The following is a 55,798-nucleotide window of genomic DNA, read 5'->3' as shown; positions in this document are numbered from 1 at the left end:
CGTGATGTGACGCCGCGCTATCTGTCGCGCCTGACAAAAGAAGAGCAGGCGTCCGAACAGAAATGGCGTACCGTGGGGACCATCCGTCGCTATATCCTGCTGCTTCTTACGCTGGCGCAGACGGTCGTCGCGACCTGGTACATGAAAACCATCCTGCCTTATCAGGGCTGGGCGTTCATCAACCCGACGGACATGATGGGCCAGGATCTCTGGGTCTCCTTCATGCAGCTGCTGCCGTATATTCTGCAGAGCGGCATCCTTCTGCTGTTCGCGGTTCTCTTCTGCTGGGTCTCGGCCGGTTTCTGGACCGCGCTGATGGGCTTCCTGCAGCTGCTGATGGGGCGTGACAAATACAGCATTTCGGCGTCAACGGTCGGGGATGAACCCCTCAATCCCGAGCACCGTACCGCGCTGATTATGCCTATCTGTAACGAAGACGTTGACCGCGTATTTGCGGGCCTGCGTGCGACATGGGAGTCCGTAAAGGCGACCGGCAACGCGGAGCATTTTGACGTTTACATCCTGAGCGACAGCTACAACCCGGATATCTGCGTTGCAGAACAAAAAGCGTGGATGGAGCTGATTGCAGAAGTGCAGGGCGAAGGGCAGATCTTCTACCGCCGTCGCCGCCGTCGTGTGAAGCGTAAAAGCGGTAACATCGATGACTTCTGCCGTCGCTGGGGTAATCAGTACAGCTATATGGTCGTGCTGGATGCGGACTCCGTCATGAGCGGTGACTGCCTGAGCGGTCTGGTGCGTCTGATGGAAGCCAACCCTAACGCGGGTATCATTCAGTCCTCGCCGAAAGCGTCCGGCATGGACACCCTTTACGCGCGCTGCCAGCAGTTCGCCACCCGTGTCTACGGACCGCTGTTTACCGCGGGTCTGCACTTCTGGCAGCTGGGTGAGTCGCACTACTGGGGTCACAACGCCATTATCCGCGTGAAGCCGTTCATTGAGCACTGTGCGCTGGCGCCGCTGCCGGGCGAGGGTTCGTTTGCCGGTTCTATTCTGTCGCATGACTTCGTGGAAGCGGCGCTAATGCGTCGTGCTGGCTGGGGCGTCTGGATTGCCTACGACCTGCCGGGATCGTACGAAGAGCTGCCGCCAAACCTGCTGGACGAGCTCAAGCGTGACCGCCGCTGGTGTCACGGTAACCTGATGAACTTTCGTCTGTTCCTTGTTAAAGGGATGCACCCGGTTCACCGTGCGGTGTTCCTGACGGGCGTGATGTCTTATCTCTCCGCACCGCTGTGGTTTATGTTCCTTGCGCTCTCCACTGCGCTGCAGGTGGTCCATGCCCTGACGGAGCCGCAATACTTCCTGCAACCGCGGCAGCTGTTCCCGGTGTGGCCGCAGTGGCGTCCGGAGCTGGCGATTGCGCTGTTTGCCTCCACCATGGTGCTACTGTTCCTGCCTAAGCTGCTCAGTATCATCCTGATCTGGTGCAAAGGCTCGAAAGAGTACGGCGGTTTCTTCCGCGTGACCCTTTCACTGCTGCTGGAAGTGCTGTTCTCCGTGCTGCTGGCACCGGTGCGTATGCTGTTCCACACCGTATTTGTGGTCAGTGCGTTCCTGGGCTGGGAAGTGGTCTGGAACTCACCGCAGCGTGATGACGACTCCACGCCGTGGAGCGAAGCCTTTATGCGCCACGGTTCTCAGCTGCTGCTGGGTCTGGTGTGGGCTGCCGGGATGGCCTGGCTGGATCTGCGCTTCCTGTTCTGGCTGGCGCCGATTGTCTTCTCGCTGATCCTGTCGCCGTTTGTCTCCGTGATCTCCAGCCGTTCAACGGTGGGGCTGCGGACCAAACGCTGGAAACTGTTCCTGATCCCGGAAGAGTATTCCCCGCCGCAGGTTCTGGTGGATACCGATCGTTATCTCGAGCAGAACCGCAATCGCACGCTGGATGATGGCTTTATGCACGCCGTGTTTAACCCGTCATTCAACGCTCTGGCAACGGCGATGGCCACTGCGCGCCACCGTGCTAGCCAGGTGCTGGAGATTGCCCGCGATCGTCACGTTGAGCAGGCGCTTAACGAGACCCCGGAAAAACTCAACCGCGACCGTCGACTGGTGCTGTTGAGCGACCCAGTGACAATGGCGCGTCTTCACTACCGCGTGTGGTCCGCTCCGGAGAAATACTCTTCGTGGGTAAACTACTATAAGGAACTGAAACTTAACCCGCTGGCGTTGAAGGCGAAGTAAGTTTTTAAGTAGGGCGGATAAGCGAAGCGCCATCCGCCAAATAAAATACCGGCTTAATTGCCGGTATTTTTTTAGAGGTTACTCATGAAAATAATCATCGTCGTCATGATGGCATGCCTGCTCAGCGGCTGCGGCAGTATCATCAGTCGCACCATTCCAGGGCAAGGCCACGGTAATCAGTATTACCCGGGGGTAAAATGGGATCTCCGTGACTCCGCATGGCGTTACCTGACCGTGCTCGATCTGCCGTTCTCGCTGATTTTCGACACGCTGTTGCTGCCGATTGATGCCAGCCATGGCCCTTACGAATAGCGTAAATTAACGCTCGTCCCACTCATCGGCTGCGGTTTGACCTTCTTCCGTATCCAGCGGTGGCTCGAGCTGAAACTCGCCCTCATCCCACTCGTGTAGGGTGTTCTCTTCCAGCCATTCCTGCCGAAGTTCGATTTCGTCATAGTCGCCATCGAAGACGGCCTGCGCACCTTCACCGCTCAATATCGGCAAACATTCCCCTTCTTCACCTTCATCGGCAAAGAATTCGGCCTGCCACATAATATCCCCATCCTGCAGAACGTATTTTTGGATATTAAGCTGTTGCACGTCAGCATCTTCTTCTTCAACGCCGGGGTTGTCGGCGAGGAACTCTTCACGAGCGGCATCAATAGCTTCTTCCAGCGTGGCATACATGGTCATTGGTGTCTCCCTGTTTTCCAGAAGGTTTCAGGGAAAGAATAGCTGAATATATGATTCTGCAAGTATGAATGTGAAAATAAGACGTCACACATTCAATGCCGCCCACTTAAGCGGTGCGGCACGAGAGTTCACCGCGTAACGGATTTTTGACATCTTAACTGCCCTCGGCCTTAATGGCTGGAGGCGTTTTGTTATGAACACCGCTTCCAGATCTCCACACATGTGCTCTAATTGTTTCTGGATTGACGGTATTCACCAGTACTGACATCTCCGATTGCGGCAGGCGGCGACATGGGCGGACCGTCGCTGAAAACGAGCAGGTCGTTGAGAAATGGCATAAGAAAACGGCTCCCTGTAGTGGAAGCCGTTATAGTGCCGCGGTAAAGAATCGGTCAACCGCTCCTTAACTGAACGGCATTGCCCATTAAGCGGGGCTTTTTCTTGATTCAATATCAACGCTTCTTTTTTGGTTTGAATAAACGATCACTGACAATAAATGCAACTATCAGGAATATAACAGTAGATATTAATGCATAATCTTCCCAAAAGGTGACGGCGAGCATACCAAAAATAATAGTTAAACCAATAGGTATATAAACTTGCATAACAAGCCTAACTAATTCCTGCCACCACACGCTAAACATTTTTTTCATCGTACTATCCTAAGAATATCAGAAACAATATCGTTATCGCTTTTTTGGTATTGGTTGTGTACGTCAACACGATCAATTATTGGTTCAACCAGGAAGTATAACATTTCCAGATCACGATTATAGAGATCTCTATAGTACCGACTATGTTTATGTAAAAGACGTTCCGCAGCCTGTGAAGCTACCTGTGCATACCCATATATTCCCGCCGCAGCTACACCACGCGTTGACCATTTGGTGAGTGCCGAGGAGATCGATACTTGCATTGAAAGACTTGAAGCCGCTAACGTAGCGATAGTGTACGCAATGGTAAACTTGGTAAGGGTGGCAGTTGTAAACCCAGCTCCTGCTTTAGACAAGATTAACGTAATGTTCCTGATGCGCTGGTCTGAGAGATTTTCAAACATATAGTTGATATAGATTTCAAGCATCTCTCTTATAGTGCCATGATGTTTTACGAGTACTACAAGAGCCTTCAAGAACCTCTTATCTTCTTGCTTCAAACGTGTACATACGTCCTGGTAGTTGTCGAGGAAGCACGAGCTATACCACGAAAGCCTTTCCACCCCAGAGTATATTAAATGAGCCTGTTGTACGGCTTGCTGTTGAACACCAGCAAGGCTTTTATCCAGCAGGTTAGCCATGTAGCGATCAGCATCAAGTTTGTTCAGTATAAGCGAGTTGTAGCTCATGAATCCTTCCCATGTTTCTCCCTATCCATATTCCACATAACAGTAATAAACCTCCGAATAATAAACAAGATGTATCTACCGATGGAGGCAGGTCACGCCAGTACTCGAAAACCCGCAAGGCGTTATTACTCACTTTGCTCGACAGATGATAGTACTGAATCAAAGTGATTGGGGTCGGTACTACGTACCTAAAGTCTTTGCGAGTAATTACGCGTCGCCTTGCTCCTTGTCAGGGTTGCGGGCTGTTGAATCCCTTCGCGTACTTACCTACCTTATAGTGGTGATGTTCGATTACTCGACACATGATAGAATCGCCCTATGCAAACAGCAGGGAAAACAAAATGCAAATAATGAGGATGACATACGACGACATTGATAAAAATGGCTATGCCAAATTACACGTCTATGGAATAGGAACTTTCTCTGCATTCAGTGGGCAAAACCCATATACCAATGATCCCAACTGTGCGTACTTACCAAACAGTGCAATACCTACTGGACGGTACTGGATAGTTGATAGGCCAACTGGCTCTACATTGAATAAGATCCGGGCATGGGGCGTTGATACAATCACAGGTAATGACCACTCCGAATGGTTTGCACTCTTCAGTGCTCAAACCATGACAGATAGCATAATGATTAACGGTGTATCGCGTGGTAGTTTCCGGTTACATCCACTCAGGCCGGATGGTTCTGGTTTCTCTGAGGGGTGTATTACTTTCGTCAATCGACCCGATTTCTATACTGTACGTAGTCAGTTGCTCCGTACTAAAAAGGTTAAAGTACCAGGATCAAGGACTGGATTGATGGCATATGGTTATGTTGATGTGCAAGGGGGGAGCGACTATGCGAAGTGCAGGATTCGTTAAGAATGCGGCCATATACAGTATCTGTATTGTCTTTGCATGGTGGCTATCAAGTTTCGGTAAGCCTCTCAATGGACTAACGCAATGGGTCATGGATACCGCCTATAGTACTTTCAGTTCCGGCCTGAGTGGTTCATATGAAGCTGATGCAGATCCGGTAAAGTTCATCGCCTTAATCCTGATGGTACTTATCTACGCTACCATACTGTTCTTGCTTACACGTTTGGTACTAAGAAAGTTTCAGGTCAATCGCTAATACCTCATTTTATTAAGTACCCTCACTGTATATGGTGAGGGTATTTTTTTGTACTTAATTACTGACTATAACAATAAATACATCAACAATAGATGAGGTGAGTTTATAGAAAAATATATTATTAACGATTTTGTTTATGAAGTTATTGGCAATGTGATAACCGTCCTGACCTGCCCCCCGTATTAGATACAACCATCAGTTAGTAATGTCGGTTTGTTTACTTTCACATTTTCCATTCCGCCACCGTGCTGCAAACTCTGATGGCGTCTGATAATTCAGTGCTGAATGTGAACGACATTCGTTATAATCCTGCCGCCAGTCATTAATGACTGTCCTTGCGTGAACGATATCACTGAACCTGTGCTCATTCAGACATTCATCGCGAAATCGCCCGTTAAAGCTCTCAATAAATCCGTTCTGCGTTGGCTTGCCCGGCTGGATTAAGCACAGTTCAATACCATGCTCAAAAGCCCATTGATCCATTGCACGGCAGGTGAACTCCGGCCCCTGGTCAGTTCTTATCGTCGCCGGATAGCCTCGAAACAGTGCAATGCTGTCCAGAATACGCGTGACCTGAACGCCTGAAATCCCGAATGCGATGGTAATGTCAGGCACTCCTTCGTGAAGTCGTCCACACAGGTCAGGCACTTGATCCTGCGACCGGTCGCTTCACACATCAATACCACGGCTTCCCGCTTCTGGTCTGTCGCCAGTACTTTCGCCCCAGGGCCACTGAAGAGCCTCCTTATCCAGCATGGCTTCGGCAAGCAGCTTCTTACGCCAGGTATAATAGGTGGCGTCGGAAATGGCGTACTTGCGGCAGAGCTCACGGGGAGAAACCCCTGCTTCAGCTTCGCGGAGGATACTGATGATCTGTTCGTCGGAAAAACGCTTCTTCATGGGGATGTCCTCATGTGGCTTATGAAGACATTACTAACATCGCGGTGTCTTAATCAACGGGGAGCAGGTCAGCGTACATGGTCATTGGTGTCTCCCTGTTTTCCAGAAGGTTTCAGGGAAAGAATAGCTGAATATAAGATTCTGCAAGTATGAATGCGAAAATAAGCTTCAGGCGTTCGTCTTATTCCGTCACGGGCCGTAACGCGCGGGATAAACTGAACCACGAATAAATGGCATTGAACAACACGACGCCCGCCGTCACGATAAAGACGGCGCGAAAACCGAAGCTGGCGGAGATCCCGGCCCCGAGCAGCGGTCCGGTGACGTTACCAATATCCCGGAATGACTGGTTATAGCTGAAAATACGCCCGGCAATCTGGTTCGTGGAGTTGTAGACCAGCAGGGTCTGTACGGCGGGCAGCAACGCGCCGTCGGCGGCACCCAGCAAAAAGCGCAGGACGCCCAGCTGCCATGGCGTTTGCACCATCGACATCGGGATAAGCAGCAGGACGGAAATCACCAGCGCGAAGATCAGGATTTTTTCCGGACCCACCCGGTCCCCCAGTTTTCCCAGCCTCGGGGCGCTCAGCAGCGCCGCCACGCCGGGTACGGAGGCGATCAGCCCGCTGATGAACGCAATATTGCTGACGTTACCCGCCAGGTCGCGAACGTACAGCGTCAGAATAGGGGCAATCGACCCGGTAGCCACCTGAATAATCATTGTCGTCACGAACAGGCTGAGTACCAGTCTGGGATTTTTAAGCGAGGTCAGCACCTCCCTCGCGTGAAGCATCTCTTTTTTGGCGACAGGCGTGAAGTTTTCCCGAATACAGAGCAGGGTGACGATAAAGCACAGGAACAGCACGCTGGCGGTGATAAAGAAAACCGGCCGCAGGCCATAGCTATCGGCCAGGAGTCCGCCGGCCAGTGGCCCCAGCAGGGCGCCGCTCACGCCGCCGGTTGAGAGCGTGCCCAGCGCCCAGCCGCTCTTATGGCGGGGAATTTGTGTGGCAATCAGGGCATTGGCATTGGGAATAAAGCCCCCCAGCAGGCCCAGCAGCGCGCGGAGGATCAGGAACTGCCAGACGTTTTGCGCCACGCCCATCAGCACCATGATAATGGCCATCCCCAGCGCCGAACGCAGCAGCATGATTTTACGTCCCTTGCGATCGGCAAGGCCGCCCCAGAAGGGCGAGGCTATCGCGGAAAACAGGAACGTGATGCTGAATACCAGGCCGGACCACATATTGAGCGCGCTGTGGCCCGTTACGCCCAGCTGTTCGACGTAGAGCGGCAGGAAGGGCATGACCAGGCTAAACGCCGCGCCGGTAAGAAAACAGCCAAGCCACGCAACCGTGAGGTTACGCTTCCAGTTTATGGGGGCATCTGAGGGTGACATAACAATCCGCATAATGAGGTGCTGAGCACCTGAAGCATGAAGTAATAAGCATGCTAATTATGCGCCTGGGTTATGATTGCCGCAATGAGGGGGAGCTTTTAAAGCTAAAACAGCATGCGGCCCTGAGGGCCGCACGTTGAAAATCAATAGCGGGACGGCGTGCCTTTTGGGCGCGTTTTAAAGCGACGGTGCAGCCACATATACTGCTCCGGGGCGAGCATGATGCACTTCTCCACAACGCTGTTCATCCAGCGTGCGGTGGTTTGTGCATCGTCAAGCGGCGGCGCGAGTTCCGGCTCCAGCATCATCAGCTCGTAGCCTGAACCATCCGGCTTACGGCGGGGAACAAAAGGCACGATGGCAGCTTTGGACATCCGCGCCAGCATCCAGGTGCCGGTGGTTGTGGCGGCCTCGTCAACGGCGAAGAAGGGGACAAATACGCTGGCCTGCGGGCCATAATCATGGTCGGGGGCATACCAGACCACTTCACCGGATTTTAGTGCGCGGATCATGCCCTTCAGATCTTTTCGGTCGATCATGCTTTTGTTGGAGCGCATGCGGCCGTTGGTCTGGATTAAATCGATGACCGGGTTATCGTTAGGACGATAAACGCCAATGCCGGGTGCCTGCATGCCGAACATGCGTGCCCCGATTTCCAGCGTCAGAAAATGGACGCCGATCAGGAGAACGCCCGTCTGGTTGGCCTGAAGCGTATGCACAGGCTCCATGCCGGTTCCCGTCACCTCGCTCCAGCGGGCCATGCGTTTGTCCGGCCAGAACCACGCCATACCGGTTTCCATAAGCCCCATCCCGACGGATTCGAAATTCTTCGAAACCATATCGTGACGATCTGTCTCGCTCATCTGCGGAAAACACAGCTCAAGATTGCGGTACGCAATTTTGGCGCGACGCTTCATAAACAGCTGCGCGAAACGGCCCAGAAATTTACCCAACCGAAAAATTACAGGGTAGGGAAGCTGTACCAGGAGCCATAAAAAGCCAATGCCAAGCCAGGTCAACCAATAGCGGGGATGCAAAAGGGCGGCAGTAAATTTTGGTAACTGGGTCATGTCTTTCCTGTGTTCAAACGTCCTGTTTTGCTAGTGTCTCATTTTTTTAGACGTAGCCAAAATATCTGCTTTCGAAGCGTGCACGAATACAGCAATTGTTAAGCCTGATTAATCAGGGTGTGTGAAATGTAGCGTAAATTGTGTGGATGTAAATTAGTTTTATTTGCTATATGATGCCGACCGATTTTTCATTCTCTCTAACGATTCCAGGACTGTACACCATGCCAGTGTTACACAACCGCGTGTCGAATGAGATGTTAAAAGCGCGTATGTTGGCTGAAACCGAACCGCGCACCACCATCTCTTTCTACAAATACTTCACGATCAACGATCCGCAGGCAACCCGCGATGCGCTTTATCAGGCGTTCACGGCCCTGAACGTCTTCGGACGCGTCTACCTTGCCCGTGAAGGCATCAACGCGCAGATTAGCGTACCGGAAAGCAAAGTCAGCGCTTTCCGCGACGTTCTTTATCACTTCGATCCGGCCCTCGACGGCTTACGCCTGAACATTGCCCTGGATGATGACGGGAAATCCTTCTGGGTGCTGCGCATGAAGGTGCGTGAACGCATCGTGGCGGACGGTATCGACGATCCTGAGTTTAACCCGGCGGATGTCGGCGAATATCTGAAGGCTGCGGAAGTGAATGCGATGCTGGACGATCCGGATGCTGTGTTCATTGATATGCGTAACCACTATGAGTACGAAGTGGGGCATTTCGAGAACGCGATGGAAATCCCGGCCGACACCTTCCGCGAGCAGCTGCCCAAAGCGGTTGAGATGATGCAGGAACATAAAGATAAAAAGATCGTTATGTACTGCACCGGCGGTATCCGCTGTGAGAAAGCCAGCGCGTGGATGAAGCACAACGGTTTTAATAAGGTCTGGCATATTGAAGGCGGCATTATCGAGTATGCCCGCCGCGCCCGTGAACAGGGTTTACCGGTACGCTTTATCGGGAAAAACTTTGTCTTTGACGAGCGTATGGGGGAACGTATCTCGGAAGACGTTATTGCCCAGTGCCACCAGTGCGGCGCGCCGTGCGATACCCATACCAACTGCAAAAACGACGGGTGTCATCTGCTGTTTATTCAGTGCCCGGCCTGTGCCGAGAAGTTTAACGGCTGCTGTAGCGAATTGTGCAGCGAAGAGAGCATCCTGCCGGAAGAAGAACAGCGTCGCCGTCGTGCAGGACGTGAAAACGGCAACAAGATTTTCAATAAATCACGCGGCCGTCTGAATACCAAACTGGGTATCCCTGACCCGGAATGATAATAACGCCCGGCACGGCAAAAGCCTGCCGGGCGAATCTATTATGATTTCTGCTGTACACCTTCAACGGAAATAATCAGCTCCACGTCCTGAGACGCCGGGCCTAAATCCGTTGTGATATTAAAATCTTTCAGATGAATTTTACCCGCTGCTTCAAATCCTGCGCGTTTACCGCCCCACGGATCGTCACCATGACCCAATAATTTAGCCTCCAGCGTGACCGGTTTTGTTACGCCGTTAAGCGTCAGGTTGCCGGTAATATTCAGCTTATCACCGTCTTTTTTCACTTCCGTGGAGGTGAAAGTAGCCTGTGGGTATTTCCCGACATTGAGGAATTCCCCACTGCGCAGATGTTTATCACGTTCAGCATGATTGGTATCAACGCTGTTAGTATTAATGGTCACGTTGACCTTGTCGGCGGCAGGATTTTTCTCGTCAAAGGTGAATGTGCCGTCAAAATCCTTAAAGGTACCGTACAGCCAGCTGTAACCCAGGTGCTGAATACGGAAATTGACGAAAGCGTGCTGGCCCTCTTTATCAATTTTATAATCAGCCGCCACGGCGGAACCGGCGGTGAATAACAGAGAACCCAGGGCGATACCCAGCAGGTGTTTTTTCATTTTATGCTCCAGAGTCAACTGACGAGCGGCCAAGCATGCGCTTTAGCGTATCGTCTTTATCAATAAAATGGTGTTTGAGGGCGGCAAGCCCGTGAAGTACGGACAGGATCACGACGCTCCACGCAAGCCAGAGGTGAACGACCCCTGCAGTGTCAGCCTGAGCGCCCGCATCGCTGAGCGTTGCCGGGACGTCAAAAAGGCCAAAGACGCTAATCGGCTTACCGTCCGCCGTCGAGATAAGGTATCCGCTAATCAGAATGGCGAAGAGCAGCGCATAGAGCGCAATATGCGCGGCGACTGCACTGACGCGGGTAAATTTGCTGTGGGTCTTCGGCGCGGCAGGCGGTGGGGAAATATGTCGCCAGATCACGCGGAAAACCAGGCCCAGCATCAGCAGGACACCAATGCTTTTATGCAACTCCGGCGCCTGGTGATACCAGCCATCGTAATAGCTGAGCGTGACCATCCAGAGCCCAAGTCCAAACATACCGTAGACGGCAAGAGCAAATATCCAGTGCAACCCTATGGATATTATTCCGTAGCGCCGGGAGGAGTTACGCAGTTGCATCAGAATGTCCATTTTCAAATTAACCGGAAAGTAAAAATGAACGGGAAGGCGGGATATTGCAACTGAAATAATTGTCTATTGATTTTTATTTTATTTATTTCAGCAATTTTGAAAAGGATCGCTAACGCTAATTCAATCTCTTCGTGCAAGCGAAATGGTGAGTTTCAGTAAAGATAAATTAACGTCAATTATTGTCAGTAAGGCTTTTCAGTAAAATACAATGTAAACAAAATCAATAATGGCCAACAGCGCCCACAATAAGAGATAGAGCATAAAATGCTCGCGAATATTATTCATCAGAAAGCTAACGATCCTGCGCATAACGCCCCGTAATGCAGTGTGAGTGAAACGGGCCCCGGGACGTCCGGAGCCCGTGTGGATTATCCGTTAAAACGCGAGAGTGAGAAGGGCGTCAGATCAAACTGCGGCGTGATACCCTGAGCAAACTGCGCGGCGATTTCACCTAGCACGGAAGCGAATTTAAAGCCGTGGCCGCTCAGCCCGGTGATGAGCAGGGTGTTGTCATGCCCGGGCAGCGTATCAATGATGAAGTCTTCATCCGGTGTGTTGTCGTAGGTACAGGCTGCACCATACAGCAAGCCACCGACGCCCGGAAGAATAGTTCGCAGGAACGAGAAGGCTTCCGAACCATCCTGAGGAAAGGCGCCGAAAGGCTTACGCTCTTCAGGGGAGGTGATCGCCTGGCCCCCGTTGTGTTTACCAATTTTCAGCGCGTCTTTCTCGGAAGGGAAACCGTAGAACTGATCGCCATTCGGTAATTCCCCGGTGAAGGCCGGGAATTTATTCTGGACGCTGTAACGACCATCCGACTGGAACCAGGAGAAGACCTTGCGCACCGGTTGGATCGGCAGGTCCGGCAGCAGGCGAGTGACCCAGGTTCCTGCGCTGACGAGCAGGCGAACCGCGGAATATTCACCGTCAAGGGTCGTTACCGTGACGCCATTCTCGTCATGGGTGATGGCCTCCACCGGACAGTTAAACAGCTGTGCACAGCCGGCTTTCGCGGCAAGGTCGACCCAGGTTTTGATCGCTGTTTCACAATGCAGTACGCCGGAGTGGGCTTCAAAGAGGCCAATATAATCGTCCGGGACGCTAATTTCAGGCCAGCGCGCGGTTATGCCCGTTGCGTCCAGCTTCTCAACGTCCAGATTAAAGGCTTTCGCGCTGCGCTCGACGCCGGCAAGAAATTCCGAATGAGCCGGACCAAGGTTGATAACCCCGGTACGCTCGAAAATACGCTCTTCGGTCTGCTTCGCCAGTTCATCCCACAGCGTCTGGGCGCGAAGCACCAGCGGGACATAGCGCTCGCCTTCTCCATACGCATGGCGCATGAGGCGGGTATCGCCATGATGGCTGCCTTCCGCATGGGGAGGGAGGTGGGCATCGATCATCAGGACCTTCAGACCTGCCTGTGTTGCGTAATAACCGGCAGCGGAACCCACGGAGCCGCTACCAATAATGATTAAGTCGTATCTCATATGCATCTCATAAACTGACGTTTTGTTAGCAGAGTAATTAACAACGCGGAGTTAGACAAGGGAGAAATAAATAAGGCACCGCGAGGGTGCCTGTAGAGAGAAAAGTGGGCATAAGCTTAGTGCCGTTTATACTCATTTTCCTGATAGTCGCCAGATTCTATTTTTGCAATACCTGCCTCTAAAATAGAAATAAACTGACGGGCGACGTCTGTTGTTAGCCACAGCGTCTGTCCAACTTCCGCTTCTTCACGGTTGAGTTGATTCGGGGTCTGGTAGTGCAAACGCAGCATCAGCGCATCGTAGCTATCTACGGTACTGATATCCCAGCCAACAAGTGGATGGGTCTGGATCACTTCACTATTCTTTTCCATTATAACCCCCTTAATGCGTGTTAGAAGACAACGGCTTTGAGGTTCAATGCATGTTTTTCTGAAAGCATCTTCAGTATACCAAGTAATAAGGGTTCCGAAGGGAAAAATAAACAGGTGGCAACACATTTTTCTGCTTTTTAGGATTGTTCGAACAATAAAACACCATCTTGTTCACGATTCTTAAAGAAGATGCCGAATTAATTTGAACTTACCGTATTTTTAGACAAAAAAAAGCCGGGGCGACCCGGCAAAAAAACACAATGAGGGAGCAGTATTAATCTGTGATAAACCAGTCGTCTGCGCTTTCCCACGTTTCCTGCAGGATTTCGCTGATGCGATCTTTATCTTCTTTCGCCGCACCAATGACGGAGAGGTTGTTCGCCGCGGCGTAACGCACCGTTACGGCACCCGCGTTGTCGGGAAAGGTGTTGTTAATACGGCGGGATAATTCGCCTGCCAGTGCATCAAGCGCGCCGGCAGGCAGAACAGTTGTTTTGGCTATGGTGACTTCAATACGCATAAATGCCCCCTGTGTAATATACTGTTTATTTATACAGGTATATTATCGGTTTGACAACAAGGGGCATTGATTTTTTAAAGTTTTACCGTCCAGTTAACGGTTTCGCCCGCCAGGAAGGGGATCAGCGTGTCATCCGTCAGCGCAATGGACTCCTCAACGTGGCTCGCTTTACGCTCCAGTTCGATGAAGCTGTCGTTGACCGGCAGGCCGTAGAAGCGCGGGCCATTAAGGGAGCAGAACGCTTCGAAATGTTCCAGCGCGTTCATCTCTTCAAATACGGTCGCGTAGCTGGCAAGCGCCGTTGGGGCGTTGAAGCAGCCTGCGCAGCCGCAGCTTGCCTCTTTACGGTGGCGGGCGTGAGGCGCGGAATCGGTGCCGAGGAACGCGCGGGAGAACCCGCTGGCAACCAGCTCGCGCAGCGCCTGCTGGTGGATGTTGCGCTTGAGAATCGGCAGGCAGTACAGGTGAGGGCGCACCCCGCCCACCAGCATGTGGTTACGGTTAAACATCAGGTGCTGCGGCGTAATGGTGGCGGCGATAAGATCGTTGCCGTCGCGCACGTACTCTGCCGCGTCTTTGGTGGTGATATGCTCAAAGACCACTTTAAGCGCGGGCAGGCGCTGGCGCAGAGGCTCCATCACGGTCTCGATAAATCGGGCTTCACGGTCGAAGATGTCAATCTCGGCATGCGTGACTTCACCATGGACCAGCAGCGGCATGCCCAGTTTCTGCATGCGCTCCAGAACCGGCATGATGGCATCAATGCTGGTGACGCCGTGGCTGGAGTTGGTGGTGGCATTCGCCGGATAGAGTTTCGCCGCCGTAAATACGCCTTCGTTAAACCCACGCTCCACTTCGTTCGGGTCCAGCGAGTCGGTCAGATAGCAGGTCATCAACGGGGTGAAATCGTGTCCCGCAGGCACGGCATCCAGGATGCGCTGGCGATAGGCTATCGCGGCATCGACGGTGGTGACTGGTGGAACCAGGTTAGGCATGACAATCGCGCGGCCATAAATTTCGCTGGTATAAGGCACGACGGTTTTCAGCATATCGCCATCACGCAGATGGATATGCCAGTCGTCAGGGCGGCGGATTTTAAGAACCTGGGGTTGTGCAGTCATGGAAGCTCCGGCTTGTCAGGAATCAGTCATAAGGATGGCTGTTTTTGCCGGACACAAATCATAAGCGGAAACGTTTTCGTTTGCACACTTTTCCGTAAAAAAAAGGGCGCCGCAGCGCCCTTCAGGTTAATCGGTGAAAGGAATGATGATTTCACCCGGCTTAACCTCTATGCCTTTTGCGTATTTTTTCGCCAGGGCTTCGCCCTTGCTTTTATCTTCGCTTAAGACGTACGCGGGCTGCTGGTTGAAATAATTACGCAGCGACTGGTTGAGATAGGGCATCAGGGTTTGCAGAACCGGCGCCATCTTGTCCGGCGACACCTGCGCATCGACGACTTCCATCTCCTGGAGGAAAATCGCCCCTTTCTCTTTGTTGAAAACGGGGAGTGCCTTCAGCTTGAGCTTGATGTTGGCTTTCTGATTGCCAAAGAGGGAGGACATATCAAGATCCGCGTCACCGGCCAGGGTGACTTTGTTTGGCTCTTCACGCCCGATCTGGCTGGTCAGATTCGTGAGCACGATATGCGCGTCCGCTAGCCCCGGCACGCCAATGTCTTTAGAAAAATTGTTATGTTTTTCCAGCGCCTGATTAATTTCCTGTTCACTGACGGTATATTGCGTGAGCTGGTTACAGCCAACCAGCAGACCGCTGACAACTAATGCAGCGGCAAAGACAATTTTCTTCATAGTGTTCCTCAACGAAAAATCGGCGCTTCTGTCCTGTTACGCCAGTATGTCAGCGTGAATGGGCAGAAACCAGCAGAAAAAACTGAGAAGTGGGGCGGGAGGGACACCCGCCCGAGGGAAAGGCTACGCGCCAGGCTCGAGCATACCGCTCGCGCTGCGTTTCTGGCTGAACTGCCACCACAGGGCAAGAAGCGTCATAAAGCCCACCACGCCGAGCATCATCCACGGGAGTTCGGGCTGGTTTAACGCTTTGCCGGCATCAAACAACCAGCCGCCCCCGGCGTAACCTAATGCGCCGCCAAGCGCCAGCCCGAGCCGGCTGAAACCCATATAGCTGCCGCGCGCACGCGCATCCGCAAGGGAGGCGCTCAGCGTTTCACGGGCAGGCTCGGCGATGATCGACCCTATATAGAAGGTGCAAATCAGGGTAAACAGCTGCTGGAGAGAGTTCACCAGCCCGATCGGCATCATGCTCAGCGTCATCAGGAACAGCCCGGCCATCAGGCGATGCTCCAGACGAAAACGCCGTTCGCTCCAGCGGGCAATCGGATAAAGCAGCGTTAACGACAGGCAGGCTTCGATGGCGTACATCCATTTAACGGCAGCAGGCGTGCCAGCAATGTCGTTAACCATGATCGGCAGCATCAGCATGACCTGCACAGCCAGCATGTAGTAGCCCGTCAATGTCAGCACATAGGTGACAAAACGTTTGTCGCGCAGGACGCGGCCAAGCCCTTCCCGGACAGGTGCTTTGACCGTCGACAGTTTCCAGGCGGGCAGGAACAGGCCATTAAACAGCGCGCACAGAATAAAGAGCACCGCCCCAGCCGCGCAGACCAGACGGAAGTCGTACTGCAGCAGCCAGCTTCCCAGCAGGGCGCCAACAACCGCCCCGGCGCTGTCCTGCATCATCAGAATCGAGAAGAAGCGGCCGCGGTGCTGAGGGCGAATAAGCTTCACCACCAGCGCGGTGCGCGGCGGATCGAACAGCGTGCCCCCGATACCGGAGAGGAAACAGGAGAACCAGAGCAGCCAGGGCTCCTGGGCGACCGCCATCGTGGCAAAGCCTGCTGCGCGCAGCAGCATACCGGTCACGATCATCGGTTTAGCGCCAAAGCGGTCGGCAATGGCCCCGCCAAAGACGCCCAGCCCCTGCTGGACAAACTGGCGTAACCCCAGGGCAATGCCAACCATTAATGCCGCCCAGCCCATTTGATCGACAAAGCGAATCGATATCAGCGGGAAAACGACAAAAAAGCCGAGCACGACCAGCATGTTATCGACGAGCAGGAAATATTTACCCAGGCTCCTGGCCTGTGATACGCGGGACATTTTCCCTCCAGGGAAAATAAGATGGTGAGCACGCTAACATTCTGCGGTGTCGCCGCGTTTTTTCCCACCCCTGAACGCGACAATATTTTTTTATCAAAAGGGTGCTTTGATAGAGAGTTCTCATCGAAAAGTGTGAAAAGAGGTGAAAATGGTATGTCACTGTTTTCACAGACGGCGCAGGCGCAGGTATAGTAAAGCTAATGGGTAAGCTGAAGTGACGGGAAGGAGTGGTATCGATGTTTGGCTATCGCAGTAATGTGCCAAAAGTGCGTCTGACAACGGACAGGCTGGTCGTTCGTCTGGTGCATGAGCGTGATGCCTGGCGTCTGGCGGATTATTACGCCGAGAATCGCCAGTTTTTAAAACCCTGGGAACCCGTTCGGGATGAGAGCCATTGTTACCCTTCCGGCTGGCAGGCGCGCCTCAGCATGATTACGGAATTTCACAAGCAGGGCAGCGCGTTTTATTTCGCGCTGCTGGATCCTGAAGAGAAAGAGATTATCGGGATCGCCAATTTTTCAAACGTGGTGCGGGGATCGTTTCATGCCTGCTACCTTGGCTACTCCATCGGCCAGAAATGGCAGGGGCAGGGGCTGATGTACGAGGCGTTAACGGTGGCGATCCGCTATATGCAACGCACGCAGCATATCCATCGCATCATGGCGAACTATATGCCGCATAATCAGCGCAGCGGCAATTTGCTGGCGCGTTTAGGGTTCGAGAAAGAGGGTTACGCCAAAGACTATCTTTTGATAGACGGAGAGTGGCGCGACCACGTTCTGACGGCGTTAACCACCCGGGACTGGACCGCAGGTCGTTAAGGAGAAAAGATGAAGTATCAGCTAAACGGTACAGAAGCACGCGTGATTGGGTGCTTACTCGAAAAACAGGTCACCACGCCGGAGCAGTATCCGCTCTCTGTCAACGCCGTGACCATGGCCTGCAACCAGAAGACCAACCGCGAGCCGGTGATGAACCTCAGCGAGCATGAGGTTCAGGACGTGCTCGATGCATTGGTAAAACGCCACTATCTGCGCACCGTCAGCGGCTTCGGCAACCGCGTGACCAAATACGAACAGCGCTTTTGTAACTCCGAATTTGGCGACCTGAAGCTGAGCAGTGCGGAAGTGGCGGTCATCACCACGCTGCTGCTGCGCGGGGCACAGACGCCGGGAGAGCTGCGCACGCGCGCTTCCCGTATGCATGAGTTCAGCGATATGCAGGAGGTCGAGCAGACCCTGGAAGGGCTAGCCGCGCGTGAAGACGGCCCATACGTGGTGCGTCTGGCGCGAGAGCCGGGAAAACGCGAAAGCCGCTATATGCATCTGTTCAGTGGTGAAGTTGATATTTCAGTTAAATCCAGCGCAACCGATATTAGTGCTGGAGATGACGATTTGGTTGCCCGCGTAGAGGCGCTGGAAGATGAGGTCGCCGGGCTGAAACAGCGTCTGGATGCGTTGCTGGCACATTTGGGAGACTGACGGTGAAAAAATTACGCGTAGGCGTGGTGGGGCTGGGCGGCATCGCGCAAAAAGCCTGGCTGCCTGTTTTAGGTGCGGCGACGGACTGGACCCTGCAAGGGGCATGGTCACCCACCCGAGAAAAGGCAGAACGTATCTGCGAAACCTGGCGCATGCCGTATGCTGCCTCCCTGCAGGATCTGGCCCGCGAGTGTGATGCGGTTTTTGTGCATACCTCAACGGCAACCCACTATCAGGTGGTGAGCGAGCTGCTCAATTTGGGGGTTCACGTCTGCGTGGATAAACCGCTGGCTGAAAATGTTCAGGATGCCGAACGGCTGATTGAGCTGGCCGCGCGCAAAAAACTGACGCTGATGGTGGGCTTCAACCGCCGCTTTGCGCCGCTTTATCAACAGCTGAAGGCGCAGTCGGGAACGCTCGCCTCGCTGCGGATGGATAAGCACCGTACCGACAGCATTGGGCCAAACGATTTGCGCTTCACGCTGCTGGATGACTATCTGCACGTTGTGGATACGGCGCTGTGGCTCACCAGCGGCAATGCACAGTTGCAAAGTGGCACGCTACTGACGAACGAGCAGGGTGAAATGGTCTACGCCGAACATCATTTCGCGATTGACCATCTGCAGATCACGACCAGCATGCATCGTCGTGCGGGGAGTCAGCGTGAATCCGTCCAGGCCGTCACCGACGGCGCGTTGTACGACATAACCGACATGCGTGAATGGCGGGAAGAGAAGGGCAGCGGCGTGGTGACGCTACCTGCCCCTGGCTGGCAGAGCACGCTTGAACAGCGCGGTTTTGCCGGTTGTGCCCGCCACTTTATCACCTGCGTGCAAAATCAGACGGTTCCTGAAACGTCCGGTGAGCAGGCCATTATGGCGCAGCGCATTGTGGAAAGGCTCTGGCGCGAGGCCATGAGCGAATAACTCGCTGTAACATCTGCGGATAGTAATTCGTTGAAATCCGGTTAGACTAAGCGCCGCTTGTTGGCTTTGCCGGGTGGCGCTTACGCTTACCCGGCTCACAAATCCGTATGGTTCTGGAAATTCACGTTAATGAACTTATTAAAATCGCTGGCGGCCGTCAGCTCGATGACCATGTTTTCCCGCGTGCTGGGTTTTGCGCGCGACGCCATTGTGGCAAGGGTATTTGGTGCAGGGATGGCCACGGACGCCTTTTTCGTCGCGTTCAAGTTGCCGAACCTGCTGCGTCGTATTTTTGCTGAAGGGGCGTTTTCCCAGGCATTCGTGCCTATCCTGGCGGAATATAAAAGCAAGCAGGGTGAAGACGCGACGCGCGTCTTTGTTTCTTATGTCTCCGGGCTGCTGACGCTGGCTTTGGCGGTGGTGACGGTACTCGGGATGCTGGCCGCGCCGTGGGTGATTATGGTAACCGCGCCAGGTTTTGCCGATACGGCCGACAAGTTTGCGCTCACCTCGCAGCTGCTGCGCATTACTTTCCCCTATATTCTGCTGATCTCGCTGGCCTCGCTGGTGGGGGCGATCCTGAATACCTGGAACCGCTTCTCTGTTCCGGCGTTTGCGCCAACGTTTCTCAACGTCAGCATGATCGGCTTTGCCCTGTTCGCTGCGCCGCACTTCAACCCGCCGGTGCTGGCGCTGGCCTGGGCGGTCACCGTGGGCGGCGTGCTGCAGCTGGCGTATCAGCTGCCGCATCTGAAAAAAATCGGCATGCTGGTGCTGCCGCGCATCAATCTCAAAGATGCCGGGGCGATGCGCGTCATCAAGCAGATGGGGCCCGCTATTCTCGGCGTCTCCGTCAGCCAGATCTCGCTGATTATCAACACCATCTTTGCCTCGTTCCTCGTTTCCGGCTCGGTTTCCTGGATGTACTACGCCGACCGTCTGATGGAGTTCCCGTCCGGAGTGCTGGGCGTGGCGCTGGGGACCATCCTGCTGCCGTCGCTGTCGAAAAGTTTTGCCAGCGGTAATCATGATGAGTATTGCCGCCTGATGGACTGGGGGTTACGTCTCTGCTTCCTGCTGGCCCTGCCAAGCGCGGTGGCGCTGGGTATTCTGGCCAAACCGCTGACGGTGTCGCTCTTCCAGTACGGGAAATTCACCGCCTTTGATGCCGCCATGACCCAGCGCGCGCTGATTGCCTACTCGGTCGGATTGATGGGGCTGATCGTCGTCAAGGTGCTGGCGCCCGGGTTCTACTCGCGTCAGGACATCAAAACGCCGGTGAAAATTGCCATTGTGACGCTGATTATGACGCAGCTGATGAACCTGGCGTTTATTGGTCCGCTGAAGCATGCAGGCCTGTCATTATCGATTGGTCTGGCTGCCTGTCTGAATGCCGGGCTGCTGTACTGGCAGCTGCGCAAGCAGGATATTTTTACACCGCAGCCGGGCTGGGGAAGTTTCCTGGTGCGTCTGATCGTGGCGGTACTGGTGATGTCTGCCGCGCTGCTCGGCATGATGTACGTGATGCCGGAGTGGTCTCAGGGCACCATGCCCTACCGTCTGATGCGGCTGATGGCCGTGGTGGGCGTCGGGGTACTGGCGTACTTTGCCACGCTCGCGGTGCTGGGCTTTAAAGTGAAAGAGTTTGCCCGCCGGACGGCATAAACGCCAAAAGGGGAGTTCACCTTATGGTGCTCCCCACTGCATGATTTGTCGCTGATGCGTCAAATCGAAATCTTTTTCACACCCGCAATACGCGCAGTCGCTGTCTGACCATCCGCACCGTACAGTCCGGTTTCTTTATGCGGTTTCAACACCTCAAGTGCCTGCTGATTACGCTCAATCTGACCTTCCAGTAGCCAGCCGTTATGCTGGTTAAGATCGCGCAGGTGCTGGGTTTTTTCGGTAATGGTCTGCCAGCGCTCAATAATATCGTCATTGGCGCTGCGCTTCGGATCCTGCTCAGCGCGGCGTTGTTGCTCCAGATAATCCAGCGTCGCCAGAAGCGAACTCTTATCTTCAGTAATACGCTGCAGCGCGCTGCCGTTGATGTGACCGGAAGAGAGATGCTGTTGTTCAGCGTCCATTACCGTTTTCAGGTCGTTCAGGACAACCGTCATTTGATCCAGTATTTCTGACAGTCGACTCATACGGTTAGTTACTCTGTAAGAAACTCTGTGCTTCCTGAATCAGGGCATCAGCGATCTTGCTGGTATCCATTTTCAGTTCACCGTTACGAATAGCCGTTTTCAGCGCTTCAACACGTTCCATATTGATATCGTTGGTGCCTGGCTGCATCAGTTTCGCCTGCGCATCGCTCAGGGTCACGCTGGTGCTGTTGGACGTTGACGGTTTTTCCAGACGCGTTTTCTGCGCAGGAGTGTCATTCGTTTCGCGAGGTTGTACAGCGCTTACCGGCTTCAGGGCTGATGTACGATCAATGCTCATAGTGTTGTCCTCATCGAGGGTTCGCGGCGTTTGCGCCTGACATCATCATTAGTGGAATATTTATCGGCACGCGCCGCGAAATCTTTAAAAAGATTATAGGTTAATCAGAATATTCCCATCAGAATCGACGGTTCCGCTCACCACCTGGCCTGAGGACATTCTGACGCGGATGTTTTGCGCCACCGCGGCATTGTTTAACGCTTTCCCTTCACTGTTGATACTAAAGCCCTCTCCGTTGGCCACCACCATCACCTGCTGGCCCGCTTTTATCCGCCATGCCTGGCGCAGCATTGAGAGCTGTATCGGCTGGCCTGGTGCAACATCACGCAGGCTGACGGCGTCCTGTGCCTGATTTATTTCCAGCATGGTGCGTGGAGGCAGCTGATCCAGACGGCCGCGTTTTAACGTCACGCTGTTCGTCTGCAGCACGCTGCCGCGCGCAATGGGCACGGCGGCGACAACATAATTGCCCGTCGCCTGAACTGCAACCTGTAAATAGCGTTTTTCGTTGGCGCAGCGTGCCAGCACGTTCACATTCCCCCAAAGCTTTGTGAACCCCACCACGCTGAACGAAGGCTGGTCACACGTCAGGTACAGATTCGGTGGCGTGCGCACGGTAACGGTAACGTCATCGCTAAAGCCTGCCAGCTTCTCAGCAAAGAAAGCCGTCAACTGATCCTGTAAGCCTTCAGCCTGCACCAGCGGGCTAAACAGCCAGAAAATTGCCATCAGGCCACGTTTTAACGTTTGCATCGCAAGTTCCACCGTTTCCAGAGTTGAATGAATTTTACCTGCAGTGGTTTTGCATCAACGCAATAAATAGCGACGCATTTTGCGCTTATTCCGTCGATAGGGGAGACCGGGTGAGATTTAAGCTGTGAACTGAAATTTTGCCATCAGCGGAGGAGACATGCTCGATAAACTCGACGCCGCGTTACGTTTTCAGCAGGAAGCGCTCAATTTACGCGCCCAGCGGCAGGAGATTTTAGCCGCCAACATCGCTAACGCCGATACCCCAGGGTTTCAGGCGCGCGATATTGATTTTTCCAGTGAACTCAAAAAGGTGATGGAGCGTGGACGTGCCGAAGGAACGGGTGTTGCACTTGCCATAACATCCTCTCGCCATATTCCTGCTCAGGCGATGACCGCGCCAGCGACCGATTTACTTTACCGCATTCCCGATCAGCCCTCACTCGACGGTAATACCGTGGATATGGACCGGGAGCGTACCCAGTTTGCCGATAACAGCCTGAAATACCAGACGGGCCTGACCGTACTCGGCGGACAAATCAAAGGCATGATGAACGTCCTGCAGGGGGGGAACTGATAGATGGCCTTGTTGAATATTTTTGATATCGCCGGTTCGGCGTTAACCGCACAGTCCAAACGCCTGAACGTGGCCGCCAGTAACCTGGCGAACGCCGACAGCGTCACCGGACCCGACGGCCAGCCTTATCGTGCCAAACAGGTTGTCTTTCAGGTCGATGCTGCGCCGGGCGCGGCGACAGGCGGCGTAAAGGTGTCTGATGTGGTAGAGAGCCAGGCGCCTGACAGGCTGGTGTATGAGCCGGGTAACCCGCTCGCGGATGCCAGCGGATACGTGAAGATGCCAAACGTGGATGTGGTGGGTGAGATGGTGAACTCCATGTCGGCTTCCCGTAGCTACCAGGCCAACGTCGAAGTGCTTAATACCGTGAAGAGCATGATGCTCAAAACACTCACTCTCGGCCAGTAAAGGAGACATGCATGTCCATCGCCGTAAATGTGAATGATCCTACGAACTCGGGTGTTAACAACACAAAGAGTACGACGGGTTCTAACTCCCTGACGGGGAGTAACGCCGCCGATCTTCAGGGCAGCTTTCTGACGCTGCTGGTGGCGCAGCTTAAGAACCAGGATCCCACCAACCCAATGCAGAACAACGAACTGACCACGCAGCTTGCGCAGATCAGTACCGTGAGCGGCATTGAGAAACTGAACACCACCCTCGGTTCCGTCTCTGGGCAGATTAACAGCGCCCAGTCTCTGCAGGCGGCAAGCCTGATTGGCCACGGGGTGATGATCCCGGGAACCACGATTCTGGCGGGTAGCAGCACCACCGACGGCAATACCACCACGACGACCACGCCGTTTGGCGTTGAGTTGCAGCAGGCGGCGGAGAAAGTAACCGCAACCATTACCGACAGCAACGGCACGGTCGTGCGCACCATTGATATCGGCGAGCTGAAGGCGGGTGTTCACACCTTTACCTGGGATGGCAGCCTGACCGACGGCACGAAAGCACCAAACGGTTCCTACAAAGTAGCGATCAGCGCCAGCAACGGGACAACCCAGCTGGTAGCGCAGCCGCTGCAGTTCGCGCTGGTCCAGGGCGTGATTAAAGGAAGCGACGGCAACAAACTGGATTTGGGAACCTCGGGTTCCACCACACTCGACGAAGTTCGGCAGATTATCTAAGCCTTAACACTTATCAGGAGTAAGTCATGGCCTTTTCTCAAGCGGTCAGCGGCCTGAATGCTGCGGCCACCAACCTGGACGTCATTGGCAACAACATCGCCAACTCCGCGACCTATGGTTTTAAATCCGGTTCTGCATCATTTGCAGACATGTTTGCCGGTTCCAAAGTCGGCCTGGGCGTGAAAGTTGCGGGCATCACTCAGGACTTTACCGACGGTACCACCACCAACACCGGTCGTGGTCTGGACGTTGCTATCAGCCAGAACGGTTTCTTCCGTATGGTCGATTCCAACGGCTCTGTGTTCTACAGCCGTAACGGTCAGTTCAAGCTGGACGAAAACCGTACGCTGGTGAACATGCAGGGCATGCAGCTGACGGGCTACCCGGTAGCGGGTACGCCGCCTACCGTTCAGACCGGTGCGAACCCTCAGGCGATTACTATCCCGAATACCCTGATGGCGGCAAAATCGACCACCACCGCGACGCAGCAGATCAACCTGAACTCAACCGACCCTGTTCAAACGGCCCCTTTCGATGCGACCAACCCGGACACCTATAACAAAAAAGGGACCGTGACCGTATTCGACAGCCAGGGTAACGCCCATAACATGTACGTCTACTACGTGAAGACGGCCAACAATAAATGGGATCTTTACACTCAGGACGGCAGCGTTGCAGGTTCTACAGCAGCGAAAGCGGCGCAGATGAACTTTGATGCGAACGGTAACCTGGCGGGTGTCTATAACTACGACGCTGCGGGTGTACTGAGCGCAACGCCAAACGCCACGCCGGCCATTAACATCACCACGGGTTCTGTCAGCGGTGCGACGGCTGCGACCTTCTCCCTGAGCTTCCTGAACTCCATGCAGCAGAACACCGGTGCGAACAGCGTGGTGGCAACCAATCAGAACGGCTACAAGCCAGGCGATCTGGTGAGCTACCAGATCAACGACGATGGCACCGTGGTGGGAAGCTACTCTAACGAACAGTCTCAGGTTCTGGGTCAGATCGTGCTGGCAAACTTCGCCAACAACGAAGGTCTGAAATCAGAAGGCGACAACGTCTGGTCTGCCTCTCAGTCCTCCGGCGTGGCGCTGCTGGGTACCGCAGGCACCGGTAACTTCGGCAAGCTGACCAACGGCGCGCTGGAAGCCTCCAACGTGGATATGAGTAAGGAACTGGTGAACATGATCGTCGCGCAGCGTAACTATCAGTCGAACGCGCAGACCATCAAAACCCAGGATCAGATCCTCAACACGCTGGTTAACCTGCGTTAAGCGGCTAACAGGAAAGCGCAATGGATCACGCAATATATACCGCGATGGGCGCGGCAAGCCAGACGCTCAATCAGCAGGCCGTTACCGCCAGCAACCTGGCAAACGCCTCAACGCCGGGCTTTCGCGCGCAGCTTAATGCGCTGCGCGCGGTGCCGGTAGAAGGGCTTTCCCTGCCAACCCGTACGCTGGTGACGGCATCAACCCCAGGCGCCGATATGACGCCAGGGCAGATGGACTATACCTCACGCCCGCTGGATGTTGCCCTGCAGCAGGACGGCTGGCTGGCGGTGCAAACGGCCGACGGCAGCGAAGGCTATACCCGTAACGGGAACATCCAGGTGAGCGCGACGGGCCAGCTGACGATTCAGGGGCATCCGGTAATGGGGGAAGCGGGTCCGCTGACCGTGCCGGAAGGCTCTGAGCTGACTATCGCCGCGGACGGCACCATTTCGGCGCTGAACCCGGGCGACCCGGCCAACACCGTTGCGCCCGTCGGACGTCTGAAGCTGGTTAAGGCGGAAGGCAAAGAGGTGCAGCGTGGCGATGACGGCATGTTCCGTCTGACCCAGGCGGCGCAGGCGACGCGGGGTGCCACGTTACAGGCCGATCCGAGCATCCGCGTGATGTCCGGCGTTCTGGAAGGCAGTAACGTCAAGCCGGTCGAAGCCATGACCGACATGATCGCCAGCGCCCGCCGCTTTGAAATGCAGATGAAGATCATCAGCAGCGTGGATGAAAACGCGGGCAAGGCTAACCAACTTCTGGCTATGAGTTAACAGGACTCCTTATGATCAGTTCTTTATGGATCGCGAAAACAGGCCTGGACGCCCAGCAAACCAATATGGACGTGATTGCCAACAACCTGGCAAACGTGAGCACCAATGGTTTCAAGCGTCAGCGCGCCGTTTTCGAAGATTTGCTTTATCAAACCATCCGCCAGCCGGGGGCGCAGTCTTCTGAACAGACGACTCTGCCTTCGGGCCTGCAGATCGGTACCGGTGTTCGCCCGGTGGCCACCGAGCGTCTGCACAGTCAGGGCAACCTGTCTCAGACCAACAACAGTAAAGACGTGGCAATCAAAGGGCAGGGCTTCTTCCAGGTGCAGCTGCCTGACGGTACCTCTGCTTATACCCGCGACGGTTCGTTCCAGGTCGATCAGAACGGCCAGCTGGTGACGGCGGGCGGTTTCCAGGTCCAGCCTGCGATCACCATCCCGGCCAACGCCCTGAGCATCACCATCGGACGTGACGGTGTGGTCAGCGTGACCCAGCAGGGACAGGCCGCGCCGGTTCAGGTTGGGCAGCTCAACCTGACCACCTTCATGAACGATACCGGTCTGGAAAGCATTGGTGAGAACCTCTACACCGAAACGCAATCCTCCGGTACGCCAAATGAGAGCACCCCGGGCCTGAACGGTGCGGGCCTACTGTACCAGGGCTATGTTGAAACCTCCAACGTGAACGTGGCGGAAGAGCTGGTGAATATGATCCAGGTTCAGCGCGCGTATGAAATTAACAGTAAAGCAGTGTCGACGACCGACCAGATGCTGCAGAAACTGACGCAACTCTAAGGTGTAGCCCGGTGCGGTAAACGCCGCGCCGGCTCCCTGTTTTCGAAGATGAAGGCAATGCAAAAAAACGCGGCGTTTCGTTATCCGATACTGACTGTTCTGGCTGTCACCCTCAGCGGGTGTGCTTTGATCCCGTCCAAACCATTGGTCCAGGGTGCGACGACTGCCCAGCCCGTTCCTGGCCCTGCGCCAGTGGTAAACGGCTCCATTTTCCAGACCGCGCAGCCGATTAATTACGGCTATCAGCCGCTGTTTGAAGATCGCCGCCCGCGTAATGTCGGCGATACATTGACCATTGTGCTGCAGGAAAACGTCAGCGCGAGCAAGAGCTCGTCGGCGAATGCCAGCCGCGATGGCAAAACCAATTTTGGCTTCGATACCGTGCCACGCTATCTCGAAGGGCTGTTCGGCAACGCGCGTGCTGATGTGAACGCGTCCGGCGGCAACACCTTTAACGGCAAAGGCGGCGCGAACGCCAGCAACACCTTCAGCGGTACGCTGACGGTCACGGTTGACCAGGTTCTGGTTAACGGCAACTTACACGTTGTGGGTGAAAAACAGATCGCCATCAACCAGGGCACTGAATTCATTCGCTTCTCGGGTGTGGTTAACCCTCGCACCATCAGCGGCACCAACACCGTTCCGTCCACCCAGGTGGCGGATGCGCGCATTGAGTACGTCGGTAACGGCTATATCAATGAAGCGCAAAATATGGGTTGGCTGCAGCGCTTCTTCCTTAATCTATCGCCGATGTAAGCGAGGTGACCCATGTTTAAATCGATCTTCGCCGTGGCGCTTGCGCTGGTGGCAACGTTTGCCCAGGCTGACCGTATTCGCGATCTCACCAGCGTTCAGGGCGTACGTGAAAACTCCCTGATTGGCTACGGTCTGGTGGTGGGCCTGGATGGTACCGGTGACCAGACGACCCAGACGCCGTTCACCACCCAAAGCCTGAACAACATGCTTTCCCAGCTCGGCATTACCGTGCCGGCGGGAACCAACATGCAGCTGAAAAACGTGGCGGCAGTAATGGTCACCGCGTCCTACCCGGCGTTTGCGCGCCAGGGACAAACCATTGACGTGGTGGTCTCCTCAATGGGTAACGCCAAAAGCCTGCGCGGCGGTACGCTGCTGATGACCCCGCTGAAAGGCGTTGACAGCCAGGTCTATGCGCTGGCGCAGGGGAACATTCTGGTCGGCGGTGCGGGAGCATCCGCAGGCGGAAGCAGCGTGCAGGTGAACCAGCTCAACGGTGGACGGATTACCAACGGGGCGATCATTGAGCGTGAACTGCCGACTCAGTTTGGCGCGGGCAATACCATTAACCTGCAGCTCAATAATGAAGACTTCACGATGGCGCAGCAGATTGCCGATACCATCAACCGCAGCCGCGGCTACGGTAATGCAACGGCACTCGATGCGCGCACCGTACAGATCCGTACCTCTACCGGCAGCAGCAACCAGGTGCGCATGCTGGCAGATATCCAGAATATGGAAGTGAATGTTCCGGTCCAGGATGCGAAGGTGATCATCAACTCCCGTACCGGCTCGGTGGTCATGAACCGGGAAGTGTCGCTCGACAGCTGCGCCGTGGCGCAGGGTAACCTCTCCGTGACGGTAAACCGCTCCGCGAACGTGAGCCAGCCGAATACGCCATTTGGTGGCGGTCAGACGGTGGTGACGCCGCAAACGCAGATTGATATGCGTCAGAGCGGCGGGTCACTGCAAAGCGTGCGCTCCAGCGCCAACCTGAACAGCGTGGTGCGTGCCCTGAATGCCCTGGGGGCAACGCCGATGGATCTGATGTCTATCCTGCAATCGATGCAAAGCGCGGGCTGCCTGCGCGCCAAACTGGAAATCATCTAATGCTGACCGATAGCAAACTGTTGACCAGTGCAGCCTGGGACGCCCAGTCGCTCAACGAACTGAAAACCAAAGCAGGTAAAGACCCGGCGGCGAACATCCGCCCGGTCGCCCGCCAGGTAGAAGGGATGTTTGTACAGATGATGCTGAAAAGCATGCGTGAAACCCTGCCGAAAGACGGGATGTTCAGCAGTGATTCAACGCGTCTCTACACCAGCATGTATGACCAGCAGATTGCGCAGCAGATGACTGCGGGTAAAGGCCTCGGTCTGGCTGACATGATTGTCAAACAGACCGAAGCCGCGCAGGGCATTCAGCCTCAGGAGCAGCCGCAGCAGGTGCCGATGAAGTTCGACCTGGAAACGGTGACCAGCTATCAGAACCAGGCCCTGACGCAGCTGGTGCGTAAAGCGATGCCAAAAGCCACGGGCAGCGGCGATGAGCCGCTCTCCGGTGACAGCAAAGACTTCCTGGCGCAGCTTTCTCTGCCTGCGCGCCTTGCCAGCGAACAGAGCGGCGTGCCGCATCACCTGATTCTGGCGCAGGCCGCGCTGGAGTCGGGCTGGGGTCAGCGTCAGATCCGCAAGGAAAACGGCGAGCCGAGCTTCAACATCTTCGGCGTGAAGGCCACCTCCAGCTGGAAGGGGCCGACAACGGAGATCACGACCACCGAATACGAGAACGGTGCGGCGGTGAAGGTCAAAGCCAAATTCCGCGTCTACAGCTCTTATCTGGAAGCCTTGTCCGATTATGTTGGCCTGCTGAGCCGAAATCCGCGTTATACCGCCGTTACGCAGGCGGCGACGGCGGAGCAGGGGGCTCAGGCGCTGCAAAACGCGGGCTACGCGACCGACCCGAACTATGCACGCAAGCTCACCAGCATGATCCAGCAGCTGAAATCCATGGGCGAGAAGGTCAGCAAAGCCTATAGCACAGATATCGAAAATCTGTTCTGAAAGTTCTCAAGTCCCGGTGGAGGTTGCCGATAACCTTCATCAGGACTCGTGTCTGAACGTATAAAAGGAACCCCCATGTCCAGTTTGATTAACAGCGCCATGAGTGGCCTCAGTGCTGCTCAGTCGGCACTCAATACCGTCAGTAATAATATTTCAAGCTATAACGTGGCAGGTTACACCCGCCAGACCACGGTGCTGGGTGCATCTAACAGCACGCTGACCGGCGGTGGCTGGGTGGGTAACGGGGTCTATGTCTCCGGTGTCCAGCGTGAGTATGACGCCTTCATCACCAACCAGCTGCGCGCCGCGCAGACGCAGAGTAGCGGCCTGACGACGCGCTACCAGCAGATGTCAAAAATCGACGACGTGCTCTCCGATACTACCAACTCGCTCTCCACCACCCTGCAGGATTTCTTCAAGAGTCTGCAAACGCTGGTGAGCAACGCGGAAGACCCGGCTGCACGTCAGACGGTGCTGGGGAAAGCGGGGGGTCTGGTCAATCAGTTCAAAACCAACGATCAGTATCTTCGTGACCAGGATACGCAGGTCAATACCGCCATCTCAAGCAGCGTGTCTCAGATCAACAACTACGCGACACAGATTGCGAATCTGAACGATCAGATTTCTCGTTTGACTGGCGTTGGCGCGGGGGCTTCGCCTAACGACCTGCTCGACCAGCGCGATCAGCTCGTGACTGAACTGAACAAAATCGTGGGCGTGGAAGTCTCCGTACAGGATAGCGGCACGTTTAATATCTCTCTCGGCAATGGTTACAGCCTGGTGCAGGGCAGCAAAGCCAGCCAGTTGGCTGCCGTGAAGTCCAGCGCCGATCCGGCGCGTACGACCATCGCCTACGTCGATGACGTGGCGGGTAATATTGAGATCCCCGAGAAATTTATCACCACCGGTTCTTTAGGCGGTTTACTGACCTTCCGTAATGAAGATCTGGATAAAGCGCGTAACACTCTGAACCAGATGGCGCTGGCCTTTGCCGATGCGATGAACACGCAGCATGAAGCCGGTTTTGATGCAAACGGTGATGCGGGCGGTAAGCTGTTCAACTTTGGTTCGCCTGCGGTGCTGTCCAACAGCAAGAACGGCGGATCGGCGGTTGTTACGGCCTCTGTGGCGGACAGCAAACAGGTCCAGGCGACTGACTATAAGCTGCAGTTTAACGGCACTGACTGGACGGTCACCCGCACATCAGACAAAACCAGCTTTACGATGAGCCCGGATGCCAGCGGTAATCTGTCGTTTGATGGCCTTAACGTCAACGTGAGCGGTACGGCAAATACCAAAGACAGTTTCACCGTGAAGCCGGTTTCCAACGTCATCATGAACATGGATCTGGCGATCAGCGACGAGTCCAAACTGGCGATGGCGTCGGTACAGAACGGCGGCGAAAGTGACAACCGTAACGGCCAGAAACTGCTCGATCTGCAAAACGGCAAAGTGGTGGGTGGAAATAAAACCTTCAACGATGCGTATGCCTCTCTCGTCAGTACCGTCGGTAGCTCCACGGCGTCACTGAAGGTGAGCAGCCAGACGAAAGCCAATGTGGAAACGCAGTTAATCAAGCAGCAGCAGACCATCTCTGGGGTAAACCTCGACGAAGAGTATGGCAATTTGCAGCGTTATCAGCAGTATTACCTGGCGAACGCCCAGGTTCTCCAGACTGCCAGTACGCTCTTCGATGCAATTATCAACATTCGTTAAGGTTGAGGTGAATAATGCGTATTAGCACCCAGATGATGTATGAGCAGAACATGCGCGGGATCACTGATTCCCAGAGCAGATGGCTGAGCTACGGTGAGCAAATGTCCACCGGTAAGCGCGTTAACCGTCCTTCGGACGATCCTATCGCCGCGTCGCAGGCCATCGTTCTGTCGCAATCTCAGTCGCAAAACAGCCAGTTCGCGCTTGCGCGTACCTTTGCAACGCAGAAGGTCTCGCTGGAAGATAACGTGTTAACCCAGGTGAACACCGCAATCTCAAGCGTGCGCGAGAAGTTAGTTTACGCGTCGAACGGCACATTAAGCGATGACGACCGTCTTTCTCTGGCGACCGATATCCAGGGGATCCGCGATCAGCTGATGAACCTGGCCAACACGACGGATGGCAATGGCCGCTTTATCTTTGCGGGATACAAAACCGAGAGCGCACCGTTTGATGCCGTGACCGGGGATTATAACGGCGGCGCAGAGGCCATCTCGCAGCAGGTTGATACGGCGCGAAATATGACCATTAGCCATACCGGACAGCAAATTTTCGAAAGCATTACCAGTAATGCGGAACAGCTGCCGGGCGGTGGATATGGCCAGACCAACATGTTCAAAATCCTGGATTCTGCCATTGCGTCCCTGAAGACGCCGATTGAGAACGATCCGGCTGCCGCAACGGCGCAAAACCAGGTGATTGCCAATGCGCAGATCGGCATCAAAAACGCCCAGAACAACGTCCTGACGGTCGTTGCGGATGTGGGAACCAAGATGAACGAACTGGAAAAACTCGATACGTTGGGAGATGACCGTGCCCTGGGTCAGACTAAGCAGATGAGTGATCTGGTAGATGTCGACTGGAACGAAGCGATTTCCTCTTACACCATGCAGCAGGCGGCCTTGCAGGCGTCTTATAAAGCGTTTAGCGATATGCAGGGCATGTCTCTGTTCCAGCTGAACAAATAACATCTTGACCTCTTGGAACATGTCTTGAAACTGGGCATGTTTTACTGCCCAATCCGTCTGGATTGGGCATTTTTTTTATGCGGCTTCCGCCGGTACGGAGGCGACACGCGCGCTTTCTATCAGACGGATGACCAGCGCAATGACGCCACAGACGGTGGCCAGCGCGACCACGCCCGTCCAGCCAGCCAGCGAGTAGATATTGCTGCCTAACGCGGAGCCCAGCGCCATCCCGATAAAGACCACCGTAAAGAGCAGGGCATTAAGACGACCGCGCGCCTGCGGTTCAAGGCTGTAGACCAGGTTCTGGTGAGCGACCAGGCTGGACTGCAGACCCAGGTCGAACCCGACGGCAGAGACGGCGATCAGCATCAGCTGTCCATGAACGCTCAGCGCGGGCATCAGGAACATCAGGGCGAATGAAACGGTCACTAGGACGGCACCAAGCTGCGTAACTTTTCCTGCGCCCAGTTTGTCCGCCAGACCCCCCGCCAGCGGGGCGGCTAATGCACCGGCGGCACCCGCAATACCAAACCCACCCGCTACGGCACTGCCAAGGTGATAGCGTTCCAGCAGCATGACCGCGAGCGTTGACCAGAAGGCGCTGAAGGCAATCGACAGAAAACCCTGAGCCAGCGCCGCGCGGCGCAGCGCCGGATAACGACGCCACAGATGTTCCATTGAACGCATCAGTGCGGGATAGCTCAGCGTGGAGTGAATGGCAAAACGGGGAAGCACAAACCACATCATCACCCCGATGAACGCAATGCTCGCCGCCGCCAGCTGGTACATGACGCGCCAGCCAAACGCTTCGCCCACTACGCCGCTCACGGTTCTTGATAATAAGATACCCATCAGCAGCCCGGTCATTACCGTGCCCACGGTTTTCCCCTGTTTACCTTCTGGTGCAAGAATCGCCGCAGCAGGGACGATATCCTGTGCCATGGTGGCGGCCATGCCGATGAGCAGGCTTGCCAGCAGCAGAGAATGGATCTGCCCGGTCAGGCTACAGCCGAGAAGAAACAGCGCCAGCGCTGCGCTTTTAATCAGAATTAACGCCCTGCGGTCGTGGCGATCGCCCAGGGGAAGCAGGAACAGGATACCGAGCGCATAGCCTGCCTGAGTTAACGTTGGTACCAGACCCATACCTTCAATGCTCAGATGCAGATCGGCACCCATCAGCGGCAGCAGGGGCTGCGCGTAATAGATTGATGCCACGCTGAAACCGGCCCCCAGAGCCAGCATAAAAATCACCCAGCGGCTTACAGCATGGGGAGTCGTTGTTGTGTTCATAAGTTGTTCCTCATTCGTCGTGTGCGGCTATTTTTTATCAGTACGCCTTGCGACGGTAGCGGGCCCGGTGGTAAAACGCTTATACGTTTAACGTATAAGTGAAAATGCAATGAAAAGAGCTGAGCGTATAGACAGGGTGGAGCTAATGCGGACGTTTGTCCGGATAGTGGAGGCGGGTTCCCTCTCTGCGGCGGCACGGCAGCTGGCCACCACCCAGGCCACGGTGAGCAGACGGCTACAGTCGCTGGAGACCATGCTGGGCGTGCGCCTGATACTGCGCACCACCCACACGACGCGGCTGACGGATGATGGCGAACGCTGCTACCAGCACGCTCGTCGGGTGATTGACAGCTGGCTGGCGCTGGAAGATGAGGTGGGGCAGACGGAAGATGAGCCCGTAGGCGTGCTGCGGGTGCGCGCACCGCACGCGTTTGGTCAGGATCAGCTTCTGAAACCCGTAACCGAATTTTTGCAACGCTACCCGCAGCTTTCGATTGAGTGGATGCTCAACGATCGGTCGGCGGACTTCCTCGGCGACAACCTTGACTGCGCTATTCGGGTGGGCGTGGAGGTCGATCCGGCGACCGTATCCGTGCTGCTGGCGGAAGTGCCGCGCTCGGTAGTCGCTTCTCCGGCACTGCTGGCCCGTTTTCCAGCGGTTACCACGCCGGAGGATTTGCAGCAGTTTCCCTGGATAGCGATCAGCTCTTTCTACCAGCGCCACGTGGAGCTTTTTCACGATGCCTCGCCCGCCACCGCGCGGATTGCTATTACGCCACGCCTCAGCACCGACAGCCTGTATGTCGCACGCAATACGGTGCTCACCGGTCTCGGTGTGGCGGTGGTATCCAGCTGGACGGTACAGGATGATATTCGGGAAGGGCGGCTGGTGCATTTGCTGCCGGAGTGGCAGCCAGCGGCGCTGCCGGTGCATCTGGTTTACCCCTGGTCCCGTTATTATCCGGCACGCTTGCGGCGTTTTCTGGAGCTGATGCGGCAGGTCATGCCGGAGGTCTCCGGGATGAGAAGGCCCGTGCAGCAGCCATAAAAAAAGCCGACCCTAAGGTCGGCTTTTTACTTTCAGCGTCGTTATTCGACAGACTGCGGGCGCGTTGCCGGTGCAGTCGCCTGATGCGTTGCACTGTGGCCGCCAGCAGCGCCTTTACCATCAAAGCTGAATGCCGGGCGTACCCAGTCACTGTGACGCGGAGCTTCTGGCACGTAATCCGGCGCCGGAGCGCGGGTCATCGGTGCTGTCGCCACGTGGGCAGCGGCTGGCGCAGAGACAACCGGTTCAGGTTTCACTTCAGGCGCTTTCGGTTCTTCAACAACCGGTTCAACCTCAATCTCAACGTCCTGAACGACTTCTTCAGTGGTGGTTTCAACGATAGCTTCAGCGGTGTCTTCCACTGCGGCTACAGGTTCAGCTTCTTCAGCAACTTCCTCAGCCACCACGACATCTTCTTCAGCAATAAGCTGCGGTGCGGCATCAACCGGCGCGGCAATTACTTCCGGATGAGTGGTTTCGACTTCAACTGCCTGAGGTGCTTCCGTTTCAACAACCTGAGGTTCAACCACGGTTGCCGCTTCAGTCACAACGTCTTCTACCGCTGCCGCAGGTGCAATCACCTCTTCGGTTACAGGCTGCTCTTCAACAACCTGCTCCGGGCGAGCAACCGGGTAGCGGATCCAGACTTTGCCGGAAGCCATTTCTGGCGAAGCACAGGCAATGGTCAGCGGCATTGGCGACTGAGTTGGGTAACGCTCGTCACGATAGCGACGACGGCGCTGGCCGCTGACGCGCAGATGACGTGGGGAACGGCGTGAACGGCGCGGCATACCGGCGTTATCACGGTTTTCACCGTTTTCATCCTGCTCAACGTTGTTTTCAACGACCGCAGGCAGATCAACTTTCGCCAGCTGAGTGCCGGTTGCGTTCTCGCGGGTTTCAACTGCGACAACGGCTGACTCTTCGGTTGCTTCGGAGGCGAAGCGGACTTTCTGAGCAAGCTGGCGCTGCTTACGGCGCGGCATAACCTGAGTACGTTCTTCCTGCTCGCCGTCCTGCTGTTCAACAGGCTCTTCGCGGTTCAGGTTTTTGACTTCCTGCTGTGCCTGACGCTTCTCGTCGTTACGACGACGGTTGCGTTCACGGCGCGGCTGCTGGTCGTCACGCTGTTTGCTCTTCTCAGACTCATCGCCCGCCTGCTGGCGAATTTCACGATCTTCAACATTCTGCTGCTGTTTCTCGCGACGGTTGCGACGGTTGTCTTCGCGTTGCTCACGACCTTCGTTATTTTCAGAACGGTTGTCGCGGTTGTCACGACGCTCGCTGCGGTCATTACGATCGCTACGGTCGTTACGATCGCGGCGGTTGTTCTGACGCTTACGGCGGTCCTGCTGGCGTTCAGGCTTGGCCGCTTTTGGCTCTTCCTTCGGCTGTTCTGGCTGAGCTTCTTCTTCAGCGAACATCTTCTTCAGCGCGCCAAAGAAGCGGCTCAGCAGACCCGGCTGCGCCGGCTGGGCTTTCGCTGCTGCTGGTTTCTGCGCTTCAGGTTTAGCCGCAGGTTTTTCCAGGGCCGCTTCCGGTGGGGCTTCTGGCATGATAAAGGTCGCTAACGCAGGCTGCTCAGGCAGTTTGCGCTCGGCTGGCTCTTCATCGGAAGGCAGGGCCATCTCTTCTTCGTGCAGCTTCGGCAGCAGGTAGCTGAGCGTGGACGTCTCTTCACCTTTACGGACACGCAGCACGTGATAGTGCGGAGTTTCCATCTGGTCGTTTGGCACGATGATGCAGCGAACGCCGCCCTGACGCGCTTCAATAGCACTTACCGCAGCACGTTTTTCGTTCAGCAGGTAGGAGGCGATTGGCACAGGAACAATCGCGTGCACCTCTTTGGTATTCTCTTTCAGCGCTTCTTCTTCAATCAGACGCAGAATAGAGAGGGACAGCGATTCGTTATCACGCACGGTACCGGTGCCGGAGCAGCGAGGGCAAACGTGATGGCTGGACTCACCCAGCGACGGGCTCAGGCGCTGACGGGACATCTCCAGCAGGCCAAAGCGTGAGATATGGCTAATCTGGATACGCGCCCTGTCCTGACGCACCGCTTCACGCAGACGGTTTTCTACCGCACGCTGGTGGCGAACAGGGGTCATGTCGATGAAGTCGATAACAATCAGACCACCCAGGTCGCGCAGGCGGAGCTGGCGGGCGATTTCATCAGCGGCTTCAAGGTTGGTGTTGAAGGCGGTCTCTTCGATATCGCCGCCGCGAGTTGCACGCGCGGAGTTGATGTCGATAGCGGTCAGCGCTTCAGTGGTATCGATAACGATAGAACCGCCGGACGGCAGGCGCACTTCACGCTGGAAGGCGGATTCAATCTGGGATTCGATCTGATAGTGGCTGAACAGCGGGATTTCGCCGGTGTACAGTTTAATTTTGCTGGTGAAATCCGGACGACCCAGCGCGGCGATGTGCTGGCGCGCCAGCTCAAGCACTTTCGGGTTATCGATCAGAATCTCACCGATGTCCTGACGCAGATAGTCACGGAAGGCACGCACGATCACGTTGCTTTCCTGGTGGATCAGGAACGGAGCAGGGCGGCTTTCCGCTGCTTTCTGGATGGCTTCCCAGTGCTTCAGACGGAAGCTCAGGTCCCACTGCAGCGCTTCGGCTGATTTGCCCACGCCCGCGGTACGCACGATAAGCCCCATACCATCAGGCAGTTCAAGGCTTGCCAGCGCTTCTTTCAGCTCGGTACGGTCATCACCTTCGATACGGCGAGAGATGCCACCCGCACGCGGGTTGTTAGGCATCAACACCAGATAGCTCCCTGCCAGGCTGATAAAGGTGGTCAGTGCGGCACCTTTGTTGCCACGCTCTTCTTTATCAATCTGAACGATAACTTCCTGACCTTCACGCAGAACATCTTTGATGTTTGGTCGGCCATGGGCGTTGTAGTTTGCAGGGAAATATTCGCGGGCGATTTCTTTCAGAGGGAGGAAACCATGACGCTCAGCACCGTAATCGACAAATGCAGCTTCAAGGCTTGGTTCAATGCGGGTGATTTTACCTTTGTAAATGTTCGCTTTTTTCTGTTCGTGTCCAGGACTTTCGATATCCAGATCGTACAGGCGCTGCCCATCCACAAGGGCGACACGCAACTCTTCTTGCTGAGTTGCGTTGATTAACATTCTTTTCATCGTAACTTACTCGTTATTCTTACATTGACGACAAAGCTGCGGGCAAGGTGACGCTTTCCGGGGTATGAACCGATGGCCTCGTGTCTGTTCACGTCGCCAACCTCACGGTTGTCGCTCGCTTAAGAGGCGCAGAGTGTCGGTTGCCTGTATTTCATACGGAAACACAGCGCAATTATCAGGGGAATTGCCTGGGTAGAACTCTCCAGAGAACAATCCTTATACCGGGAAGTACTGCAACCCGCAGCCCGCTAACTGCCTGAAAGATCAATACGTCTTACGCCATTGCTGCGTGGATGATCGGTCAGACAAAATTGGTCATTCCGTCAACATCCTTACTTAACCAGGATTTAACACGGAAAACAGCCTCATTATTCCACTGCTCGCCGGGTTATAGCAAGATGACTTTTACCAATTATCACCCGGTTACTCACAGTTTCTTCACTTCAGAATGGCGATTGGTTTAATAACCACCAAATCGGTTGCGCGAAACGGGGGACAGGCCGGATAAAAGTAAATATAAGCATAGAAAAATGAGTGGCGCTAATGGCTGTCGATATTTAGAATCGCCAACCATGAAAACAGAGACTCCAGCCGTAAAAATGGTTGCCATCGCCGAAGATGACGCGGGGCAACGTATCGATAACTTTTTGCGCACCCAGCTGAAAGGTGTGCCAAAGAGTATGATTTATCGCATCCTGCGTAAGGGCGAGGTGCGGGTTAACAAAAAACGCGTGAAGCCCGAGTACAAACTCGAAGCCGGTGACGAAGTGCGTATTCCGCCGGTGCGCGTGGCTGAGCGCGAAGAAGAGACCGTTTCACCAAAGCTGCAGAAAGTGGCGGCCCTGAGCGATGTCATCCTTTACGAAGATGACCACATTCTGGTGCTCAATAAACCGTCAGGAACGGCAGTCCATGGCGGTAGCGGTCTGAGCTTCGGCGTGATTGAAGGGCTGCGTGCCCTGCGCCCGGAAGCGCGCTTCCTTGAGCTGGTGCACCGTCTTGACCGTGACACTTCAGGCGTACTGCTGGTGGCGAAAAAGCGTTCCGCGCTGCGTTCGCTGCATGAACAGCTGCGTGAAAAAGGGATGCAGAAAGACTACCTGGCGCTGGTTCGCGGCCAGTGGCAGTCCCATGTAAAAGTGGTGCAGGCGCCGCTGCTGAAGAACATTCTGCAAAGCGGTGAACGTATTGTCCGCGTGAGCCAGGAAGGGAAACCGTCTGAGACGCGCTTTAAGGTTGAAGAGCGCTATGAGTTTGCCACGCTGGTGCGCTGCAGTCCGGTGACCGGTCGTACCCACCAGATCCGCGTGCATACGCAGTTTGCAGGGCACCCCATCGCCTTTGATGACCGCTATGGCGACCGCGAGTTTGATAAGCAGCTGGCGGGGACGGGACTGTCGCGTCTGTTCCTGCATGCGGCAGCGCTGAAGTTTACCCATCCGAATACCGGTGAAGTCATCCGTATTGAAGCGCCGCTGGATGAGCAGTTGAAACGCTGTCTTAAGGTTCTGCGCGGCTAAGGTAAACGCAAAACGGCAACGAATGTTGCCGTTTTTAATGTTTGCGCCCTCTCCCTGTGGAAGAGGGCTGGGGGGAGGGCAGCAGGCCGCAGTGTAGTAGGCCCATGTAAGCGCAGCGCCACCCGGCGAAGGTCACACCGTCAACGGATTACACTCTTCTCGTCTTAACATCTGACACAAGGCAATCAGCGGTAACCCCACCAGCGTGTTGGGATCGCGACCGTCCAGCTTGTCGAACAGCGCAATCCCCAATCCTTCACTTTTAAAGCTCCCCGCACAGTTCAGCGGACGTTCCCGACGCACATAATCCACAATCTCTTGCTCGCTGAGATGGCGGAAGTGTACGTCGAACGGTTCACACTCCGTTTGCAGATGACCGGTGGCGGAGTTATAGAGCGCCAGGCCCGTATAAAAGGTCACGATAGTGCCTCGCGCGCGCAGAAGCTGCTGGCAGGCGTTCTCCTCCGTATGGGGCTTGCCGGTGATTTCGCCGTCCAGCACGCAAACCTGATCGGAGCCTATAATCAAATGCGAAGGATAGCGTGCGGCCAGCGACTGCGCTTTCTCTTTAGCAAGACGCGTTACCAGATGACGCGGTGACTCGCCCGGCTGTGGCGTCTCATCAACCTCTGGCGCGGCGCATTCAAACGGGATCCCGAGCTTTTCCAGCAGCATTCGGCGGTAGGGAGACGTGGAAGCAAGGACGAGATTTGGCATATTTTTATCACCAGATATAGCGTATCGATGCCAGCCATTTTAAACTACAGGCCGCAATGTGTGCGAATAATTGGCAAAAGGCAGCTCTGGTTGCCTTTTTCTTTGACTCTATGACGTTACAAAGTTAATATGCGCGCCCTATGCAAAAGGTAAAATTACCCCTGACTCTTGATCCGGTTCGTACGGCTCAAAAACGCCTCGATTACGAAGGTATCTATACTTCCGATCAGGCTGAGCGTATTGCCGAATCCGTAGTCAGTGTGGACAGTGATGTAGAATGCTCCATGTCGTTCGCTATCGACAACCAGCGTCTCGCCGTTTTAACCGGTGATGCAAAGGTGACGGTAACGCTCGAGTGTCAGCGTTGCGGGAAACCGTTTGTACAGCATGTTCACACAACGTATTGTTTCAGTCCGGTTCGTTCTGACGAACAGGCTGAAGCACTCCCGGAAGCGTATGAGCCGATTGAGGTTAACGAATTCGGTGAAATCGATCTTCTGGCTCTGGTTGAAGATGAAATCATCCTCACCTTGCCAGTGGTTCCGGTGCATGATTCTGAACACTGTGAAGTGTCCGAGGCGGACATGGTCTTTGGGGAACTGCCTGATGAAGCGCAAAAACCAAACCCATTTGCCGTATTAGCCAGCTTAAAGCGTAAGTAATTGAGGAGTAAGGTCCATGGCCGTACAACAGAATAAACCAACCCGTTCCAAACGTGGCATGCGTCGTTCCCATGACGCGCTGACTGCAGTTACCAGCCTGTCTGTAGACAAGACTTCTGGTGAGAAACACCTGCGTCACCACATCACCGCTGACGGTTTCTACCGCGGCCGCAAGGTTATCACTAAGTAATCACGCGCAAGCGTGATTAGGCTTAGTGAGGATTTCCCCGTGCAAACGGGGAATTTACCGAACCAGGCTGCGACGATACCTTGACACGTCTAACCCTGGCGTTAGATGTCATGGGGGGAGATTTTGGCCCTTCCGTGACAGTGCCTGCAGCATTGCAGGCACTGAATTCTAATTCGCAACTCACACTTCTTTTAGTCGGCAATCCCGACGCAATCACGCCATTACTCGCAAAAGCTGACTTTGAACAACGTTCGCGTCTGCAGATTATTCCTGCGCAGTCAGTTATTGCCAGTGATGCCCGACCTTCGCAGGCTATTCGCAATAGTCGTGGCAGCTCTATGCGGGTAGCGCTGGAGCTGGTGAAAGAAGGGCGAGCTCAGGCTTGCGTCAGCGCGGGGAATACCGGCGCGCTGATGGGGCTGTCGAAATTACTGCTCAAACCTATTGAAGGTATTGAGCGCCCGGCACTGGTGACGGTGTTACCGCATCAGCAGAAGGGCAAGACGGTGGTGCTCGATTTGGGCGCTAACGTCGACTGTGATAGTACTATGCTGGCTCAGTTTGCCGTGATGGGATCGGTGCTGGCAGAAGAAGTCGTCGGGATCAACACTCCCCGTGTTGCGTTACTGAACATTGGTGAAGAAGAGACCAAAGGCCTGGACAGCATTCGCGAAGCGGCTGAATTGCTCAAACAGGTTCCCTCCATCAACTATATTGGTTATCTCGAAGCCAATGAGTTGTTGACGGGGAAAACGGATGTTCTGGTGTGCGATGGCTTCACCGGAAACGTAACGTTGAAGACCATGGAAGGGGTCGTGCGCATGTTTCTTTCTCTGCTGAAATCTCAGGGAGAAGGCAAAAAAAGCGCCTGGTGGCTGATTTTATTGAAGCGTTGGTTACAAAAGAGCCTGACGCGGCGATTCAGTCACCTCAACCCCGACCAGTATAATGGCGCCTGTCTGTTAGGATTGCGCGGCATCGTGATTAAGAGTCATGGCGCCGCCAATCAGCGAGCATTTGCTGTCGCGATTGAACAGGCAGTGCAGGCGGTGCAGCGACAAGTCCCTCAGCGGATTGCCGCTCGCCTGGAATCTGTATTAGCTAAAAGTGACTGAGCGTACATGTATACGAAGATTTTAGGTACCGGCAGCTACCTGCCAAAACAGGTGCGTACCAACGCCGATCTGGAAAAAATGGTAGATACATCTGACGAGTGGATTGTCACGCGCACAGGTATCCGTGAACGTCGTATTGCCGCGCCAGACGAAACCGTGTCGACCATGGGTTACGAAGCCGCACAGCGTGCTATCGAAATGGCGGGCATTGATAAAGAACAGATTGGTTTGATCGTGGTCGCCACGACGTCTGCCACGCACGCTTTCCCAAGCGCGGCGTGCCAGGTGCAAAACATGCTCGGCATTAAAGGCTGTCCGGCGTTTGACGTCGCTGCCGCGTGCGCAGGTTTCACCTATGCGCTGAGCGTTGCCGATCAGTACGTGAAATCCGGTGCCGTCAAATATGCGCTGGTGATCGGTGCTGACGTGCTGGCGCGTACCTGCGATCCTACCGATCGTGGAACGATCATTATTTTTGGTGATGGTGCGGGCGCGGTGCTGCTGGGGCAGTCCGAAGAGCCGGGTATCATCTCGACGCATCTGCATGCTGATGGCAGCTACGGCGAACTGTTGACCCTGCCTAACGCCGATCGCGTTAATCCGGACAACTCGATTTACCTGACTATGGCAGGGAACGAGGTGTTCAAGGTGGCGGTGACTGAGCTTGCGCACATCGTTGATGAAACGCTGGAAGCGAATAACCTTGAACGCTCCGCGCTCGACTGGCTGGTGCCGCATCAGGCGAACCTGCGTATCATCAGCGCGACCGCGAAAAAGCTGGGCATGTCGATGGATAACGTTGTGGTGACGCTGGATCGTCACGGCAACACCTCTGCGGCGTCGGTACCGTGCGCATTTGATGAAGCGGTACGCGATGGACGAATCAAACGGGGCCAGCTGGTCTTGCTTGAAGCCTTCGGTGGCGGGTTCACCTGGGGTTCCGCGCTGGTTCGTTTCTAGGATAAGGAATAAAAAATGACGCAATTTGCTTTTGTGTTCCCGGGCCAGGGCTCTCAAACCGTTGGGATGTTGTCTGAAATGGCAGCAACCTATCCGGTCATTGAAGAGACTTTCCGTGAAGCTTCTGATGCACTGGGTTATGATTTATGGGCGCTGACCCAGCAGGGGCCGGCCGAAGAGCTGAACAAAACCTGGCAGACCCAGCCCGCGCTGCTGACTGCGTCCGTTGCGCTGTGGCGTGTCTGGCAGCAGCAGGGCGGTAAAGCCCCCGCGCTGCTCGCGGGTCACAGCCTGGGCGAATACTCTGCGCTGGTGTGTGCCGGTGTGATCGCGTTTGCTGACGCGGTACGTCTGGTGGAACTGCGCGGCAAATTCATGCAGGAAGCGGTGCCGGAAGGCACGGGCGGTATGTCTGCCATCATCGGTCTGGATGACGCTGCAATTGCAAAAGCATGTGAAGAATCTGCTGAAGGCCAGGTGGTCTCTCCGGTTAACTTCAACTCGCCGGGCCAGGTGGTTATTGCCGGCCATAAAGAAGCGGTTGAACGTGCAGGTGCGGCCTGTAAAGCTGCGGGTGCTAAACGTGCGCTGCCGCTGCCGGTCAGCGTGCCGTCTCACTGTGCGCTGATGAAGCCTGCCGCCGAGAAACTGGCGGTTGAGCTGGAAAAAATTACGTTTAACGCACCGACGATTTCCGTTGTGAACAACGTCGATGTGAAATGCGAAACCACGCCGGAAGCTATCCGTGATGCACTGGTTCGCCAGCTCTACAGCCCGGTACAGTGGACCAAAACCGTTGAGTTTATGGCCTCTCAGGGCGTTGAGCATCTGTATGAAGTCGGCCCAGGGAAAGTCCTCACCGGTCTGACAAAACGTATTGTTGACACCCTGACAGCCTCGGCGATTAACGAGCCGGAAGCGATGTCAGCGGCACTCTCGCAATAAAAGAGGAATACCATGAGTTTTGAAGGAAAAATCGCCCTGGTCACTGGCGCAAGCCGCGGTATCGGGCGTGCAATTGCTGAAACACTGGTTGCGCGCGGCGCGAAGGTGATTGGAACAGCAACCAGCGAGAATGGCGCTCAGGCCATCAGCGAGTATCTGGGTGCAAACGGTAAAGGTCTGGTACTGAATGTGACTGAACCTGCATCTATCGAATCTGTTCTGGAAAATATTCGCGCAGAGTTTGGCGAAGTGGATATTCTGGTAAACAATGCCGGGATCACTCGCGATAACCTGTTAATGCGAATGAAAGACGACGAGTGGAACGATATCATCGAAACCAACCTGTCATCTGTATTCCGTCTGTCAAAAGCGGTAATGCGCGCTATGATGAAAAAGCGTCATGGTCGTATTATCACTGTCGGTTCTGTGGTTGGTACCATGGGAAATGCTGGTCAGGCTAACTACGCTGCGGCGAAAGCCGGTCTGATTGGTTTCAGTAAGTCGCTGGCGCGTGAAGTTGCGTCCCGCGGTATTACGGTAAACGTTGTTGCTCCGGGCTTTATTGAAACGGACATGACGCGTGCGCTGACTGATGAGCAGCGTGCGGGTACGCTGGCGGCAGTTCCGGCGGGTCGTCTTGGCGACCCTAAAGAAATCGCCAGTGCGGTTGCATTTTTAGCCTCTGACGAAGCGGGTTACATCACTGGTGAGACCCTCCACGTCAACGGCGGGATGTATATGGTTTAACCACGATGAAAAATATTTGCGTTATTAGGGCGAATGGCCTCAAAATAACGTAAAATCGTGGTACGAACTGCCGGGATTTAGTTGCAAATTTTTCAACATTTTATACACTACGAAAACCATCGCGAAAGCGAGTTTTGATAGGAAATTTAAGAGTATGAGCACTATCGAAGAACGCGTTAAGAAAATTATCGGCGAACAGCTGGGCGTTAAGCAGGAAGAAGTTGTGAACTCCGCTTCCTTCGTTGAAGACCTGGGCGCAGATTCTCTTGACACCGTTGAGCTGGTAATGGCTCTGGAAGAAGAGTTTGATACTGAGATTCCGGACGAAGAAGCTGAGAAGATCACCACCGTTCAGGCTGCCATTGATTACATCAACGGTCACCAGGCGTAAGTGAACATCTCCAGGCGGTCATTCGACCGCCTGAGTTTTATCTTTTTTAGTCCCACGAATCTCTTTTTTATCCCTCCCTGGAGGACAAACGTGTCTAAGCGTCGTGTAGTTGTGACCGGACTTGGCATGTTGTCTCCTGTCGGCAATACCGTAGAGTCCACCTGGAAAGCTCTCCTTGCCGGTCAGAGCGGCATCAGCCTAATCGACCATTTCGATACTAGCGCCTATGCAACGAAATTTGCTGGCTTAGTAAAGGATTTTAACTGTGAAGAGATCATCTCGCGTAAAGAACAGCGCAAGATGGATGCCTTCATTCAATATGGAATTGTCGCTGGCGTTCAGGCCATGCAGGATTCTGGCCTTGTGATTACGGAAGAGAACGCAACCCGTATCGGCGCCGCTATCGGCTCCGGGATTGGCGGTCTTGGCCTGATCGAGGAAAACCATACATCTCTGATGAATGGCGGCCCGCGTAAGATCAGCCCGTTCTTCGTTCCGTCCACGATTGTTAACATGGTGGCAGGTCACCTGACCATCATGTTTGGCCTGCGTGGGCCAAGCATTTCTATCGCCACCGCCTGTACGTCTGGCGTACATAACATCGGCCAGGCCGCGCGCATTATTGCGTACGGCGATGCAGATGCTATGGTTGCGGGCGGTGCTGAAAAAGCCAGTACCCCGCTGGGTGTTGGCGGTTTCGGTGCGGCGCGTGCGCTGTCTACCCGTAATGATAACCCGCAGGCGGCGAGCCGTCCGTGGGATAAAGACCGTGACGGCTTCGTGCTGGGCGACGGGGCGGGCATGATCGTACTGGAAGAGTACGAACACGCGAAAAAACGCGGTGCGAAAATTTATGCTGAAATCGTTGGTTTCGGCATGAGCAGCGATGCTTATCACATGACGTCTCCTCCTGAGAACGGCGCGGGTGCTGCGCTGGCGATGGAAAACGCGATCCGTGATGCGGGTATTACCCCAGCACAAATTGGCTACGTGAACGCGCACGGCACCTCTACGCCAGCAGGCGATAAAGCGGAAGCTCAGGCGGTTAAGTCTATCTTCGGCGAATCTGCCAGCCGCGTAATGGTGAGCTCCACGAAATCCATGACCGGTCACCTGTTGGGTGCGGCGGGTGCAGTAGAGTCAATCTACTCCATCCTTGCGCTGCGCGATCAGGCTGTTCCACCAACCATCAACCTGGATAACCCGGATGAAGGTTGCGATCTGGACTTCGTTCCTCACGAAGCGCGTCAGGTTAGCGGTATGGAGTACACCCTGTGTAACTCTTTCGGCTTCGGCGGCACCAACGGTTCTCTGATCTTCAAAAAGATCTGATCCTGACGTCCCGATAGCTTTTAAAAAGGTCCGCTTGCCGGGCCTTTTTTATTAAGCCTAATCTTCTTGTCGGCTGCATGACATCCTGCCAGACTAAATGCCCACGCATAAGGAGCCACCATGTTTTTAATCAATGGCCTTGAGCAGGACGCGCTGCCTGCCAGCGACAGGGCGATACAGTTCGGTGATGGTTGCTTTACGACGGCGCGCATTCTGGATGGCGATGTCTGCCTGCTGGAGGCGCACATTCGACGTCTGCAGCATGGCTGTGAAAAGTTAATGATCCCCTTTACGCACTGGGACACATTGCGCCAGGAAATGTGCCAGCTGGCAACCGGGAAGGACACCGGCGTACTCAAAGTCATCATCAGTCGCGGCAGTGGTGGCCGGGGTTACAGCGCCGCATCGTGTATCAACCCAACGCGTATTCTCTCCGTTTCTGCTTATCCTGCGCATTACTCTCGCTGGCGAGAAGACGGCGTCACGCTGACGCTGAGCCCGGTTCGACTGGGACGGAACCCGATGCTGGCCGGGCTTAAGCATCTCAATCGCCTCGAGCAGGTGCTCATTCGTACTCATCTTGAACAGACGGACGCCGATGAGGCGCTGGTTCTTGACAGCGAAGGGTTCATTACGGAATGCTGTGCGGCTAATTTACTCTGGCGGCAGGGGGGAGAGGTGTTCACTCCGTCGCTGGAACACGCTGGCGTAAATGGGTTAATGCGTCAGTTTTGTCTGCAACAGCTGGCACGCTCTGGCTATCGCGTTGTCGAAGTTAGCGCAGGAGAAGCCGCGCTACAGACTGCCGATGAAGTCATCATCTGCAATGCGCTGATGCCTGTTGTACCCGTCCGTGCGTATGGCCAACAACGCTGGTCTTCGCGCGAGCTGTTTCAGTTTTTAGCCCCGATATGTGAGCAAACCAGATAGTCATGAAAAAAATGTTGCGCTTTGTCCTTATCCTCATCGTTGCGCTGGGCGTCGCTGGCGGAGCTGGCGTATGGAAAGTTCGCCAGCTGGCTGACAGCAAGATCCTGGTTAAAGACGAAACGATCTTTACCCTGAAAGCGGGAACCGGCCGCCAGGCGCTTGGGGAACAGCTCTATGGCGACAAGATTATCAATCGTCCACGGGTATTCCAGTGGTTATTGCGCGTGGAGCCTGAGCTGTCACATTTCAAAGCCGGTACCTATCGCTTTACGCCGGGAATGACCGTCAGAGAGATGCTGCAGCTGCTGGAAAGCGGCAAAGAGGCCCAGTTCCCCCTGCGATTTGTGGAAGGGATGCGCCTGAGCGATTACCTCAAACAGCTGCGCGATGCACCGTATATCAAACATACTCTAAAGGATGACAGCTACCAGACGGTGGCCGACGTGCTCAAGTTTGAGCATCCTGAGTGGGTGGAAGGTTGGTTCTGGCCGGATACCTGGATGTATACCGCAGGCACGACTGATGTGGCGATTCTTAAGCGGGCGCACAAAAAAATGGTCGCCGCCGTGGATGCCGCCTGGGAAGGGCGAATGGACGGGCTGCCGTATAAAGATCAAAACCAGTTTGTCACCATGGCCTCAATTATCGAGAAAGAGACCGCCGTTGCCGCCGAGCGCGATCGGGTGGCGTCAGTATTTATCAACCGTCTGCGCATCGGCATGCGTCTGCAAACCGACCCTACCGTTATCTACGGCATGGGAGAGAGCTATGCCGGCAAGATCTCAAGAAAAGATCTGGAGACGCCAACGGCGTATAATACCTACGTGATTAGCGGATTACCGCCAGGTCCGATTGCCACGCCGAGCGAAGCGTCGCTTAAAGCCGCTGCGCATCCGGCAAAAACACCGTATCTCTATTTTGTGGCTGATGGAAAAGGGGGACACACCTTTAACACCAACCTTGCCAGCCACAATCGCTCTGTTCAGGACTATCTGAAGGCACTTAAGGAAAAAAATGCGCAGTAAATACATTGTCATTGAGGGACTCGAAGGAGCGGGTAAAACTACCGCCCGCAACGTGGTGGTGGATACGCTAAAAGCGCTTGGCGTGGCGGACATGGTATTTACCCGCGAGCCGGGCGGCACGCAGCTGGCTGAAAAGCTGCGCAGCCTGGTGCTGGATATTAAATCCGTCGGCGACGAAGTTATCACTGACAAAGCCGAAGTGCTGATGTTCTACGCGGCGCGCGTTCAGCTGGTTGAGACGGTTATCAAACCTGCCCTGGCCGGCGGCAAGTGGGTGATCGGTGACCGTCACGATCTGTCGACTCAGGCATATCAGGGCGGAGGACGCGGTATCGACCAGACCATGCTGGCCACGCTGCGTAATGCCGTACTGGGGGATTTTCGCCCCGACCTGACGCTCTATCTGGATGTGACTCCGGAAGTGGGCCTCAAGCGTGCCCGCGCGCGCGGTGAGCTGGACCGCATTGAACAAGAGTCGTTTGATTTCTTTAACCGCACCCGTGCGCGCTATCTTGAACTTGCCGCACAGGACAGCTCCATTCGTACTATCGATGCAACGCAATCCCTGGACGAGGTGACGCGTGACATTCAGCAAACCGTGACGCAGTGGGTGCAGGAGCAGCAGACATGAAATGGTATCCATGGTTGCGCCCGCACTTTGAACAGCTGATCGGCAGCTATCAGGCGGGGCGGGGGCATCATGCGTTACTGATTCAGGCATTGCCGGGAATGGGCGATGATGCATTGATTTATGCCATCACCCGTTTTCTGATGTGCCAGCAGCCGGAAGGGCATAAAAGCTGCGGCAAATGCCGCGGCTGTCAGCTGATGCAGGCGGGCACACATCCTGACTACTACACGCTTGAGCCTGAGAAGGGGAAAAGCGCGCTCGGTATCGATGCCGTGCGGGAAGTCAGTGAAAAATTGTACGAACACGCGCGACTGGGCGGCGCTAAAGTGGTCTGGCTCAAAGACGCCACACAGCTTACCGAGGCGGCGGCTAACGCCCTGCTGAAAACCCTGGAAGAGCCTCCGGTTAAAACGTGGTTTTTCCTCTCGTGTCGTGACCCGGGACGATTACTGGCGACGCTGCGCAGCCGCTGTCGTCTTTATCACCTTGCGGTGCCCCAGGAATCGTGGGCGCTGAGCTGGCTTGAACGAGAGGTGACAACGTCACCTGAGAGCTCGCTGACCGCCTTGCGCCTGAGCAGCGGCGCGCCCGCGGCGGCGCTGGCATTACTGCAGCCTGACGTCTGGTCAGAGCGAGAAACGCTCTGCCGGGCTGTTGAAACAGCACTGAATAATCACGACTGGCTAAGCGTATTGCCTGCGCTTAACAGCGATCGGGTCGTTGAGCGTCTGCACTGGCTGGCCTCGTTGCTGCTGGATGCACTCAAAATTCAGCAAGGGGCAACGCTGCTGACCAACCCGGACGCGTGGCCACTGGTGAATACGCTGGCGAACCGCCTCTCAGGGACGATTCTTCATGCGATGCTTCATGAAATTTGCCAGAGCCGAGAACAGCTTTTAACCGTGACGGGTCTTAATCGCGAGCTTTTACTGACTGACCAGTTACTGCGTATCGAACATTACCTGCAACCCGGCGTCACACCGCCGATTTCCCATCTCTGAGAGAGACATTATGTTTTTAGTCGACTCACACTGCCATCTTGATGGCCTGGATTATCAATCCCTGCATAAAAACGTGGATGACGTGCTGGCAAAAGCCGCTGCCCGCGATGTGAAATTCTGTCTTGCGGTGGCAACCACGTTGCCGGGCTACCGCTCCATGCGTGAGCTGGTGGGCGTTCGCGATAACGTGGTGTTCTCCTGCGGTGTGCATCCGTTGAATCAGGACGAGGCGTACGACGTTGAGGATCTGCGCCAACTGGCAGCAGAAGAGGGCGTGGTGGCGATGGGCGAGACCGGGCTGGACTACTTTTACACGCCGGAAACCAAACCGCGTCAGCAGGAGTCCTTCCGCAACCATATTCGCATTGGCCGGGAGCTGAACAAGCCGGTTATCGTCCACACCCGCGACGCGCGTGCGGATACCCTGGCGATCCTCCGGGAAGAAAACGTGACGGATTGCGGTGGCGTACTACACTGTTTCACAGAAGACAGAGAAACGGCGGGTAAGCTGCTTGATTTGGGGTTTTATATCTCGTTTTCGGGGATCGTGACGTTCCGTAACGCTGAGCAGCTGCGTGATGCTGCACGTTATGTTCCGCTCGATCGTATTCTGGTGGAGACCGATTCTCCGTATCTCGCACCGGTACCGCATCGCGGTAAAGAGAACCAGCCCGCTATGACGAGAGATGTGGCTGAGTACATGGCCGTACTGAAGGGCGTCAGCATTGATGAGCTGGCCCGCGTGACGACGGAAAACTTCTCCACGCTGTTCCATATCGACCCCGCCCGCCTGCAATCTGTCTGATACACCTGTTTTTTTTAGGCTCGTAATTAATAAGTAAAGCGAGTAAAGTTCACCGCCTCATTTGGGGCGGTGAGGGTGTTTTTAGACACATCCGGACATGCTTTTTGTAAATAACTGAAAGTTTTTCGACCGCCTTAAGCTGAAACGTGATAGCCGTCAAACAAACTCAGAGGGAATTATTTTACTCTGTGTAATAAATAAAGGGCGCTTAGATGTCCTGTCCACGGCACGGTACTCCCCCCGGGCCAATGCGTGAAAGCGTAAAAAAAGCACAAATACTCAGGAGCACTCTCAATTATGTTTAAGAATGCATTTGCTAACCTGCAAAAGGTCGGTAAATCGCTGATGCTGCCAGTATCCGTACTGCCTATTGCAGGTATCCTGCTGGGTGTCGGTTCTGCTAACTTCAGCTGGCTGCCAGCCGTAGTCTCCCACGTGATGGCCGAAGCAGGCGGTTCTGTCTTTGCTAACATGCCGCTGATCTTCGCGATCGGTGTGGCTCTGGGCTTCACCAATAACGACGGCGTTTCTGCGCTGGCTGCAGTGGTTGCCTACGGCATCATGGTGAAAACCATGGCTGTGGTTGCGCCGCTGGTTCTGCATTTACCGGCAGAAGAGATTGCCGCGAAACACCTGGCGGACACCGGTGTTCTGGGCGGTATCATCTCCGGTGCGATTGCAGCGTATATGTTCAACCGCTTCTATCGCATCAAGCTGCCTGAGTATCTGGGCTTCTTCGCGGGCAAGCGTTTCGTTCCGATCATCTCTGGTCTGGCAGCGATTTTCACTGGCGTGATCCTGTCCTTCATCTGGCCACCAATCGGCTCCGCTATCCAGACCTTCTCTCAGTGGGCTGCTTACCAGAACCCGGTTGTGGCGTTTGGTATCTACGGCTTCATCGAGCGTTGCCTGGTGCCATTCGGTCTGCACCACATCTGGAACGTTCCATTCCAGATGCAGATTGGTGAATTCACCAACGCAGCAGGCCAGGTATTCCACGGCGATATCCCACGTTACATGGCGGGTGACCCAACTGCAGGTAAACTGTCTGGTGGCTTCCTGTTCAAAATGTACGGTCTGCCTGCAGCGGCGATTGCTATCTGGCACTCTGCGAAGCCAGAGAACCGTGCAAAAGTGGGCGGTATCATGATCTCCGCAGCGCTGACCTCGTTTCTGACCGGTATCACCGAGCCGATCGAGTTCTCCTTCATGTTCGTTGCGCCGATCCTGTACGTTATCCACGCAATTCTGGCGGGCCTGGCGTTCCCAATCTGTATTCTGCTGGGTATGCGTGACGGTACGTCCTTCTCTCACGGCCTGATCGACTTCATCGTTCTGTCCGGTAACAGCAGCAAGCTGTGGCTGTTCCCAATCGTCGGTGCGTGCTACGCCGTTGTGTACTACACCATCTTCCGCGTGCTGATTAAAGCACTGGACCTGAAAACCCCAGGCCGTGAAGATGCGACAGAAGACAGCAAAGCTGGCGCGACCAGCGAAATGGCTCCTGCTCTGGTTGCTGCGTTCGGTGGTAAAGAGAACATCACTAACCTGGACGCGTGCATCACTCGTCTGCGCGTGAGCGTTGCCGACGTCGCGAAAGTAGACCAGCCGGGTCTGAAAAAACTGGGCGCAGCGGGCGTAGTTGTTGCAGGTTCTGGTGTACAGGCAATCTTCGGTACCAAATCCGATAACCTGAAAACCGAAATGGATGAGTACATCCGCAGCAACTAAGTTGTGACCTGGGGAGACTAAGGCAGCCGAATGGCTGCCTTTTTTATTTGTGTCGTAAAAAACGCCACTGAGACGCGCAAGCGGTCACTCTTCACTCAGCTGATGAACATTCAGGAAAGAAATCGAGGGAGGAGGTTGAAAGGACAGGAGAAACTCGCTCATACTCTTGAATTGTGTCACACACCGATCCCGGGAGTGTGTTTACAGCGGACGCATTGCGCCAGATTAAACAAAAAAGGAAAAGGTCATGGCTGAAGAAACGATTTTCAGTAAAATTATCCGTCGCGAAATTCCGTCGGATATCGTCTATCAGGATGAACTGGTGACGGCTTTCCGGGACATTTCCCCTCAGGCCCCGACGCACATCCTTATCATTCCCAATATTCTGATTCCGACTGTAAACGACGTAAAAACCGAGCATGAAGTGGCGTTAGGTCGTATGCTGACGGTGGCCGCGAAAATCGCCGAACAGGAAGGGATTGCAGAAGACGGTTACCGTCTGATCATGAACTGCAATCGTCATGGTGGCCAGGAAGTGTATCATATTCACATGCATCTGCTGGGTGGACGTCCTCTGGGGCCGATGCTGGCACATAAAGGTCTTTGACATGCGTAAAGGGCGTATTGCAGCGCTGGTAGTGACGATGATGATTGTGGGGTGCAGCACGCGCCCGGCGATCCCCGTGAACGATGAACAGACGCTGGTCATGGAATCCTCCGTGCTTGCCGCGGGCATCACGGCGCAACAGCCCGCGCTGACCATCAGTGAAATCAACTCATCTGCCTCCTCTACGCTCTTTAATGAAAGACACGAACCCGTGACGGTCCACTACCGTTTTTTCTGGTATGACGTAAGAGGTCTCGAAATGCATCCGCTGGAGGCGCCGCGCAGCGTCACCATTCCGGCCAGGTCGTCGGTAACGCTCTATGGCAGCGCCAACTATCTGGGTGCGCATAAGGTGAGACTTTATCTTTATCTCTGAGGGGTGAACCTTGATTAAAAACTTGAGCCGCTATGCGCTCGTGACAGCTTTCGCGCTGTTCCTGGCAGGGTGTGTGACCCGAACTGAACAGCCTGCGCCTGTGGAAGAGGCGAAACCGGGCACAGAACAGCCGACGCAGCCAACGCAGCCGCAGCCAACCGTGCCGTCCGTACCGTCTATACCGGCGCAGCCTGGCCCGATTGAGCATCCGGACCAGACGTCGCAGCCTGCACCGCGCGTGCGCCACTACGACTGGAACGGGGCAATGCAGCCGATGGTCGGTAAAATGCTGCAGGCGCAGGGCGTGACGGCGGGCAGCGTATTGCTGGTCGACAGCGTCAACAACCGTACCAACGGTTCACTGAACGCGGGCGAAGCGACAGAAACCCTGCGCAATGCTCTGGCTAACAACGGCAAGTTTACGCTGGTCTCGGCTCAGCAGCTCGCGGTAGCTAAACAGCAGCTGGGCCTGTCGCCGCAGGATAGTCTCGGCACACGCAGCAAGGCGATCGGCATTGCCCGTAACGTTGGCGCACAGTATGTGCTTTACTCTAACGCCACCGGTAATGTGAATACCCCAGCCCTGCAGATGCAGCTGATGCTGGTTCAGACAGGCGAAATTATCTGGTCAGGTAAAGGTGCGGTTACGCAACAATGACAGCACGCGTGAAGAGATTCTGACGCGTTATTTTCCTCAGCACCGCCTTATCGCGCCGCAGGCCCACTCCGGGCTTGGCGGCGCGAGTTGCATTATAGCGCAGGGCGAACGACGTCTGGTCTTGCGGCAACATCACGACCCCTATGCGCCTGCCTCCCATTTCCGTCGTCAGTTTCGCACCCTGAGGCGTCTTCCGTCAGATCTCGTGCCTGCTCCTCGTTTTTTCAGACAGGGCTGGATGGCCGTCGACTATCTGGACGGTGACGTTAAAAGCGCGTTACCGGACACGCCGGCGCTCGCGGCGATGCTGTATCATCTGCACCGGCAGCCACGTCTGGGATGGCGAATAACGTTATACCCGCTGCTGGAAGGCTACTGGCAGCAGGCCGAGCCTGACAGACGCACCCCAATGTGGCTGGCACATCTCAAGCGGCTGCGTAAAACGGGCGAGCCGCAGCCGATTCGGCTCGCGCCGCTGCACATGGATGTTCATGCCGGGAATATTGTTCATACGCCAGCGGGCATCAGGCTTATCGACTGGGAGTATGCCGGAGATGGCGATGTGGCGCTGGAGCTGGCGGCAGTCTGGACGGAGAGTGACGCCGCGCGGCAAATACTCATCAGGGACTACGCCCAGGTGGCACATATTGACCCCGAGGCGCTGAGGCGTCAGGTCAGATGCTGGCGACCCTGGGTCGTCATGTTAATGGCTGGCTGGTTTGAAATGCGCTATCGCCAGTCCAGAGACAAACACTTTATTGCGCTGGCAGACGATGGCTGGCGTCAGTTACAAACGAAAGGATAAGAGAGGTGGATGTGGGTCCAGTCATGTTGGATGTAGAAGGGTTTGAGCTGGATGCGGAGGAGCGTGAAATTCTGGCGCATCCGCTGGTGGGTGGCCTGATCCTGTTTACCCGCAACTATCACGATCCGGCGCAGCTACGTGAGCTGGTGCGTCAGATCCGCGCCGCGTCGCGCAATCATTTGGTGGTCGCCGTCGATCAGGAAGGCGGCCGCGTGCAGCGTTTTCGCGAAGGGTTTACCCGCCTGCCGGCTGCCCAGTCTTTTGCCGCGCTGTTAGGCACGGAAGAGGGGGGGAAACTGGCGCAGGAGGCCGGCTGGCTGATGGCCAGCGAAATGATCGCCATGGATATCGACATCAGTTTTGCCCCGGTTCTGGACGTGGGGCATATCAGCGCCGCCATTGGCGAGCGTTCATACCATGAAGATCCGCGTATTGCGCTGGCCATGGCGACCCGGTTTATCGACGGTATGCACGATGCCGGAATGAAAACCACCGGGAAACACTTCCCGGGTCACGGGGCGGTAACGGCGGACTCACACAAAGAGACCCCGCGCGATCCGCGCCCGGAAGCGGAAATTCGCGCCAAAGATATGTCGGTGTTCAGGTCGCTGATCACCGACAACAAGCTTGATGCCATTATGCCTGCGCACGTGATTTATAGCGACGTTGACCCGCGCCCTGCCAGCGGCTCTCCGCACTGGCTGAAAACCGTTCTGCGTCAGGAGCTGGGCTTCAACGGCGTGATTTTCTCTGACGATTTGTCGATGGAAGGGGC

60 protein-coding genes and 1 pseudogene (2 of these 61 only partly in view) are annotated in these 55,798 nt (G+C 55.1%); 40 read left to right on the top strand and 21 right to left on the bottom strand.

Features of this window, described 5'->3' with window-relative positions; translation table 11 throughout:
• Both mdoH and AC0TOY_RS12460 read left to right on the top strand, forming a co-directional pair.
• Positions 1–2,205, top strand: partial view of a glucans biosynthesis glucosyltransferase MdoH gene (gene mdoH, locus AC0TOY_RS12465; protein WP_157188919.1) — the 3' portion only. Its footprint begins 324 nt before the window's first position; the window shows 2,205 of its 2,529 coding nt (coding positions 325–2,529); its start codon lies off the left edge, out of view; it ends in the stop codon at positions 2,203–2,205.
• Positions 2,206–2,289: 84 nt separating this feature from the next.
• Positions 2,290–2,517, top strand: coding sequence for a YceK/YidQ family lipoprotein (locus AC0TOY_RS12460; RefSeq protein ID WP_157188920.1), 228 nt, complete (start codon positions 2,290–2,292; stop codon positions 2,515–2,517).
• Positions 2,518–2,523: 6 nt separating this feature from the next.
• Here the strand turns inward: AC0TOY_RS12460 and AC0TOY_RS12455 are convergent, their stop codons facing one another.
• The 3 genes from AC0TOY_RS12455 to AC0TOY_RS12445 all read right to left on the bottom strand — a co-directional run bounded on the left by AC0TOY_RS12455 (position 2,524) and on the right by AC0TOY_RS12445 (position 4,240).
• Complete coding sequence (locus AC0TOY_RS12455) at positions 2,524–2,898, bottom strand: MysB family protein (protein ID WP_023311118.1); 375 nt, start codon at positions 2,896–2,898, stop codon at positions 2,524–2,526.
• Between the two features lie 452 nt (positions 2,899–3,350).
• Positions 3,351–3,551: a hypothetical protein gene (locus tag AC0TOY_RS12450; RefSeq protein ID WP_048990092.1), complete on the bottom strand. Its 201-nt coding sequence runs from the start codon at positions 3,549–3,551 to the stop codon at positions 3,351–3,353.
• Positions 3,548–4,240: a hypothetical protein gene (locus AC0TOY_RS12445; RefSeq protein WP_048990094.1), complete on the bottom strand. Its 693-nt coding sequence runs from the start codon at positions 4,238–4,240 to the stop codon at positions 3,548–3,550. Before AC0TOY_RS12445 ends, AC0TOY_RS12450 begins: the two co-directional genes overlap by 4 nt.
• 302 nt (positions 4,241–4,542) lie before the next feature.
• Here AC0TOY_RS12445 and AC0TOY_RS12440 point away from each other — a divergent pair, with 302 nt between their 5' ends.
• Positions 4,543–5,109, top strand: a complete 567-nt coding sequence (locus AC0TOY_RS12440; RefSeq protein ID WP_322742063.1) for a DUF2778 domain-containing protein — start codon at positions 4,543–4,545, stop codon at positions 5,107–5,109.
• Positions 5,110–5,557: 448 nt separating this feature from the next.
• Here the strand turns inward: AC0TOY_RS12440 and AC0TOY_RS12435 are convergent.
• From AC0TOY_RS12435 to AC0TOY_RS12425, 3 genes and pseudogenes are all read right to left on the bottom strand, one after another.
• Positions 5,558–6,262, bottom strand: a pseudogene (locus tag AC0TOY_RS12435) (integrase core domain-containing protein).
• Positions 6,263–6,443: 181 nt separating this feature from the next.
• Complete coding sequence (gene mdtG / locus AC0TOY_RS12430; protein WP_473721903.1) at positions 6,444–7,661, bottom strand: multidrug efflux MFS transporter MdtG; 1,218 nt, start codon at positions 7,659–7,661, stop codon at positions 6,444–6,446.
• Positions 7,662–7,804: 143 nt separating this feature from the next.
• Positions 7,805–8,731: a Kdo(2)-lipid IV(A) acyltransferase gene (locus AC0TOY_RS12425; protein WP_473721902.1), complete on the bottom strand. Its 927-nt coding sequence runs from the start codon at positions 8,729–8,731 to the stop codon at positions 7,805–7,807.
• A 221-nt stretch (positions 8,732–8,952) separates the two neighbouring features.
• Here AC0TOY_RS12425 and trhO point away from each other — a divergent pair, with 221 nt between their 5' ends.
• A complete protein-coding gene (gene trhO / locus AC0TOY_RS12420; RefSeq protein ID WP_024909001.1) occupies positions 8,953–10,002 on the top strand; it encodes an oxygen-dependent tRNA uridine(34) hydroxylase TrhO in 1,050 nt (349 codons plus the stop codon).
• A gap of 41 nt (positions 10,003–10,043) precedes the next feature.
• Here the strand turns inward: trhO and AC0TOY_RS12415 are convergent, their stop codons facing one another.
• The 9 genes from AC0TOY_RS12415 to mdtH all read right to left on the bottom strand — a co-directional run bounded on the left by AC0TOY_RS12415 (position 10,044) and on the right by mdtH (position 16,720).
• The gene (locus AC0TOY_RS12415; RefSeq protein ID WP_473721901.1) at positions 10,044–10,622 is read right to left on the bottom strand and encodes a YceI family protein; all 579 of its coding nucleotides are present in this window, start codon (positions 10,620–10,622) and stop codon (positions 10,044–10,046) included.
• Position 10,623: 1 nt separating this feature from the next.
• Positions 10,624–11,190 (bottom strand): cytochrome b, encoded by a 567-nt coding sequence (locus AC0TOY_RS12410; RefSeq protein WP_208763753.1) that lies wholly within the window; start codon positions 11,188–11,190, stop codon positions 10,624–10,626.
• 207 nt (positions 11,191–11,397) lie between these two features.
• Positions 11,398–11,511 (bottom strand): DUF2770 family protein, encoded by a 114-nt coding sequence (locus tag AC0TOY_RS12405; protein ID WP_032645429.1) that lies wholly within the window; start codon positions 11,509–11,511, stop codon positions 11,398–11,400.
• A gap of 59 nt (positions 11,512–11,570) precedes the next feature.
• The gene (gene solA / locus AC0TOY_RS12400) at positions 11,571–12,689 is read right to left on the bottom strand and encodes an N-methyl-L-tryptophan oxidase (protein ID WP_473721900.1); all 1,119 of its coding nucleotides are present in this window, start codon (positions 12,687–12,689) and stop codon (positions 11,571–11,573) included.
• Between the two features lie 116 nt (positions 12,690–12,805).
• Positions 12,806–13,060 (bottom strand): biofilm formation regulator BssS, encoded by a 255-nt coding sequence (gene bssS / locus AC0TOY_RS12395; RefSeq protein WP_008500827.1) that lies wholly within the window; start codon positions 13,058–13,060, stop codon positions 12,806–12,808.
• Between the two features lie 274 nt (positions 13,061–13,334).
• Entirely contained in the window at positions 13,335–13,580 is a 246-nt protein-coding gene (gene dinI / locus AC0TOY_RS12390) for a DNA damage-inducible protein I (protein ID WP_008500826.1), read from the bottom strand.
• A gap of 74 nt (positions 13,581–13,654) precedes the next feature.
• On the bottom strand, positions 13,655–14,701 hold the full coding sequence (pyrC, locus tag AC0TOY_RS12385) for a dihydroorotase (protein WP_473721899.1): 1,047 nt from the start codon (positions 14,699–14,701) through the stop codon (positions 13,655–13,657).
• A gap of 126 nt (positions 14,702–14,827) precedes the next feature.
• Positions 14,828–15,388, bottom strand: a complete 561-nt coding sequence (locus AC0TOY_RS12380; protein WP_023311126.1) for a lipoprotein — start codon at positions 15,386–15,388, stop codon at positions 14,828–14,830.
• A 123-nt stretch (positions 15,389–15,511) separates the two neighbouring features.
• Positions 15,512–16,720: a multidrug efflux MFS transporter MdtH gene (gene mdtH, locus AC0TOY_RS12375; RefSeq protein WP_024909006.1), complete on the bottom strand. Its 1,209-nt coding sequence runs from the start codon at positions 16,718–16,720 to the stop codon at positions 15,512–15,514.
• A gap of 236 nt (positions 16,721–16,956) precedes the next feature.
• Here mdtH and rimJ point away from each other — a divergent pair, with 236 nt between their 5' ends.
• From rimJ to murJ, 4 genes are all read left to right on the top strand, one after another.
• Positions 16,957–17,541 carry a ribosomal protein S5-alanine N-acetyltransferase gene (gene rimJ, locus AC0TOY_RS12370; protein ID WP_008500822.1) on the top strand — a complete coding sequence of 195 codons (585 nt, stop codon included), beginning with the start codon at positions 16,957–16,959 and terminating at the stop codon, positions 17,539–17,541.
• A 9-nt stretch (positions 17,542–17,550) separates the two neighbouring features.
• Positions 17,551–18,201: a YceH family protein gene (locus AC0TOY_RS12365; RefSeq protein WP_148769671.1), complete on the top strand. Its 651-nt coding sequence runs from the start codon at positions 17,551–17,553 to the stop codon at positions 18,199–18,201.
• 2 nt (positions 18,202–18,203) lie between these two features.
• A complete protein-coding gene (locus AC0TOY_RS12360; protein WP_148769670.1) occupies positions 18,204–19,127 on the top strand; it encodes a Gfo/Idh/MocA family protein in 924 nt (307 codons plus the stop codon).
• Between the two features lie 129 nt (positions 19,128–19,256).
• Complete coding sequence (murJ, locus tag AC0TOY_RS12355) at positions 19,257–20,792, top strand: murein biosynthesis integral membrane protein MurJ (protein ID WP_148769669.1); 1,536 nt, start codon at positions 19,257–19,259, stop codon at positions 20,790–20,792.
• A gap of 59 nt (positions 20,793–20,851) precedes the next feature.
• On the opposite strand, the gene flgN is transcribed toward murJ, so the two are convergent.
• The 3 genes from flgN to flgA all read right to left on the bottom strand — a co-directional run bounded on the left by flgN (position 20,852) and on the right by flgA (position 22,328).
• Positions 20,852–21,277, bottom strand: coding sequence for a flagella biosynthesis chaperone FlgN (gene flgN, locus AC0TOY_RS12350; protein WP_008500818.1), 426 nt, complete (start codon positions 21,275–21,277; stop codon positions 20,852–20,854).
• Between the two features lie 4 nt (positions 21,278–21,281).
• On the bottom strand, positions 21,282–21,575 hold the full coding sequence (gene flgM, locus AC0TOY_RS12345; RefSeq protein ID WP_032650838.1) for a flagellar biosynthesis anti-sigma factor FlgM: 294 nt from the start codon (positions 21,573–21,575) through the stop codon (positions 21,282–21,284).
• A 93-nt stretch (positions 21,576–21,668) separates the two neighbouring features.
• Positions 21,669–22,328 carry a flagellar basal body P-ring formation chaperone FlgA gene (gene flgA, locus AC0TOY_RS12340; protein WP_473721898.1) on the bottom strand — a complete coding sequence of 220 codons (660 nt, stop codon included), beginning with the start codon at positions 22,326–22,328 and terminating at the stop codon, positions 21,669–21,671.
• A gap of 157 nt (positions 22,329–22,485) precedes the next feature.
• Here flgA and flgB point away from each other — a divergent pair, with 157 nt between their 5' ends.
• From flgB to flgL, 11 genes are all read left to right on the top strand, one after another.
• The gene (gene flgB / locus AC0TOY_RS12335; RefSeq protein ID WP_032639641.1) at positions 22,486–22,902 is read left to right on the top strand and encodes a flagellar basal body rod protein FlgB; all 417 of its coding nucleotides are present in this window, start codon (positions 22,486–22,488) and stop codon (positions 22,900–22,902) included.
• 3 nt (positions 22,903–22,905) lie between these two features.
• The gene (gene flgC, locus AC0TOY_RS12330; protein WP_008500814.1) at positions 22,906–23,310 is read left to right on the top strand and encodes a flagellar basal body rod protein FlgC; all 405 of its coding nucleotides are present in this window, start codon (positions 22,906–22,908) and stop codon (positions 23,308–23,310) included.
• A gap of 11 nt (positions 23,311–23,321) precedes the next feature.
• Positions 23,322–24,032: a flagellar hook assembly protein FlgD gene (flgD, locus tag AC0TOY_RS12325; protein WP_061715548.1), complete on the top strand. Its 711-nt coding sequence runs from the start codon at positions 23,322–23,324 to the stop codon at positions 24,030–24,032.
• Between the two features lie 26 nt (positions 24,033–24,058).
• Positions 24,059–25,309, top strand: a complete 1,251-nt coding sequence (flgE, locus tag AC0TOY_RS12320) for a flagellar hook protein FlgE (protein WP_061715547.1) — start codon at positions 24,059–24,061, stop codon at positions 25,307–25,309.
• A 20-nt stretch (positions 25,310–25,329) separates the two neighbouring features.
• Positions 25,330–26,085, top strand: coding sequence for a flagellar basal body rod protein FlgF (locus tag AC0TOY_RS12315; protein WP_008500811.1), 756 nt, complete (start codon positions 25,330–25,332; stop codon positions 26,083–26,085).
• Between the two features lie 11 nt (positions 26,086–26,096).
• Positions 26,097–26,879 carry a flagellar basal-body rod protein FlgG gene (flgG, locus tag AC0TOY_RS12310; protein ID WP_008500810.1) on the top strand — a complete coding sequence of 261 codons (783 nt, stop codon included), beginning with the start codon at positions 26,097–26,099 and terminating at the stop codon, positions 26,877–26,879.
• A 57-nt stretch (positions 26,880–26,936) separates the two neighbouring features.
• Positions 26,937–27,635, top strand: coding sequence for a flagellar basal body L-ring protein FlgH (gene flgH / locus AC0TOY_RS12305; RefSeq protein WP_024909015.1), 699 nt, complete (start codon positions 26,937–26,939; stop codon positions 27,633–27,635).
• 12 nt (positions 27,636–27,647) lie between these two features.
• Positions 27,648–28,745: a flagellar basal body P-ring protein FlgI gene (locus AC0TOY_RS12300; protein ID WP_029740346.1), complete on the top strand. Its 1,098-nt coding sequence runs from the start codon at positions 27,648–27,650 to the stop codon at positions 28,743–28,745.
• Positions 28,745–29,698 (top strand): flagellar assembly peptidoglycan hydrolase FlgJ, encoded by a 954-nt coding sequence (gene flgJ, locus AC0TOY_RS12295; protein ID WP_024909017.1) that lies wholly within the window; start codon positions 28,745–28,747, stop codon positions 29,696–29,698. Before AC0TOY_RS12300 ends, flgJ begins: the two co-directional genes overlap by 1 nt.
• A gap of 75 nt (positions 29,699–29,773) precedes the next feature.
• Positions 29,774–31,414, top strand: coding sequence for a flagellar hook-associated protein FlgK (gene flgK, locus AC0TOY_RS12290; RefSeq protein ID WP_248272243.1), 1,641 nt, complete (start codon positions 29,774–29,776; stop codon positions 31,412–31,414).
• A 14-nt stretch (positions 31,415–31,428) separates the two neighbouring features.
• Complete coding sequence (flgL, locus tag AC0TOY_RS12285) at positions 31,429–32,382, top strand: flagellar hook-associated protein FlgL (protein WP_024909019.1); 954 nt, start codon at positions 31,429–31,431, stop codon at positions 32,380–32,382.
• A gap of 75 nt (positions 32,383–32,457) precedes the next feature.
• Here the strand turns inward: flgL and AC0TOY_RS12280 are convergent, their stop codons facing one another.
• Positions 32,458–33,672 (bottom strand): MFS transporter, encoded by a 1,215-nt coding sequence (locus tag AC0TOY_RS12280; RefSeq protein WP_267216711.1) that lies wholly within the window; start codon positions 33,670–33,672, stop codon positions 32,458–32,460.
• 109 nt (positions 33,673–33,781) lie between these two features.
• Between AC0TOY_RS12280 and AC0TOY_RS12275 the strand changes: the two genes are divergently transcribed.
• A complete protein-coding gene (locus AC0TOY_RS12275) occupies positions 33,782–34,720 on the top strand; it encodes a LysR family transcriptional regulator (RefSeq protein ID WP_032650848.1) in 939 nt (312 codons plus the stop codon).
• 41 nt (positions 34,721–34,761) lie between these two features.
• Here the strand turns inward: AC0TOY_RS12275 and rne are convergent, their stop codons facing one another.
• Positions 34,762–37,875, bottom strand: a complete 3,114-nt coding sequence (rne, locus tag AC0TOY_RS12270; RefSeq protein WP_090417358.1) for a ribonuclease E — start codon at positions 37,873–37,875, stop codon at positions 34,762–34,764.
• A 572-nt stretch (positions 37,876–38,447) separates the two neighbouring features.
• On the opposite strand from rne, the gene rluC reads away from it, so the two are divergent.
• Positions 38,448–39,395: a 23S rRNA pseudouridine(955/2504/2580) synthase RluC gene (gene rluC / locus AC0TOY_RS12265; RefSeq protein ID WP_024909023.1), complete on the top strand. Its 948-nt coding sequence runs from the start codon at positions 38,448–38,450 to the stop codon at positions 39,393–39,395.
• Between the two features lie 132 nt (positions 39,396–39,527).
• On the opposite strand, the gene AC0TOY_RS12260 is transcribed toward rluC, so the two are convergent.
• Positions 39,528–40,112 (bottom strand): Maf family protein, encoded by a 585-nt coding sequence (locus tag AC0TOY_RS12260; protein WP_024909024.1) that lies wholly within the window; start codon positions 40,110–40,112, stop codon positions 39,528–39,530.
• Positions 40,113–40,252: 140 nt separating this feature from the next.
• Between AC0TOY_RS12260 and yceD the strand changes: the two genes are divergently transcribed.
• The 19 genes from yceD to nagZ form a co-directional block, all read left to right on the top strand.
• Entirely contained in the window at positions 40,253–40,774 is a 522-nt protein-coding gene (gene yceD, locus AC0TOY_RS12255; RefSeq protein ID WP_014883375.1) for a 23S rRNA accumulation protein YceD, read from the top strand.
• 16 nt (positions 40,775–40,790) lie between these two features.
• The gene (gene rpmF, locus AC0TOY_RS12250) at positions 40,791–40,964 is read left to right on the top strand and encodes a 50S ribosomal protein L32 (RefSeq protein ID WP_003857964.1); all 174 of its coding nucleotides are present in this window, start codon (positions 40,791–40,793) and stop codon (positions 40,962–40,964) included.
• Between the two features lie 80 nt (positions 40,965–41,044).
• Positions 41,045–42,079: a phosphate acyltransferase PlsX gene (gene plsX, locus AC0TOY_RS12245; RefSeq protein ID WP_024909025.1), complete on the top strand. Its 1,035-nt coding sequence runs from the start codon at positions 41,045–41,047 to the stop codon at positions 42,077–42,079.
• A 6-nt stretch (positions 42,080–42,085) separates the two neighbouring features.
• A complete protein-coding gene (locus AC0TOY_RS12240) occupies positions 42,086–43,039 on the top strand; it encodes a beta-ketoacyl-ACP synthase III (protein ID WP_008500797.1) in 954 nt (317 codons plus the stop codon).
• A 15-nt stretch (positions 43,040–43,054) separates the two neighbouring features.
• Positions 43,055–43,984, top strand: coding sequence for an ACP S-malonyltransferase (gene fabD / locus AC0TOY_RS12235; protein WP_024909026.1), 930 nt, complete (start codon positions 43,055–43,057; stop codon positions 43,982–43,984).
• 12 nt (positions 43,985–43,996) lie between these two features.
• On the top strand, positions 43,997–44,731 hold the full coding sequence (gene fabG, locus AC0TOY_RS12230; RefSeq protein WP_008500795.1) for a 3-oxoacyl-ACP reductase FabG: 735 nt from the start codon (positions 43,997–43,999) through the stop codon (positions 44,729–44,731).
• 154 nt (positions 44,732–44,885) lie between these two features.
• Complete coding sequence (gene acpP, locus AC0TOY_RS12225) at positions 44,886–45,122, top strand: acyl carrier protein (protein ID WP_003857954.1); 237 nt, start codon at positions 44,886–44,888, stop codon at positions 45,120–45,122.
• A gap of 90 nt (positions 45,123–45,212) precedes the next feature.
• Positions 45,213–46,454 (top strand): beta-ketoacyl-ACP synthase II, encoded by a 1,242-nt coding sequence (gene fabF, locus AC0TOY_RS12220; RefSeq protein WP_024909028.1) that lies wholly within the window; start codon positions 45,213–45,215, stop codon positions 46,452–46,454.
• Between the two features lie 120 nt (positions 46,455–46,574).
• On the top strand, positions 46,575–47,384 hold the full coding sequence (gene pabC, locus AC0TOY_RS12215; protein WP_473721897.1) for an aminodeoxychorismate lyase: 810 nt from the start codon (positions 46,575–46,577) through the stop codon (positions 47,382–47,384).
• A 2-nt stretch (positions 47,385–47,386) separates the two neighbouring features.
• Positions 47,387–48,409 carry a cell division protein YceG gene (gene yceG, locus AC0TOY_RS12210; RefSeq protein ID WP_032650855.1) on the top strand — a complete coding sequence of 341 codons (1,023 nt, stop codon included), beginning with the start codon at positions 47,387–47,389 and terminating at the stop codon, positions 48,407–48,409.
• Positions 48,399–49,040 (top strand): dTMP kinase, encoded by a 642-nt coding sequence (gene tmk / locus AC0TOY_RS12205; protein WP_473721896.1) that lies wholly within the window; start codon positions 48,399–48,401, stop codon positions 49,038–49,040. The genes yceG and tmk overlap by 11 nt, the downstream gene beginning before the upstream one ends.
• A complete protein-coding gene (gene holB / locus AC0TOY_RS12200) occupies positions 49,037–50,041 on the top strand; it encodes a DNA polymerase III subunit delta' (protein WP_473721895.1) in 1,005 nt (334 codons plus the stop codon). The genes tmk and holB overlap by 4 nt, the downstream gene beginning before the upstream one ends.
• Positions 50,042–50,051: 10 nt before the next feature.
• Positions 50,052–50,846 carry a metal-dependent hydrolase gene (locus tag AC0TOY_RS12195; protein ID WP_032650858.1) on the top strand — a complete coding sequence of 265 codons (795 nt, stop codon included), beginning with the start codon at positions 50,052–50,054 and terminating at the stop codon, positions 50,844–50,846.
• Positions 50,847–51,143: 297 nt separating this feature from the next.
• Positions 51,144–52,577: a PTS glucose transporter subunit IIBC gene (ptsG, locus tag AC0TOY_RS12190; RefSeq protein WP_023311158.1), complete on the top strand. Its 1,434-nt coding sequence runs from the start codon at positions 51,144–51,146 to the stop codon at positions 52,575–52,577.
• Positions 52,578–52,824: 247 nt separating this feature from the next.
• The gene (gene hinT / locus AC0TOY_RS12185; protein ID WP_006809243.1) at positions 52,825–53,184 is read left to right on the top strand and encodes a purine nucleoside phosphoramidase; all 360 of its coding nucleotides are present in this window, start codon (positions 52,825–52,827) and stop codon (positions 53,182–53,184) included.
• A gap of 1 nt (position 53,185) precedes the next feature.
• Positions 53,186–53,560 (top strand): YcfL family putative periplasmic lipoprotein, encoded by a 375-nt coding sequence (locus AC0TOY_RS12180; RefSeq protein ID WP_024909034.1) that lies wholly within the window; start codon positions 53,186–53,188, stop codon positions 53,558–53,560.
• 10 nt (positions 53,561–53,570) lie between these two features.
• A complete protein-coding gene (gene lpoB, locus AC0TOY_RS12175) occupies positions 53,571–54,218 on the top strand; it encodes a penicillin-binding protein activator LpoB (protein WP_024909035.1) in 648 nt (215 codons plus the stop codon).
• Complete coding sequence (gene thiK, locus AC0TOY_RS12170) at positions 54,199–55,023, top strand: thiamine kinase (protein WP_473721894.1); 825 nt, start codon at positions 54,199–54,201, stop codon at positions 55,021–55,023. The genes lpoB and thiK overlap by 20 nt, the downstream gene beginning before the upstream one ends.
• An 11-nt stretch (positions 55,024–55,034) precedes the next feature.
• A protein-coding gene (nagZ, locus tag AC0TOY_RS12165) for a beta-N-acetylhexosaminidase (protein ID WP_024909037.1) crosses the window boundary here: on the top strand, positions 55,035–55,798 show its 5' portion. It continues 262 nt past the right edge of the window; only the first 764 of its 1,026 coding nucleotides appear in the window; the start codon lies at positions 55,035–55,037; its stop codon lies beyond the right edge, outside the window.

Source organism: Enterobacter sp. PL_is379, assembly GCF_055817355.1.
Note: the sequence above shows the minus strand (reverse complement) of the source record. Positions and strands in the feature narration are given on the sequence as shown.

Bases quoted from the DNA above. Each gene is read 5' to 3' on its own strand.
- AC0TOY_RS12460 (WP_157188920.1), top strand. From the start codon at position 2,290: ATGAAAATAATCATCGTCGTCATGATGGCATGCCTGCTCAGCGGCTGC.
- AC0TOY_RS12455 (WP_023311118.1), bottom strand. From the start codon at position 2,898: ATGACCATGTATGCCACGCTGGAAGAAGCTATTGATGCCGCTCGTGAA.
- AC0TOY_RS12450 (WP_048990092.1), bottom strand. From the start codon at position 3,551: ATGAAAAAAATGTTTAGCGTGTGGTGGCAGGAATTAGTTAGGCTTGTT.
- AC0TOY_RS12445 (WP_048990094.1), bottom strand. From the start codon at position 4,240: ATGAGCTACAACTCGCTTATACTGAACAAACTTGATGCTGATCGCTAC.
- AC0TOY_RS12440 (WP_322742063.1), top strand. From the start codon at position 4,543: ATGATAGAATCGCCCTATGCAAACAGCAGGGAAAACAAAATGCAAATA.
- mdtG (WP_473721903.1), bottom strand. From the start codon at position 7,661: ATGTCACCCTCAGATGCCCCCATAAACTGGAAGCGTAACCTCACGGTT.
- AC0TOY_RS12425 (WP_473721902.1), bottom strand. From the start codon at position 8,731: ATGACCCAGTTACCAAAATTTACTGCCGCCCTTTTGCATCCCCGCTAT.
- trhO (WP_024909001.1), top strand. From the start codon at position 8,953: ATGCCAGTGTTACACAACCGCGTGTCGAATGAGATGTTAAAAGCGCGT.
- AC0TOY_RS12415 (WP_473721901.1), bottom strand. From the start codon at position 10,622: ATGAAAAAACACCTGCTGGGTATCGCCCTGGGTTCTCTGTTATTCACC.
- AC0TOY_RS12410 (WP_208763753.1), bottom strand. From the start codon at position 11,190: ATGCAACTGCGTAACTCCTCCCGGCGCTACGGAATAATATCCATAGGG.
- AC0TOY_RS12405 (WP_032645429.1), bottom strand. From the start codon at position 11,511: ATGCGCAGGATCGTTAGCTTTCTGATGAATAATATTCGCGAGCATTTT.
- solA (WP_473721900.1), bottom strand. From the start codon at position 12,689: ATGAGATACGACTTAATCATTATTGGTAGCGGCTCCGTGGGTTCCGCT.
- bssS (WP_008500827.1), bottom strand. From the start codon at position 13,060: ATGGAAAAGAATAGTGAAGTGATCCAGACCCATCCACTTGTTGGCTGG.
- dinI (WP_008500826.1), bottom strand. From the start codon at position 13,580: ATGCGTATTGAAGTCACCATAGCCAAAACAACTGTTCTGCCTGCCGGC.
- pyrC (WP_473721899.1), bottom strand. From the start codon at position 14,701: ATGACTGCACAACCCCAGGTTCTTAAAATCCGCCGCCCTGACGACTGG.
- AC0TOY_RS12380 (WP_023311126.1), bottom strand. From the start codon at position 15,388: ATGAAGAAAATTGTCTTTGCCGCTGCATTAGTTGTCAGCGGTCTGCTG.
- mdtH (WP_024909006.1), bottom strand. From the start codon at position 16,720: ATGTCCCGCGTATCACAGGCCAGGAGCCTGGGTAAATATTTCCTGCTC.
- rimJ (WP_008500822.1), top strand. From the start codon at position 16,957: ATGTTTGGCTATCGCAGTAATGTGCCAAAAGTGCGTCTGACAACGGAC.
- AC0TOY_RS12365 (WP_148769671.1), top strand. From the start codon at position 17,551: ATGAAGTATCAGCTAAACGGTACAGAAGCACGCGTGATTGGGTGCTTA.
- murJ (WP_148769669.1), top strand. From the start codon at position 19,257: ATGAACTTATTAAAATCGCTGGCGGCCGTCAGCTCGATGACCATGTTT.
- flgN (WP_008500818.1), bottom strand. From the start codon at position 21,277: ATGAGTCGACTGTCAGAAATACTGGATCAAATGACGGTTGTCCTGAAC.
- flgM (WP_032650838.1), bottom strand. From the start codon at position 21,575: ATGAGCATTGATCGTACATCAGCCCTGAAGCCGGTAAGCGCTGTACAA.
- flgA (WP_473721898.1), bottom strand. From the start codon at position 22,328: ATGCAAACGTTAAAACGTGGCCTGATGGCAATTTTCTGGCTGTTTAGC.
- flgB (WP_032639641.1), top strand. From the start codon at position 22,486: ATGCTCGATAAACTCGACGCCGCGTTACGTTTTCAGCAGGAAGCGCTC.
- flgC (WP_008500814.1), top strand. From the start codon at position 22,906: ATGGCCTTGTTGAATATTTTTGATATCGCCGGTTCGGCGTTAACCGCA.
- flgD (WP_061715548.1), top strand. From the start codon at position 23,322: ATGTCCATCGCCGTAAATGTGAATGATCCTACGAACTCGGGTGTTAAC.
- flgE (WP_061715547.1), top strand. From the start codon at position 24,059: ATGGCCTTTTCTCAAGCGGTCAGCGGCCTGAATGCTGCGGCCACCAAC.
- AC0TOY_RS12315 (WP_008500811.1), top strand. From the start codon at position 25,330: ATGGATCACGCAATATATACCGCGATGGGCGCGGCAAGCCAGACGCTC.
- flgG (WP_008500810.1), top strand. From the start codon at position 26,097: ATGATCAGTTCTTTATGGATCGCGAAAACAGGCCTGGACGCCCAGCAA.
- flgH (WP_024909015.1), top strand. From the start codon at position 26,937: ATGCAAAAAAACGCGGCGTTTCGTTATCCGATACTGACTGTTCTGGCT.
- AC0TOY_RS12300 (WP_029740346.1), top strand. From the start codon at position 27,648: ATGTTTAAATCGATCTTCGCCGTGGCGCTTGCGCTGGTGGCAACGTTT.
- flgJ (WP_024909017.1), top strand. From the start codon at position 28,745: ATGCTGACCGATAGCAAACTGTTGACCAGTGCAGCCTGGGACGCCCAG.
- flgK (WP_248272243.1), top strand. From the start codon at position 29,774: ATGTCCAGTTTGATTAACAGCGCCATGAGTGGCCTCAGTGCTGCTCAG.
- flgL (WP_024909019.1), top strand. From the start codon at position 31,429: ATGCGTATTAGCACCCAGATGATGTATGAGCAGAACATGCGCGGGATC.
- AC0TOY_RS12280 (WP_267216711.1), bottom strand. From the start codon at position 33,672: ATGAACACAACAACGACTCCCCATGCTGTAAGCCGCTGGGTGATTTTT.
- AC0TOY_RS12275 (WP_032650848.1), top strand. From the start codon at position 33,782: ATGAAAAGAGCTGAGCGTATAGACAGGGTGGAGCTAATGCGGACGTTT.
- rne (WP_090417358.1), bottom strand. From the start codon at position 37,875: ATGAAAAGAATGTTAATCAACGCAACTCAGCAAGAAGAGTTGCGTGTC.
- rluC (WP_024909023.1), top strand. From the start codon at position 38,448: ATGAAAACAGAGACTCCAGCCGTAAAAATGGTTGCCATCGCCGAAGAT.
- AC0TOY_RS12260 (WP_024909024.1), bottom strand. From the start codon at position 40,112: ATGCCAAATCTCGTCCTTGCTTCCACGTCTCCCTACCGCCGAATGCTG.
- yceD (WP_014883375.1), top strand. From the start codon at position 40,253: ATGCAAAAGGTAAAATTACCCCTGACTCTTGATCCGGTTCGTACGGCT.
- rpmF (WP_003857964.1), top strand. From the start codon at position 40,791: ATGGCCGTACAACAGAATAAACCAACCCGTTCCAAACGTGGCATGCGT.
- AC0TOY_RS12240 (WP_008500797.1), top strand. From the start codon at position 42,086: ATGTATACGAAGATTTTAGGTACCGGCAGCTACCTGCCAAAACAGGTG.
- fabD (WP_024909026.1), top strand. From the start codon at position 43,055: ATGACGCAATTTGCTTTTGTGTTCCCGGGCCAGGGCTCTCAAACCGTT.
- fabG (WP_008500795.1), top strand. From the start codon at position 43,997: ATGAGTTTTGAAGGAAAAATCGCCCTGGTCACTGGCGCAAGCCGCGGT.
- acpP (WP_003857954.1), top strand. From the start codon at position 44,886: ATGAGCACTATCGAAGAACGCGTTAAGAAAATTATCGGCGAACAGCTG.
- pabC (WP_473721897.1), top strand. From the start codon at position 46,575: ATGTTTTTAATCAATGGCCTTGAGCAGGACGCGCTGCCTGCCAGCGAC.
- yceG (WP_032650855.1), top strand. From the start codon at position 47,387: ATGAAAAAAATGTTGCGCTTTGTCCTTATCCTCATCGTTGCGCTGGGC.
- tmk (WP_473721896.1), top strand. From the start codon at position 48,399: ATGCGCAGTAAATACATTGTCATTGAGGGACTCGAAGGAGCGGGTAAA.
- holB (WP_473721895.1), top strand. From the start codon at position 49,037: ATGAAATGGTATCCATGGTTGCGCCCGCACTTTGAACAGCTGATCGGC.
- AC0TOY_RS12195 (WP_032650858.1), top strand. From the start codon at position 50,052: ATGTTTTTAGTCGACTCACACTGCCATCTTGATGGCCTGGATTATCAA.
- ptsG (WP_023311158.1), top strand. From the start codon at position 51,144: ATGTTTAAGAATGCATTTGCTAACCTGCAAAAGGTCGGTAAATCGCTG.
- hinT (WP_006809243.1), top strand. From the start codon at position 52,825: ATGGCTGAAGAAACGATTTTCAGTAAAATTATCCGTCGCGAAATTCCG.
- AC0TOY_RS12180 (WP_024909034.1), top strand. From the start codon at position 53,186: ATGCGTAAAGGGCGTATTGCAGCGCTGGTAGTGACGATGATGATTGTG.